At 68.7% G+C, this 43829-nt stretch carries 39 protein-coding genes and 1 pseudogene; 15 read left to right on the top strand and 25 right to left on the bottom strand.

From position 1 onward, the window contains the following. The 3 genes from RTO53_RS03015 to atpC all read right to left on the bottom strand — a co-directional run. Positions 1–1010: ribonucleotide-diphosphate reductase subunit beta (locus tag RTO53_RS03015; RefSeq protein ID WP_312236403.1), on the bottom strand; the 1010-nt coding region annotated here is incomplete at its 3' end. A 131-nt stretch (positions 1011–1141) separates the two neighbouring features. Next, positions 1142–3517 carry a ribonucleoside-diphosphate reductase subunit alpha gene (locus RTO53_RS03010; protein WP_312236402.1) on the bottom strand — a complete coding sequence of 792 codons (2376 nt, stop codon included), beginning with the start codon at positions 3515–3517 and terminating at the stop codon, positions 1142–1144. 323 nt (positions 3518–3840) lie between these two features. After that, positions 3841–4302 carry an ATP synthase F1 subunit epsilon gene (gene atpC / locus RTO53_RS03005; protein WP_312236401.1) on the bottom strand — a complete coding sequence of 154 codons (462 nt, stop codon included), beginning with the start codon at positions 4300–4302 and terminating at the stop codon, positions 3841–3843. Positions 4303–4528: 226 nt separating this feature from the next. Here atpC and RTO53_RS03000 point away from each other — a divergent pair, with 226 nt between their 5' ends. The 8 genes from RTO53_RS03000 to RTO53_RS02965 all read left to right on the top strand — a co-directional run bounded on the left by RTO53_RS03000 (position 4529) and on the right by RTO53_RS02965 (position 14659). Further along, the gene (locus RTO53_RS03000; RefSeq protein ID WP_312236400.1) at positions 4529–5731 is read left to right on the top strand and encodes an MFS transporter; all 1203 of its coding nucleotides are present in this window, start codon (positions 4529–4531) and stop codon (positions 5729–5731) included. Continuing rightward, a complete protein-coding gene (locus RTO53_RS02995) occupies positions 5728–6909 on the top strand; it encodes an isochorismate synthase (protein ID WP_312236399.1) in 1182 nt (393 codons plus the stop codon). Before RTO53_RS03000 ends, RTO53_RS02995 begins: the two co-directional genes overlap by 4 nt. Before the next feature lie 16 nt (positions 6910–6925). Then, the gene (locus RTO53_RS02990) at positions 6926–8578 is read left to right on the top strand and encodes an AMP-binding protein (RefSeq protein ID WP_312236398.1); all 1653 of its coding nucleotides are present in this window, start codon (positions 6926–6928) and stop codon (positions 8576–8578) included. After that, positions 8578–9213: an isochorismatase family protein gene (locus RTO53_RS02985; RefSeq protein ID WP_312236397.1), complete on the top strand. Its 636-nt coding sequence runs from the start codon at positions 8578–8580 to the stop codon at positions 9211–9213. Before RTO53_RS02990 ends, RTO53_RS02985 begins: the two co-directional genes overlap by 1 nt. After that, positions 9210–9476: a phosphopantetheine-binding protein gene (locus RTO53_RS02980; RefSeq protein WP_312236396.1), complete on the top strand. Its 267-nt coding sequence runs from the start codon at positions 9210–9212 to the stop codon at positions 9474–9476. Before RTO53_RS02985 ends, RTO53_RS02980 begins: the two co-directional genes overlap by 4 nt. Continuing rightward, positions 9473–13414: an amino acid adenylation domain-containing protein gene (locus tag RTO53_RS02975; RefSeq protein WP_312236395.1), complete on the top strand. Its 3942-nt coding sequence runs from the start codon at positions 9473–9475 to the stop codon at positions 13412–13414. The genes RTO53_RS02980 and RTO53_RS02975 overlap by 4 nt, the downstream gene beginning before the upstream one ends. Then, entirely contained in the window at positions 13405–14166 is a 762-nt protein-coding gene (locus RTO53_RS02970; RefSeq protein ID WP_312236394.1) for a 2,3-dihydro-2,3-dihydroxybenzoate dehydrogenase, read from the top strand. Before RTO53_RS02975 ends, RTO53_RS02970 begins: the two co-directional genes overlap by 10 nt. Positions 14167–14266: 100 nt before the next feature. Further along, complete coding sequence (locus RTO53_RS02965; protein ID WP_312236393.1) at positions 14267–14659, top strand: DUF2628 domain-containing protein; 393 nt, start codon at positions 14267–14269, stop codon at positions 14657–14659. Between the two features lie 80 nt (positions 14660–14739). Here the strand turns inward: RTO53_RS02965 and RTO53_RS02960 are convergent, their stop codons facing one another. From RTO53_RS02960 to RTO53_RS02880, 17 genes are all read right to left on the bottom strand, one after another. Next, positions 14740–16308 (bottom strand): thioredoxin family protein, encoded by a 1569-nt coding sequence (locus RTO53_RS02960; protein ID WP_312236392.1) that lies wholly within the window; start codon positions 16306–16308, stop codon positions 14740–14742. Positions 16309–16420: 112 nt separating this feature from the next. Continuing rightward, positions 16421–17056, bottom strand: a complete 636-nt coding sequence (locus tag RTO53_RS02955; protein ID WP_312236391.1) for a response regulator — start codon at positions 17054–17056, stop codon at positions 16421–16423. After that, positions 17049–18107 carry an ATP-binding protein gene (locus RTO53_RS02950; protein ID WP_312236390.1) on the bottom strand — a complete coding sequence of 353 codons (1059 nt, stop codon included), beginning with the start codon at positions 18105–18107 and terminating at the stop codon, positions 17049–17051. Before RTO53_RS02950 ends, RTO53_RS02955 begins: the two co-directional genes overlap by 8 nt. 83 nt (positions 18108–18190) lie before the next feature. Continuing rightward, positions 18191–18928, bottom strand: coding sequence for an MgtC/SapB family protein (locus RTO53_RS02945; protein ID WP_312236389.1), 738 nt, complete (start codon positions 18926–18928; stop codon positions 18191–18193). Continuing rightward, complete coding sequence (gene mgtA, locus RTO53_RS02940; RefSeq protein ID WP_312236388.1) at positions 18928–21687, bottom strand: magnesium-translocating P-type ATPase; 2760 nt, start codon at positions 21685–21687, stop codon at positions 18928–18930. The genes RTO53_RS02945 and mgtA overlap by 1 nt, the downstream gene beginning before the upstream one ends. 10 nt (positions 21688–21697) lie before the next feature. Beyond that, complete coding sequence (locus RTO53_RS02935) at positions 21698–21997, bottom strand: hypothetical protein (protein WP_312236387.1); 300 nt, start codon at positions 21995–21997, stop codon at positions 21698–21700. A 296-nt stretch (positions 21998–22293) separates the two neighbouring features. Beyond that, on the bottom strand, positions 22294–22926 hold the full coding sequence (locus RTO53_RS02930) for a DUF2894 domain-containing protein (RefSeq protein WP_312236386.1): 633 nt from the start codon (positions 22924–22926) through the stop codon (positions 22294–22296). Further along, positions 22916–23563 (bottom strand): OmpA family protein, encoded by a 648-nt coding sequence (locus RTO53_RS02925; protein ID WP_312236385.1) that lies wholly within the window; start codon positions 23561–23563, stop codon positions 22916–22918. The genes RTO53_RS02930 and RTO53_RS02925 overlap by 11 nt, the downstream gene beginning before the upstream one ends. Continuing rightward, positions 23560–25962, bottom strand: a complete 2403-nt coding sequence (locus RTO53_RS02920; protein ID WP_312236384.1) for a DUF802 domain-containing protein — start codon at positions 25960–25962, stop codon at positions 23560–23562. The genes RTO53_RS02925 and RTO53_RS02920 overlap by 4 nt, the downstream gene beginning before the upstream one ends. A gap of 10 nt (positions 25963–25972) precedes the next feature. Beyond that, positions 25973–26668 (bottom strand): DUF3348 domain-containing protein, encoded by a 696-nt coding sequence (locus RTO53_RS02915; RefSeq protein WP_312236383.1) that lies wholly within the window; start codon positions 26666–26668, stop codon positions 25973–25975. 83 nt (positions 26669–26751) lie between these two features. Next, positions 26752–27363 carry a DNA-3-methyladenine glycosylase gene (locus tag RTO53_RS02910; protein WP_312236382.1) on the bottom strand — a complete coding sequence of 204 codons (612 nt, stop codon included), beginning with the start codon at positions 27361–27363 and terminating at the stop codon, positions 26752–26754. 178 nt (positions 27364–27541) lie between these two features. Next, the gene (locus tag RTO53_RS02905) at positions 27542–28936 is read right to left on the bottom strand and encodes a hypothetical protein (protein WP_312236381.1); all 1395 of its coding nucleotides are present in this window, start codon (positions 28934–28936) and stop codon (positions 27542–27544) included. Positions 28937–28952: 16 nt separating this feature from the next. Next, positions 28953–30461 (bottom strand): DUF6384 family protein, encoded by a 1509-nt coding sequence (locus RTO53_RS02900; protein WP_312236380.1) that lies wholly within the window; start codon positions 30459–30461, stop codon positions 28953–28955. Position 30462: 1 nt separating this feature from the next. Next, entirely contained in the window at positions 30463–31647 is a 1185-nt protein-coding gene (locus RTO53_RS02895; RefSeq protein ID WP_312236379.1) for a cell surface protein, read from the bottom strand. Between the two features lie 313 nt (positions 31648–31960). Continuing rightward, complete coding sequence (locus RTO53_RS02890) at positions 31961–32482, bottom strand: hypothetical protein (RefSeq protein WP_312236378.1); 522 nt, start codon at positions 32480–32482, stop codon at positions 31961–31963. Between the two features lie 240 nt (positions 32483–32722). After that, positions 32723–33670: a prolyl aminopeptidase gene (gene pip / locus RTO53_RS02885; RefSeq protein ID WP_312236377.1), complete on the bottom strand. Its 948-nt coding sequence runs from the start codon at positions 33668–33670 to the stop codon at positions 32723–32725. A gap of 59 nt (positions 33671–33729) precedes the next feature. Beyond that, entirely contained in the window at positions 33730–34410 is a 681-nt protein-coding gene (locus RTO53_RS02880) for a response regulator transcription factor (RefSeq protein ID WP_312236376.1), read from the bottom strand. A 336-nt stretch (positions 34411–34746) separates the two neighbouring features. Here RTO53_RS02880 and RTO53_RS02875 point away from each other — a divergent pair, with 336 nt between their 5' ends. Genes RTO53_RS02875 through RTO53_RS02860 form a run of 4 tightly spaced genes read left to right on the top strand, consistent with a single transcriptional unit; the run spans position 34747 to position 36801 of the window. Continuing rightward, complete coding sequence (locus RTO53_RS02875) at positions 34747–35445, top strand: hypothetical protein (RefSeq protein WP_312236375.1); 699 nt, start codon at positions 34747–34749, stop codon at positions 35443–35445. A gap of 1 nt (position 35446) precedes the next feature. Then, positions 35447–35992, top strand: a complete 546-nt coding sequence (locus tag RTO53_RS02870; protein ID WP_312236374.1) for a GTPase — start codon at positions 35447–35449, stop codon at positions 35990–35992. Then, complete coding sequence (locus RTO53_RS02865; RefSeq protein ID WP_312236373.1) at positions 35985–36407, top strand: roadblock/LC7 domain-containing protein; 423 nt, start codon at positions 35985–35987, stop codon at positions 36405–36407. The genes RTO53_RS02870 and RTO53_RS02865 overlap by 8 nt, the downstream gene beginning before the upstream one ends. A 31-nt stretch (positions 36408–36438) precedes the next feature. Then, positions 36439–36801 (top strand): hypothetical protein, encoded by a 363-nt coding sequence (locus RTO53_RS02860; RefSeq protein ID WP_312236372.1) that lies wholly within the window; start codon positions 36439–36441, stop codon positions 36799–36801. 141 nt (positions 36802–36942) lie between these two features. Here the strand turns inward: RTO53_RS02860 and RTO53_RS02855 are convergent, their stop codons facing one another. The 5 genes from RTO53_RS02855 to RTO53_RS02835 all read right to left on the bottom strand — a co-directional run bounded on the left by RTO53_RS02855 (position 36943) and on the right by RTO53_RS02835 (position 41224). Continuing rightward, complete coding sequence (locus tag RTO53_RS02855) at positions 36943–38106, bottom strand: M23 family metallopeptidase (protein WP_312236371.1); 1164 nt, start codon at positions 38104–38106, stop codon at positions 36943–36945. Positions 38107–38122: 16 nt separating this feature from the next. Beyond that, positions 38123–38374: a hypothetical protein gene (locus RTO53_RS02850; protein ID WP_312236370.1), complete on the bottom strand. Its 252-nt coding sequence runs from the start codon at positions 38372–38374 to the stop codon at positions 38123–38125. Beyond that, positions 38371–39720, bottom strand: a complete 1350-nt coding sequence (locus RTO53_RS02845; protein WP_312236369.1) for a TFIIB-type zinc ribbon-containing protein — start codon at positions 39718–39720, stop codon at positions 38371–38373. Before RTO53_RS02845 ends, RTO53_RS02850 begins: the two co-directional genes overlap by 4 nt. 21 nt (positions 39721–39741) lie before the next feature. After that, on the bottom strand, positions 39742–40890 hold the full coding sequence (locus tag RTO53_RS02840) for an SPFH domain-containing protein (protein ID WP_312236368.1): 1149 nt from the start codon (positions 40888–40890) through the stop codon (positions 39742–39744). Between the two features lie 100 nt (positions 40891–40990). Further along, a complete protein-coding gene (locus RTO53_RS02835) occupies positions 40991–41224 on the bottom strand; it encodes a hypothetical protein (protein ID WP_312236367.1) in 234 nt (77 codons plus the stop codon). A gap of 183 nt (positions 41225–41407) precedes the next feature. Here RTO53_RS02835 and RTO53_RS02830 point away from each other — a divergent pair, with 183 nt between their 5' ends. From RTO53_RS02830 to RTO53_RS02820, 3 genes and pseudogenes are all read left to right on the top strand, one after another. After that, the gene (locus tag RTO53_RS02830; protein WP_312236366.1) at positions 41408–41959 is read left to right on the top strand and encodes a sugar dehydrogenase complex small subunit; all 552 of its coding nucleotides are present in this window, start codon (positions 41408–41410) and stop codon (positions 41957–41959) included. Between the two features lie 48 nt (positions 41960–42007). Further along, a complete protein-coding gene (locus RTO53_RS02825; RefSeq protein ID WP_312236365.1) occupies positions 42008–43648 on the top strand; it encodes a GMC family oxidoreductase in 1641 nt (546 codons plus the stop codon). Next, a pseudogene (locus RTO53_RS02820) lies at positions 43645–43829 on the top strand (cytochrome c); the annotation flags it as partial. The gene RTO53_RS02825 and the pseudogene RTO53_RS02820, both read left to right, overlap by 4 nt.

The raw sequence follows: 43829 nt of genomic DNA, 5'->3' as shown, positions 1-43829 counted from the left end.
GTCTTCTTGTAACTGGCGTTGCGCATCTCGAAGAAGTCGGTCTTGGTTTCGGTGAAGTTGTCGGCATAGGCCTTGATCCACGGCATCACGTTGACATGGGTGTCGCTGTAGAGCTTCTCGATGCCGAGCATGCCGGCCATCTTGTTGGCGCGGTACTTCACGTAGCGGATCATCTCGTCCACGTCGATACCGTCGATGCCGTCCAGTACCTCACCGGTCCAGCGGGTCTCCAGCGCGATGGCGTGCTCGAAGGCGTCGTGCACGTAGGCGGTGAGCGCGTCGCCCTGCAGCTGCGGGTTCTCGCCGATGATGGCGCGGATGAGCTCGCTGATGAACTTGGTGTGCGCCAGTTCGTCGCGGTTGATGAAGCTGATGATCTTGCCGGTGCCGGTCATGCGGTTCTGCCGCACGAGGTTGTAGAAGAACGCGAAGCCGGAATAGAAGTTGATGCCTTCCAGGATCGAGGACTGGATCAGCGAACGGATCAGCGTTTCGGCGGTCTTCTCGCGCATGAAGTCGTCGTAGGACTGCATGATCGGCTGGTTGCGCGCCTGGATGGTGGGGTGGGTGCGGGCAATCTCGAACACCCGGTTCTGGTCGGCCAGCCCGGCAATGGAGGCCAGCACGTAGCTGTAGCTCTCGTTGTGGATCACCTCCTGCTGGCCGATGATCGCGGCATTGGCGTGCGCGGCGGGGTCGGTGATGTATTCGGCGACGTTGTAGATGAAGCGGGTCTGTGGCGAATCCAGCGTGGCCAGCAGGCCGATGATGGAATCGTACGCGTTCTTCTCGCGCGCGTTGAGCTCGCCGTACCCACGCGCGTCGCCTTTCATGTCGACTTCGTCGGGGATCCAGAAGTTGGTCGAGAGCTCTTTGTAGGCCCGGTAGAAGGACGGGTAGGGGATGTCGTTCCAGTTGAGGATGCCGCTGGTCCGCCCGTTGATGATGCCAGTGGAGCGGTTGGGGTGGCGCGGTTCGAGGATCTTGATGCGTTCGAGGGGGATGGCCATGGAAGAGTGTCCGGGAGCAGAGCCCCCTGCGTCAGGGGGCGGCCGCGAAGCGGCGGGGATCTGGAGGGGGGGGGGCGGGGGCCATGGTTTGCCAAGCGGCCCATGGGAGCATCAGCGCGAAGGCGATGCGCCTACCCGCACCACTCGCACTCGGTGATGTCGATATCGTTGGAGCGCACGTAGTAGGTGGTTTTCAGGCCTTCGCGCCAGGCGCTCATGTGCAGGGCGAGCAGGGTGCTGGCGCGGATGGTGCTGGGAACGTAGAGGTTGAAGCTGATCGACTGGTCCACGTGGCGCTGGCGGCGCGCGTTCTGGCGGATGCTGGCGAACTGGTCCAGGCGGTAGGCGCCCTTTTCGTAGTACGGGTAGGTCTCCAGCGACAATCCCGGTGCCGCCACCGGGCGGCGGAAGTCCTTCTTCTCCTCATAGTAGAACGCGCCGTACACCGGGTCGATCGAGGCACTGGACCCGGCGATCTGCGCGGTGCTCATGTTCGGCGCCACCGCCAGCAGCCAGCCGTTGCGCAGGCCGTGCACGCTGACCTGCGCGGCCAGTTCCTGCCAGGCCGGGCTGTCATAGCCGCGGGCGCGGAAGTATTCGCCGGTCTGCCAGTCGCTGCCGAGGAAGGTGCTGTAGCGGCCCTTCTCTTCGGCCAGGCGCATGCTGGCCTGGATGGCCAGGTAGTTGATGCGCTCGTAGAGACTGTCGGCGTAGTCCTCGGCCTGGGCGTCATTCCAGTCGATCTGCTTGAGTGCGAGCAGATGGTGCCAGCCGAAGGTGCCCAGCCCGATCGCGCGGTACTTGCGGTTGGTGATGGTGGCCTGCGGCACGGGCAACTGGTTGAGGTCGATGACGTTGTCGAGCATGCGCACCTGGATCGGCACCAGTCGCTCGAGCACGTCACTGGACAGCAGGTCCGGCGCGGCGGTGACCGCGCGGCCGAGGTTGATCGAGGACAGGTTGCACACCACGAAATCGCCCGCCTGGCGGGTGGTGACGATCTGGTCGCCACTGATCATCTCCTGCATCAGCCGGGTAGGGCTCATGTTCTGCAGGATCTCGGTGCACAGGTTGCTGGAATACACCTTGCCGGCGTGCTTGTTGGGGTTCATCCGGTTCACTTCGTCCCGGTAGAACATGAAAGGGTTGCCGGTCTCCAGCTGGCTGACCATGATCCGCTTGAACAGGTCGATGGCCTTGATCGTGCGACGGCTGATGCGTTCGTCGGCGACGACCTCGGCATAACGTTCGCGGAAACTGCCCTGGCCGCGCTGCTCATCGTGGAAGTCCTGCAGGTACCAGCCCTTGATCCGCTTCACTTCGTACGGATCGAACAGATACCAGTCGCCGCGCCGTTCCACCGCCTCCATGAACAGGTCCGGCAGGCATACCGAGGTGAACACGTCGTGCGCGCGCAGGCGTTGGTCGCCGTTGTTCAGGCGCAGGTCGAGGAAGGCCTCGATGTCGCGATGCCACACATCCAGGTACACCGCGATGGCGCCCTTGCGCTGGCCGAGCTGGTCGACGCTGACCGCGGTGTTGTTGAGCTGCTTGATCCACGGCACCACGCCGCCGGAGGAGTTGGCCACGCCGCGGATCGCCGCGCCTGCCGAGCGCACATAGCCCAGGTACGCCCCCACGCCGCCGCCATGCTTGGACACGCGGGCCACGTCGGTGTTGGAGTCGTAGATGCCCTGCAGGCTGTCGTCGACGGTGTCGATGAAGCACGACGACAACTGTCCGCCGACCTTGCCGGCGTTGGCCAGGGTTGGCGTGGCCACGGTCATGTACAGGTGCGACAGCGCCCAGTAGGCTTCGCGCACCAGGCGCATGCGCCGTGCGCGGGTACGGTCGCCACTGAGATGCTCGTTCTGCATCAGGTACAGCGCGATGGTCAGCCAGCGCTCCTGCGGCAGTTCGTAGACCGCGCGCGAGTGGTCGGTCGCCAGGTAGCGCGTGGCCAGCAGGTACAGCCCGTTGTAGGCGAACAGCAGGTCGCGGTCGGGCTCGATCATGCGCCCGGCCTCTTCCAGTTCTTCCTTGGAATAGGCCTTGAGGATGTCGATGGAGTACACGTTGCGGTCGGCCAGGCTTTCCTGCAGGCCCACGTAGGAACCGTACTTGAGGCTCGCATCGTAGAAGCGGTTCTTGCTGGCGCGCTTGTACAACCGGCGCAGGTACAGCCGCGCGGCGAAGTGCTCCCAGTCCGGCGCGACCAGGTCGATGCGTGACTCGGCTTCGCGGATCAGCAGGTCGACCAGGTCATCGGCGTTGAGCTGCTCGCGCCGGTGCACCAGCGCGAGCACGGCGCGCTGGTAGTCGGCCAGGTCCAGGTGCGGGAACTCGGCATGCACGGCCTGGATGGAGCGCAGCAGGCGTGGCGGGTCGAACGGCATGCGCCGGTTGCCGCCTTCCTTGGTGATCCACAGGCCATCGCCGCCGACCGTGGCGGTGGGATCGAAGGAAGCGGAGGAGGGTGCGGAGAGGGGGGTGTCGTCGGTGATCATCGTCAATCCATGCGGTGCGCAGTTGTCGCGTCGCGATGCAGGCATCGCGGCGGCCGGGCGGGCGTCATGGAGGCAGGGGGATCATCCCCGGAAGTGTCCGGGCAAAGCACTCGCAACCAGGCGCCGTTCGGGTGGTCACGCCCTGCGACCGGCGGGGTCTGCGGGGGCGCGACGCGGAACCGGGCCTGGCGGTAGCGGGGAGCCGATGAACACAACATAGTGTGGGTCTGCCTCATCGTCAACATCATATGTTGGGTTGATGAGGTGCCGGAACGTGACCAAACGCCGCAGCCGTGCGGTCGCTCCCGCCGGTGGCGAAGGGGCTATTTCCAGGGCAGCGAGCGCAGGTGCTGCACGCGCTGCCACGCCAGCTCGGCATGCACCTTGGCGTTGTCCGGGTTGGTCAGTTCGGCGGCCATCGGTGAGACGGCGGCCTCGCGTGCGGCGCGGGCGCGTGCGTCGTCCAGGTTTTCGCTGCGCAGGCCCAGGTCGGCCAGCACGATGACCTTGCCCGGCTGTACCTCGACATGCCCGCCGGACACGTAGACGTGCAGCGGCGGTTCGGCGGCCAGCGGAAATACCGAGACCATGCCTTCGCGCAGCGTGGCCAGCAGCGGCGCGTGCTGCGCCAACACGCCAAAACGACCCTCGCTGCCGGGCAGGCTGATCTCGCGCACGTCGCCGCTCCAGATTTCACCGGTCAAGCTGAGGATCTGCACCGACAGCCCCTGCGCGACGTCGGCCACGATGCCGGGCAGGGAGGTGATGGGGGGAAATGACGCCATTGCACAGTGCCAAGGTGGGGTGGACCCAGCTTAGTCGGGCCGATGTGTGTGCGGGTTGATCGACGTCAACGTGCTGAACGTCGCACCACCGCCTGCAGGAAACTGCGAATGCGACCTGTTATCATTTGAATGGATAGCCACGGCGACCTTGATCGCCCAAGCCGATCAATCCGACGCGCCGCGCTGCTGCGCCGCGCGCCCTCCCTCTGATTGGCGGTGGTGGTTCATGCGTGAACGTTCGGTAGTACCCGGTTTACCGGCCCTGGTGTTCGCCGCCCTGACCGGCACGATGGCGATGATGGCGTTCGTGGCGGTGGTGGGGCCGGTGGTGCGGCTGCTCGGCCTGGCCGAATGGCATGCAGGCCTGTCGGTGACTGCCGCCGGCGTGCTGTGGATGCTGTCTGCACGCCGTTGGGGCACGTTGAGCGACCGGATCGGGCGCAAGCGCGTGCTGCTGATCGCACTGGCCGCCTACGTGGTCATCTATGTGGTGATGGCGGTGTTCGTCGATGCCGCGCTGGCCAGGCCGCCAGCGCTGTGGCTGTCGGTGGCGGTGCTGGTGGGAACGCGGGCGCTGGTGGGCTTGTTCTACGCTGCGGTACCGCCGACCGCGGCGGCGATGGTGGCCGACGGCGCCGCGCCCGGGCAACGCGCGGCGGCGATGGCCAAGCTGGGCAGCGCCAATGCGCTGGGCATGGTGATCGGGCCGGCCGCTGCGGGATGGATCGCCTTCCACCAGCTGTCGCTGACCTTGTACGTGGCCGCACTGCTGCCACTGCTGTCACTGGCGGTGATCGCGTGGCGGTTGCCGGCCGATGCGCCGGTGGCTGCGGCGATGCCGGCCGGTCCGCGCCAGCGTCTGGGCTGGACCGATTCACGCCTGCGCCTGCCGATGCTGGCGGTATTCGCGGCAATGGTCTCGGTGACCATCGCGCAGGTCACGGTGGGGTTCTTCGCCATCGACCGGCTGCAGCTGTCGCCGGCCGACGGCGCGCAGGCGGCCGGGCTTGCGCTCACTGCGGTGGGCGTCGGCCTTATCCTCGCGCAGATCCTGGTGATGAAGCTGGGCGGGGTGCCGCCGCGTCGCTGGATCGCCATCGGTGCATTGATCTCGGCGCTTGGCTTTGCGTCGGTCGCGCTGGTGGATGCGCGTTGGGAGCTGCTGCTTGCCTACGCCGTGGCCGCGTTCGGCATGGGTTTCGTATTTCCTTCGTTCCAGGCACTCGCCGCCGATTCGGTGCAGGCGCACGAGCAGGGCGCAGCGGCGGGCACGGTGGCATCGGTGCAGGGACTGGGCATGGTGATCGGGCCGATGCTGGGCACGCTGCTGTATCAATGGCGACCGAGTGCGCCGTATGTGCTGGTGGGCGTGCTGTTGCTGGTGCTGTCCATCGCGGCCATGCGGCATCGCGCGGCGGTGACGGCATGAACGACAGCCTGCAGCCGCGCTCGCTGCGCGAGGAAGACGGTGGCAACGCGGACGAGGCGGTCGCCACGGCGCAGTTCCTGCTGCGCGCGCCGCTGCGTTCGCTGGATGCGCGCGGCTGCCGTGCACCTCTGCCCAGGGGTGGCACCGCCAGCCTCGCCGCGCGGGTTGCCGCGTTCTTTGCCGCGCCGCGTGCCGGCCTGCCGTTGCTGGTGGGCGCGCTGCCGTTCGATCCGCAGGCCGACGATGCCCTGCACCAGCCGGAATGGCTGGCGCCTGCGGCGGCAGCACTGCCGGCACCGCCGGTACCGCGCTTCAGCGGCACTGTCAGCGCCGAGCCGAGCGCGCAGCACTATGCCGATGCGGTCGGCCGCGCCCTGACCGGCCTGCAGCAGCCGGCGCCGGACCTGCACAAGGTGGTGCTGGCGCGCAGCCTTCATCTGCACAGTGAGCAGCCCATCGCACCGCGCGAGCTTGCCGCGCGCCTGGGCCATGATCCGAGCGTGGCCACGTATCTGGTGCCGCTGCCGGTGGAGGCGCAGGCACCGCCGGCCTGGCTGGTCGGTGCCACGCCGGAGCTGCTGGTGTCGCGACGTGGCACGCGCGTGCTGTCGCATCCGCTGGCCGGATCGGCGCGGCGCTGTGCCGATCCCGCCGAAGATGCGCGCACCGCGCAGGCCCTGCTAGGCTCGGCGAAAGACCACGACGAACATCGCCACGTGGTCGAGGCCATCGTCGCCGCGTTGGCGCCGTGGTGCAGCGATGTCCAGGCCGATGCGCGACCTTCGCTGCACGCCACGGCGACCATGTGGCACCTGGGCACGCGCATCGAAGCGACGCTGATCGATGCCACCACGCCGGTGTCCGCATTGGTGGCCGCCCTGCATCCCACCCCGGCGGTGTGCGGCACGCCGCGTCAGCTGGCGCTGGATACGATCCGCGCGTTGGAGCCGGTGCCCCGTGGCTTCTATGCCGGTGCGGTGGGCTGGACCGATGCCGACGGCGACGGCGACTGGTACGTGGCGATCCGCTGCGCGCGGGTGCAGGGCCGGCAGGCGCGGGTCTACGCCGGGGCCGGCATCGTCGCCGATTCGGAGCCCGCGCTGGAAGTGGCCGAAACCGCCGCAAAATTCGGCGCGCTGTTGAACGCCCTCGGCGTCGACCACGTGCCTTCTGCATGAGTCAATGGAGTTGCTGATGAACGACACGGCCGAATCCGCCCTGATCCCGCTGCGCCAGACCTGGCCGCCGGCGCTGGTGGCCCGCTACCGCGCCGCGGGTTACTGGCGTGGCGAAACCTTCCCCGGTTTCCTGCGCGATCGCGCCGAACGCTACGCCGACGACATCGCGGTGGTGGCGGGCGAGGTCCGCCTGAGCTATGCCCGGGTGTGGCAGGAAGCCGGCCGGATCGGCGCGGGCCTGCTCGCTGTCGGACTGCTGCCGGGCGACCGCGTGGTGGTGCAGCTGGGGAATGTTCCCGAATTCGTGACGGTCGTCTGCGGGCTCATGCGTGCCGGATTGATCCCGGTGTATGCGCTGCCCGCGCACCGCCTCACCGAGGTGACCCACGTCGTGCGCACGGCGCAGGCGCGGGGTTACGTTGCGGCGTCCAGCCATAACGGCTTCGATTACCGCACCCTGGCGCGTGACCTGCAGGCGGCGGTGCCGTCGGTGCAGCATGTGCTGATCGTCGGCGACCCCGCCGAGTTCACCGCTGTTGCGACGCTTGAAGGGGATGTCGCGCAGCTGCCGGCCGATCCGGACCCGCAGTCGGTGGCGTTCCTGCAGCTGTCCGGCGGCAGTACCGGGCTGTCCAAGCTGATCCCGCGCACGCACGACGACTACATCTATTCGTTCCGTGCCAGCAACGCGCTCTGCGGTATCGACCGCGACAGCGTGTACCTGGTCGCACTGCCGGCGGCGCACAACTTCCCGATGAGCTCGCCCGGCTTCTTCGGTGCGCTGTACGCCGGTGCGCGGGTCGTGCTGAGTCCCGGACCCGGCCCGGACGCCACCTTCCCGTTGATCGCGCGCGAGGGCGTCACCTGTGTCGGCCTGGTACCGCCGTTGGCGTTGCTGTGGGCACAGGCTGCAACCACCACGACACATGACCTGTCCAGCCTGAAGGTGATGCAGGTGGGCGGTGCCAAGCTGGTGCCGGAAGCGGCCAGGCGGGTGATCGATTCACTGGGCTGCCAGTTGCAGCAGGTGTTCGGCATGGCCGAGGGGCTGGTGAACTACACGCGGCTGCACGACCCGCTCGATGTGGTGGTGGGCACGCAGGGCCGCCCGATCTCGCCCGACGACGACGTGCTGGTGGTGGATGACAACGGCCATCCGGGCGCCGAGGGCGCCGTTGGCCATCTGCTCACGCGTGGCCCGTACACGATCCGCGCCTACCACAACGATCCGGCCGCCAACGCGCGCGCGTTCACCGAGGACGGCTATTACCGCACCGGCGACATGGTGCAGCAGCTGGCCGGTGGCTACCTGGTGGTGCAGGGCAGGGCCGGGGATCACATCAACCGCGCCGGCGAGAAGATTTCGGCCGAAGAGATCGAAGACCACCTGCTGGCGCACGCCGATGTGTTCGATGCGGCCGTGGTGTCCATGCCCGATCCGTACTTGGGCGAGCGCAGCTGCGCGTTCGTGATCGCACGGAATACGCCGCCAACGGCAGCCGGCCTCAAGGCCTGGGTGCGCGGACGTGGCCTGGCCGCGTTCAAGGTGCCCGACCAGGTGGTGTTCGTCGATGCATTCGGCACTACGGCGGTGGGCAAGATCAGCCGCCGCGAGCTGCGCGCGCAGCTGCGCGAACGTTACATCCAACAGACAGGAGGACCGCGCTGATGGCGCTGCCGAAGATTGCCGAGTATTCCCTGCCGCTGGCCAGCGAGCTGCCGGCCCCGCGCGGCGCCTGGCAGCCGCGAAGCGAGCGCCTGGCCCTGCTGGTGCACGACATGCAGGCGTACTTCCTGGCCGCGTTCGCCGCCGATGCGGCACCGCTGGCGCCGGCCGTGGCCAATATTGCCCGCCTGCTGCAGCGTTGCCGCGCACGCGGCATTCCGGTGTTCTACACCGCCCAGCGCGGTGACCAGGATCGCCGCGACCGCGGCCTGCAGGCCGACCTGTGGGGGCCGGGCATGCGCGCCACGCCGGAACACGAAACGATTCTCGCCGCGCTGGCCCCGGCGGCGGGTGACCACGTACTGGTCAAGCACCGCTACAGCGCGTTCCAGCGCAGCAACCTGGAAACGCTGATGCGCGCGCGCGGCCGCGACCAGTTGCTGGTCACCGGCGTGTACGCGCATATCGGCTGCGCGGCGACGGTGAGCGAGGCGTTCCAGCGCGATATCGAGGCCTTCATCGCCGCCGATGCCGTGGCCGATTTCTCCCGCGCCGATCACGATATGGCGATGCAGCTGATCGCGCGGACCTGCGGCGTGCCCCTGACCACCGACCAGCTGCTGGAGACCCTGGCATGAGCCCCGCTACCCGCACCGCCACCCTGGACCTGGAACGCATGCGCACCGACGTGGCCGGCATGCTGGGTGAAGCGCCGGAGACCATCGGCGACGACGACAATCTCATCGACCTGGGACTGGATTCGATGCGGGTGCTGGGCCTGGTGCTGGCCTGGGGCGAGAGCGGGATCCCGCTGGAGTTCAGCCATCTGGCCGAGCACGCCACGCTGGCCGGCTGGTGGGGCGTGGTGCAGCGGCTGCAGGCCAGCGCCGAACGCGCATGAACGCACGCGTCGACCAGGCCGATGAAGCCGCCGCGCGTCACCCGCTGACCGAGGCACAGACCGGGCTGTGGTACGCGCAGCGCCTGGCCGACGCGCCGGCCGCGTTCAATACCGCGCATGCGGTCTGGATTGACGGTGCGCTCGACGTCCGCGGCTTCGTTGCCGCAGCGGACGCTGCCGCGCGTGACGCCGATGCGTTCGCGCTGCGCGTCACGCGGGGCGACGATGGCCAACCGCAGCAGTGGCATGACCCGGACCACGTGCCCACGGTGCGGGTGGTGGACGTGCGCCTGCAGACCGATCCTGCCGCAGCGACCCGCGCCGCGATGGACCAGGACCGGCTGCAGCCGGTGGACCCTGCGCGGGACCGGCTGGCGCATCACTGCCTGTTCGTCCTCGGCAACGAGCGCTACGTCTGGTACCTGCGCGTCCACCACCTGGCCACCGACGGCTACGGGATGGCACTGTTCAGCGAGCGGGTATGCGCCCTCTACGCCGGCAACGGCGGCGCGCATCCCGGACTGGCTGCGTTCGCCCCGGTGATCGCCGAGGACGCCGCCTACGCGGGCAGTGCGCGGCGGCGTACCGATGCCGCGTACTGGCGGCAGTACATGACGGGCGCGCCGGCGGCGGAAGGCCTTGCCGGCGCGTCCGCTTCCGCCGCGGCTGATGCGCGGCGCCTGGTCCACCACGTGCCGGACGCGTTGCGCGCCCGCGTGCAGGCCGCCGCGCGGCAGATCGGGCAACCGTGGCCGGACCTTCTGAGCGCGCTGACGGCTGCGTACTGCCAGCGTTTCAGCGCGCTGGACGAGGTGGTGCTGGGCGTGCCGTTCATGGGCCGGCTGGGCAGTGTGTCGGCGCGCGTGCCGGGCATGGTGATGAACGTGCTGCCGCTGCGCGTGAGCGCGTCGGATGACAGCGTGGCAGGTTTCGTCCGCACGATCGCGCGTGGCCTGCTGCGCGGCCGCCGCCACGGCCGCTATCGTGGCGAACAGCTGCGCCGGGACCTGGGCCTGGTCGGTGGCCAACGCCGCCTGCATGGCCCGATGGTCAACGTGCAGCCGTTCTATCGGCCACTGACGCTGGCCGGTGTGCAGGCCCGGCTGGAGGTGCTCGGTACCGGCCCGGTGGAGGACATCACGTTCGGATTCCGCGGCGATGGCAGCACGCTGCTGGACCTGGAAATCGAAGCCAACCCGACCCTTTACGACCCCGCGCAGGTGAGCGCGCATGCCGATCGTCTGCTGCACTTCATCGGCGCGACGCTGGAGGTGCATGATCGCGAGGGGCGGATGGACGATATCGCCCTGGCGACGCCGGCCGAGGCGCAGCGCTACCTGTACGAGGTCAACGCAACCGCGCGGCCCGTGCCGGACGTATCGCTGGGCGCCTTGCTGACGGCCGCGATGCAGACCCACCCGACCGCCATCGCGCTGGCGTTCGCGGGCCAGACGCTGAGCTACGCCGCGTTGGAGCGCCGCAGCCGCGCACTGGCACTGCAGTTGCAGGCGCTGGGGGCAGGGCGCGAGTCGCGGGTGGTGATCGCATTGCCGCGTTCGCTTGAGCTGGTGGTCGCACTGGTGGCGGTGCTGCGGGCGGGCGCGGCCTACCTGCCGATCGACCTGGCCCATCCCGATGCACGACTGGCGCGCATACTCGCGTCCGCGCAGCCGGTCTGCGTACTGGCGCAGGACCACGATGCAGCCCGTTTCCCCGGCCTGCCGGTGGTGTCACCCCAGGCATGGAACGACACGGACGACGCCACGCTGGCCGACACGGTGCAGCCGCAGGACGCGGCCTACGTGATCTACACCTCCGGCTCGACCGGAGACCCCAAGGGCGTGCTGATCGAACACCGCGCAATCGTCAACCGGCTGGAATGGATGCGCTGCCATTACGGCTTCGGCAGCGACGAGCGCATCCTGCAGAAGACCCCGGCGACCTTCGATGTGTCGGTCTGGGAGTTCTTCCTGCCGTTGCTGTGCGGCGCCACGCTGGTGATCGCCGCGCCGGACGCACACCGTGATCCGACCGTGCTGGCGACGCTGATCCGCGAACAGGCCATCACCACGGTACATTTCGTGCCCTCGATGCTGGATGCATTCCTGGCGGTTCCTGCCGCACAAGGCCTGACACTGCGCCGGGTATTCACCAGCGGCGAAGCGCTGGAGCCATCGCTGCGCGATCGCTTCCACGCCACCGTCGATGCGCAACTGCACAACCTTTACGGGCCGACCGAAGCCGCCGTGGACGTGAGCGCATGGCCCGCGACCCGCGAAGACCGCTCCCACCCGGTGCCGATCGGTCACCCGGTCTGGAACACGCGGCTCTACGTGCTCGACGCGCAGCTGCGTGCGCTGCCGCCCGGCGTGCCGGGCGACCTGTACCTGGGCGGGGTGCAACTGGCACGCGGCTACCTCGGCCGCGACGATCTTACTGCCGAGCGCTTCCTGGACGATCCGCACATGGCCGGCGGCCGGCTGTACCGCAGCGGCGATGTCGCCCGCTGGCGCACCGATGGTGCGGTGGAGTACCTGGGCCGCAGTGACCACCAGGTGAAGCTGCGCGGCCTGCGCATCGAACTGGGTGAAATCGACACCGCGCTGCGTTCCCAGCACGGCGTGACCCGCGCGGAGGTGCTGCTGCGCGAGGACCGGGCGGGTGAGCGTCGCCTGGTCGGCTACGTGTCTGGCGAGGCGCTCTGCGTCGACCGGATTCGCACCGGGATCGCCGCACGCCTGCCGGACTATATGCTGCCCAGCGCCCTGGTCGTGGTCGAGCAATGGCCGGTGACCGCCAACGGCAAGCTCGATCGCAATGCGCTGCCCGCGCCTTCGCTGCAGGCGCAGGACGGCCGCGCGCCGCATACGGAAACCGAGACGCTGCTCGCCGCGCTGTTCGTGCAGGTATTGGGGCGGGACGCGCCGGTCAGCGCCGACGCCGACTTCTTCACTCTCGGCGGCGATTCGCTGTCGGCAGTGCACCTGCTGCTGGCCATCCAGCACCGTTGGCAGCGCGATCCGGGCCTAGGCGCGGTGTTCGCCCACCCGACCGTAGCGGGCCTGGCCGCGCTGCTGGACGCGCCTGCCGGCGACACCGACGACGGCCTGGCGCCCTTGATCAGCCTGGCGCGGGGCGAGCCGGGCAGGGCACCGCTGTTCGTGGTGCACCCTGCAGGGGGTATCGCCTGGAATTACCGTGACCTGGCCCGCGCCCTGCACCCGGCCCGCGACGTGCACGGGCTGCAGTCGCCCGCACTGGACACGGCTCAACCGCTGCCGGACAGCATCGACGCGCTCGCGGCCCGCTATGTGGACCGCGTGCAATCGGTCCAGCCCGACGGTGTCGTCCACCTGCTGGGCTGGTCGGTCGGCGGGATCATCGCCCAGGCCATGGCGGTGCGCCTGCAGGCGCTGGGGCGCCAGGTGGGCGAGCTGGTGCTGCTGGATGCCTACCCCAGCGAATGCTGGCGCGCCGAACCCGCGCCCGATCCCGTGGCTGCGCTGCGCGCCTTGCTGGCCATTGCCGGGCACGACCCCGACGCGCATCCCGAGCTGGACAGCCGCGCGCGCATCCTGGCGTTCCTGCGCCGTGGCGACAGCGCGCTGGGCAACCTGCCCGATGCCGTACTGGACGGCGTGGTGCGCGCCGTCACCGGCACCAACACGCTCATCCGCGCGCACCATCACCGCCACTACGGCGGCCGCCTGCGGCACGTGCGCGCTGGCCGCGACCACGCCGCCCGCCCGCATCTTCAATCCGCACTGTGGAACGCGCATGCAGGGCAGGTGGACGCTCATGAACTGCCGTTCCTGCATGCAGAGCTGACCGGCCGCGATGCCGTGGCCCGGATTGCGCCGTGGCTGTCCGCCCATCTGCAGTGCTGGGATACGTCCCCCGCGCTTGCCTCAGCAAAGGAAACACCCGCATGCAACTGACCGGATTCGACGGCACCCTCGCACTGGTCACCGGCGCTGCAGGTGGCATCGGCGCGGCACTGGTACAGCTGCTGCTGGATAGCGGCAGCGTGGTGATCGCCACCGATCTTGCGGCACCGGTGCTGCCTGAGCACGCCAACCTGCATGCGCGGTCACTGGATGTCAGCGACGCCGAAGCGGTGAACGCCGTGGTCGCCTGGGCCGAGACCACGCTCGGTCCGATCGGTTTTGGCATCAACGTTGCCGGCGTGCTGCAGGTGGGTACGGTGGACCAGATCGATGACGCGCAATGGCGGCGCGTGTTCGCGGTCAACACCGACGGGGTGTTCCATGTCTGCCGTGCGCTGGCGCGGGCGATGAGCCCGCGTGGCCAGGGCGGCATCGTGACCGTGAGCTCCAACGCTGCCGGTGTTCCGCGCCACGGCATGGCCGCCTATGCCGCGTCCAAGGCCGCGGCCACCATGTTCACCCGTTGCCTCGGGCTGGAGCTGGCGCCGCTTGGCATCCGCTGCAACATCGTCGCACCCGGGTCCACCCTGACGCCCATGCAGACCGGCATGTGGGAGGACGCAGACGGTGCCCGGCGCGTGATAGAAGGCAATCCCGAAACCTACAAGGCGGGCATTCCGCTACGCAAACTGGCCACCCCGGCCGACATTGCCCAGGCAGTCATGTTCCTGCTGTCCGAGCAGGCCGGCCACGTCGCCATGAGCGATCTGTATGTCGACGGCGGCGCCACCCTGCGCGGCTGAGCGGCGTGGCGCGTGTTTCGTACTAGTTGCATGTATTTCGGCCCGCCAGCCGTGCATCCTGCGCTGCTTTACAGGCAGGAGAAGCAGCAGGATGTCGTCAATGGTCAAGCCCCGCGGGGAAAAGTGGGAGCAGCGTTTCGCGTTCTTCAAGGAACACGGCGCCCCAAATGCGCCGGGGTTCAAGCAGGCATTGAAGGCGCTGCCGCGCTGGAGTGACAAGCTGCGCGTCAATTTCAACGTCTGGGCATTCTTCTTCGGGGCGATCGCGCTGTTCGCCTTCGGCCTGTGGAAGAAGGCGATCGTGTGGTTGCTGATCGCCATCGCCCTGCAGGTGCTGTGCGCCCTCGCACCGGACTGGCTGGCGCCGCGCCTGCAGTTCGGGGCGTCGATCGGCTGCAGCATGATGGCGGGGCTGGTCTGCAACTACGCGTACTACCAGAAGGAGCGCCTGCAACGGCAGAGTTGGAATCTGTTTGAAGGCATGCGTTTCTGAGTTGAACCGGCGAGGGCTGCGGTCCACGCAGCCCTCGTTGTCCGGGGGAGCCGGCCAACGGCCGGCACGAACTCGTGCCGTCAGCTTTTCAGCCAACGCCCGCATGCCGCACCGGCATCTGCGCCGGGCGCGGCCTTCGCGCACGTTTCACCCATGCGCGCCTGCAGGCGTCCCAGCGTGTCCTGGCCATGATGGGCCCGGCTCCAGGTCTGCAGCGTGCCCGCCAACCGCTCGAACCGCTGCCGCGTGCGCTGGTGGTAGCCGGCCGGCTGCGCATCCAGTTCGGCGATCACCTGCGCAGTCGCCTGTTCGATCGCCGCGTTGTCCTCGGGACGCAGCCGCACCAGCCCCTCCACGTACAGCACGCCCCACTGCACCCGCGTGGCTTGCCCCTGCGCGCCTGCGTAGGCCTTGCGCAACCATTCCAGCGCCGCGTCCCTGTCGCCGCGTGCCTCGGCCAGTTCGGCCAGCTCGGGCATGTAGTAGTACGGGGTCTGGCTGCGATCCAGCTCGGCCAGCAGCAGCTTTTCCGCCGCCGCGTCGTCGCCGACCTCGCGCAGCACGTACACCGCCGTGCTGATCGTCGCCTGCCGCTCGTGCGGGGTCTTGGCCGCCGCATCGGCTTCGGCGACCCGCGCATGCGCCTTCTCCGCCAACGCCGCCGGTACCGGCGCCTCGGCATGCTGTTGCTTGAACAGCGTCAGCGCGGTGACCACGCTGGACAGGCGTGCATCGGCGGCATTGTCCTGGGCCGCATCGGCGCGCTCCAACGCAGCCAGCAGTTGCGCACTCAACTGCTCACCCTGTTCGGGCGACGCCGCGGCACGTGCCACCAGGGCCGGGCCCTGGTAGCCAAGGAGATCGCGATTGGCGCGCACCTCGGCTGGCGTCGCCAGCACCGTGGTCAGCAGGGCGCGCGCCTGTTCGCGGGCCTCGCTGCCGGGCGCCGCGTTGTCCTTGCCGGTGGCCTCCGCACCCAGGGCGAGCAGGGCGAAGCGCCGCTGCAGGGCCGGCGCCGGGGCGGCGGCGGCCAACTGCCGCAACAGCACCGCCGGGTCGCGCTGTCCGGACAAGCGGTTGGCATCCACTTCCCAGCCGTAATCGCCCAGCACACGCCAGTCGTCTTCGGACACCCGCTGCGGCGACACCACGGCCACCCGCAGCACATCGGCCACGGCGGTGCGTCGTTTGGCCGCCAGGGTAAGTGCGCGGGTCAGTTCGGCACTGTCGTTGCCACCGGCCAGGCGGGTGATTTCGTGGCGCTGCGGATCGAGCACGATCAGGGTGGGATACCCGCGCACGCCGAACTGCTCGCCCAGCGCCTGCGCCCCTTCCTGGTCGCCGTCCAGGTACACCGGCACGTACTGGCGGGTGAGCGCGATGAAGGCCGGATCACGGAACAGGGTCGCCTTGAGTTTGTTGCACGGCGGGCACCACACCGCACCCCAGTACAGCAGCACCGGCTTGCCGGACTGCTGCGCATCGGCGAACGCATCCTCCACATCGCCCTGTCGCCAGGCGATTTCCTCGGCGACGGGTGCCGCTTCCGCAGTGGCCACCGGACTGGCCGACGGGGTCTGCCGGCACGCGGCAAGCGCGGTGCACAGGGCAAGCAGGGCGAGGGGCAGGGCAGAGCGCATCGGCAACATCCAGCTAGGAAGAGGTGCCGCGGGCGCGGCCAGCCTGCATTCTAGGAAGCTGCCGCCCCGTGCAGCGGTGCCGGTTCATGCCGATTGCTTATCTGCCCAGTCGCTGCGGTGATCAGCCCGGCCCCAACCGGTCGTACATCCGCACCAGATCGACGAGGGTGCGGGCCTGCATCTTGCGCATCACGTTGGCGCGGCGCACCTTCACCGTGATCTCGCTGACCCCCAATTCGGCGGCGATCTGCTTGTTGAGCCGGCCACGCACCACTCCGTCCACCACGTCGCGTTCGCCAGCGGTGAGTGCCACCCAGCGCTGGCGCAGGATGTCCAGCGCATCGTCTTCGCGGCGGCGCAGCCGGTCGCGCTCGATGCCGAGGTGGATCGCATCCAGCAGTTCCTGGTCACGGAACGGCTTGGTCAGGAATTCGATGGCGCCTTCCTTCATCGCCGCCACGCCCATGGCGATGTCGCCGTGCCCGGTGATGAACACCACCGGCAGGGTCAAACCGTGGCTGGCCATCTGCCGATGGAACTCCAGCCCGCTCTGGCCGGGCATGCGTACGTCCAGCACCAGGCAGGCCGGCGCGTCCTCGCGGGGATGCTGCAGGAAGGCGGCGATCGACTCGAAGGCGCGCACCTGCAGCCCCATCGAGGCCAGCAGGTCTTCCAGCGCGGCACGCACCGAATGGTCGTCGTCGACCACGTAGACGATCGGTGCCGGCTCGCTGGCCGGTGCGGCAGGCTTAGCCATGATCGGCCCCGGCAACGACCGGCAACTCGAACACGAAACGTGCGCCACCGCCCTCGGCAGGCTCGGCGCGGATCCGGCCCCCGTTGGCCTCGAGGATGCTGCGGCTCAGGCTCAAACCCAGCCCAAGGCCGCCGGATTTGGTGGTCCAGAATGCATCGAACACGCGCTCTGGTGCTTCCAGCGGCAGCCCGCTGCCGTGGTCGCGCACGCTCAGTGCAACCCGGGCATCATCCACGCGGATGCTGCGCAGGGTCAGGCGACGCCCCCCGACGGGAATCTCGGCCATCGCATCCACCGCATTGAGGATGAGGTTGCCGATCACCTGCTGCACCTGTACGCGATCGCCGAACACCAGCGGCAGTTCGTCATCGAACTGTGTGGTCACCGCCACCGCGTGCTGCTCCAGCTCGCTGCGCGACAGCGCCAGCATCTCCAGCACTGCCTGGTTGAGATCGAAACCGCGCCGTTCCGGGCTGGCGCCCTGGGTCAACCCACGGATGCGCGCGATCACATCGCTGGCGCGGTGCGCGTCGGCGAGGATGCGGGCCAGGGTCTGGCGCGCCTTCTCCACGTTCGGCGGCTGCTGCGCCAGCCAGCGCTGGCTGGCCTCGGCACTGCTGGCGATGGCGGCCAGCGGCTGGTTCACTTCATGCGCGATGGAGGTGGTCAACTCGCCCACCGTGGAGGCGCGCGCAACGCGCAGCAGCCGCGCCTGCGCTTCCTGCACGGCGGCCTTGGCCGCCTCCATTTTCAGCGACAGGTAGGTGGTGATGACGATCACCAGCATGCCGATGGCCGAGTTGACCAGGCCGATGCGGTAGGTGCCGAAGCGGGTCAGGAAGAAGCTCAGCCCGGTCAGCGCGATGCAGATCGCCGCCAGCAGGACCAATCCGCGGGCGCTCATGACCCGTGACGCGGCCAGGATCACCGCCGCATAGAAGCACGCGGCGGCCACGGCGTAATCGGTCAGCGTATCGGCGGCGAAGATCGCGGCCATGACCACGCCCAGGCCGAGCAGGGCCAGGGTATGCCGCGAAGGCGAAGAGGGCATCGGAACGACTCCCGTTGGTACAGGGTGGAGCGCCGCGGGAAGCGGCGCGCGGAGCATAGCATCGGCACCGTGGTGGCCAGGTGTCAGTCTTCCAGGGCGGCATTCCAGAACGCCTGCAGCACGCCGGGCATGCCCGACAGCGCGGCCAGCACGGCGTCCAGCTCATCGGCATCCACCGCCGTCGCATACAGCACGGCTTCGATTTCCACGTCGCGGTCGCCGAACGGGCGCGGCTCCACCGCGCGTACCGGGTAGTGCGCCTGCTCCAGCAGCACCAGCAGCTGGTCCAGTACGTCGGCCTGCCGGTCACGCTGGCAGATCACGGTCACCGCATAGGTCGCCTCGCCGGAGGCCTCCTGCAGCGGTTGCCGCTGGATGCGGTTGACCACCGGCCGCAGCAGCGTGTTGGCGGCCAGCACGAACAGCGCGGCCAGTACCGCCTCGGGCAACAGCTTGATCCCGGCGCAGGCGCCCACCGCTGCCGAGCCCCACAGCGTGGCAGCGGTGTTCAGTCCAGACACCTGTGCACCGTCCTTCATGATCGCCCCGGCGCCGAGGAAGCCGACGCCGGAGATCACATAGGCCACCACATGCAGCGGCGAGGGTGGCCCGCCGTACATGTCGTGGAAACGCACGGCCAGGTCGACGAACACCGCCGCGCCCACCGCCACCAGCGTGTTGGTGCGCAGCCCGGCAGTGCGCTGGCGCAGCTGCCGCTCCAGCCCGATCGCCGAACCCAGCACGAAGGCCGTGCCCAGGCTGATCAGGGTGCTGAGCGTGGCCCCCGCGTTGAACGGCGGCAGATGCGGATTGAGATCCATCACTGCCACCCGTAACGACGGATGTAGACCTTCTTCAACAACGTGGTCAGCACCGCATAGCCGAACAGGATCGCGACCAGGAACGGCCAGTAGCCCGGCGGCAGGGCCTGCAGCTTGAAGTAGCCGGCCAGCGGGCTCATCGGCAGCAGCACACCGATGGCCATGATCAGCCCGGTCATCACCAGCAGCGGCGGTGCGGCGATGCTCTGCACGAACGGCACCTTGGGCGTGCGGATCATGTGCACGATCAGGGTCTGGGTGAGCAGGCCCACCACGAACCAGCCGGACTGGAACAGGCTCTGGTCGGCCACGGTGCGCGCGTCGAACACGTACCACATCAGCGCAAAGCAGCTCAGGTCGAAGATCGAGCTGATCGGGCCGAAGAACACCATGAAGCGGCCGATGTCCGCCGGATTCCACTTCAGCGGCCGGCGCACCAGCTCCTCGTCCACGTTGTCGAAGGGAATGGCGATCTGCGAGATGTCGTACAGCAGGTTCTGCACCAGCAGTTGCAGCGGCAGCATCGGCAGGAACGGCAGGAACGCAGAGGCCACCAGCACCGAGAACACATTGCCGAAGTTGGAACTGGCCGTCATGCGGATGTACTTGAGCATGTTGCTGAAGGTGCGCCGGCCCTGGATGACGCCTTCTTCGAGCACCATCAGGCTCTTCTCGAGCAGGATGATGTCAGCCGCTTCCTTGGCGATGTCCACCGCGCTGTCCACGCTGATGCCGATATCGGCCGCGCGTAGTGCCGGCGCATCGTTGATGCCATCGCCGAGGAACCCGACCACCTTGCCCTGCGCGCGCAGCGCACGCACCAGCCGCTCCTTGTGCAGCGGCGTGAGCCGGGCGAACACACGGTGGCGGCTGAGCGCGTCGGCAATGGCGGCGTCGTCCATGCGCTCGATCTGCGGGCCGGTGAGGATCGCATCGGCCCGCAGGCCGACCTGGGCGCACACCCGCGCGGTAACCAGCTCGTTGTCGCCGGTGAACACCTTGACCTCCACGCCCAGCGCCGCCAGCGCCTGCAGGGCCTGCGCGGTGGATTCCTTGGGCGGGTCCAGGAACGCCACGTACCCGAGCAGGGTGAGTCCCTGCTCATCGGCCTGCGAATACACCTGCTGGGTAGCCGGGGTTTCCTTCATGGCCACCGCCACCACGCGCAGGCCCTGTTCGTTGAGTTCTTCGGTGGTCTGCCGCACCCGCGCCAGCCGGGCCGCGTCAAGCGGCAGGTCGCGCCCGTCTTCGCGCACGGTGCTGCACACCGCCAGCATCTCTTCCACCGCGCCCTTGCAGATCAGCTCGTGGTGGTCGTCGCGCTCGGACACCACCACCGACATGCGGCGGCGCTCGAAGTCGAACGGAATCTCATCGACCTTGCGGTAGTCCTGGGCCAGGCGCAGTTCGGTCTGCAGCTCCACGTGCTCCAGCACCGCCCGGTCGAGCAGGTTGCTCAGCCCGGTCTGGAAGTGGCTGTTGAGGTAGGCGAACGCGAGCACGTCCTGCGAGTCGTTGCCGAACACATCGGTATGCCGCTCCAGCGCGATCCGGTCCTGGGTGAGGGTGCCGGTCTTGTCGGTGCACAGTACGTCCATCGCACCGAAGTTCTGGATCGCATCCAGGCGCTTGACGATCACCTTGCGCCGCGACAGCAGCACCGCGCCCTTGGCCAGGGTGGAGGTGACGATCATCGGCAGCATCTCCGGGGTCAGCCCGACCGCCACCGACAGCGCGAACAGGAACGCCTCGGTCCAGTCGCCCTTGGTCACGCCGTTGACCACCAGCACGAACGGCACCATCACCAGCGCGAAGCGGATCAGCAGCCAGCTGACGCTGTTGACGCCAGCCTGGAAGGCGGTGGGCGCGCGCTCGGTGGCGGTGCTGCGCTGGGCGATGGTGCCAAAGCAGGTGCGGTTGCCGGTGGCCAGCACGACGGCCGTGGCCGTGCCGGACACCACGTTGGTGCCCATGAACAACAGGTTGGGCTGCTCCAGCAGGTTGGCCTGGGCCACATCGGGCACCGCGAACTTCTCCACCGGCAGCGACTCGCCGGTCATCGCCGCCTGCGCCACGAACAGGTCCTTGGCCGTGAGCACGCGGCAATCGGCCGGAATCATGTCGCCGGCCGAGAGCACGATGTGGTCGCCGGGCACCAGCTCGCGGATCGGCAGCGAGCGCTGCTGCACGCGCCGCGCACTGTGCAGGTGCGCGCCGAAGTACTGGTCGGCCAGCGCCGCCGCCTCGGTCCCCGCCGAGCGCCGCAGCACCCGCGCGTTGTTGCCGACCAGCGCCTTGAGCCGCTCGGCGGCGCGGTTGGAGCGGCCTTCCTGGATGAAGCGGATCAGGGTGGACAGCAGCACCATGGTGCCGATCACCACGGTGGCCTTGAGGTCGTCGGTGAGCCAGGAGACTACCGCCAACACGGTCAGCAGCAGGTTGAACGGATTGCGGTAGCACTGCCACAGATGGCGCCACCACGGCAGCGGCTTTTCGTGATCGATCTCGTTGGGGCCGACCTTGTCGAGCCGCTCGGCGGCGTCATGCATGCCCAGGCCATCGGGGTGCGAATCCAGCCCGGCCAGTGCACTGGCCAACGGCGCATGTGCCAGCCGCAGCAGGCCCTCGCTGAAGTCCACCGGCACCGCCGAGGCCGCGCCGCGGCCGATGCCCGCTTCGGGCAGCGCCCGGCGACGGAACAGGCCCCCGGCGCGACGGCTGCGCAGGAAGGCATCGAACCATGCGTTGAGCAGGGTCATGGGGAACTCCTCAGACGAGCTGCGCGCGGGCGACGGAAAACGTCACCGGCGGCAGCGAAAAGCGGGGGTTGCCGCGCGAGCACAGCGGCTTCATGGCGGTACGGACGGGCGCGGGCAGGTGGCGCAGCACGCTGATCCGCTCGGCGATCGGCAGCAGGCTCAGGGCATCGGCGATGATCCGCGCCGAGCCCAGTGCCAGTGCGCGGGCGAACAGCGGTGCGCCATGCTGAAGCAGCTGGCTGCGCAGCGCGGCGACGTTGCGCTCACCGATCAGGCGGCGCAGGGTGATGTAGAGGATCTTGTAGTTCATCGGAAAGCCTCCGGGCAGGCAGCGCCCGTCGGCTTCCCGTGGCTCAGTCGAGCCGAAGCCGCCGGCCGGACGCCGGGGTGGAACAGGGCAGGGGGCGGATCAGGGGCGCGTGGCGCCCGGCAGGATCGGGATCCATGGGGAAATCCGGTAGCGGAAGGGCGGATCCGGGACGACGCATTGCGCCGGTCCGGTGCGCGTATTGTCCGCACCGCACGTCCACAGGCCTAGATGCCCGTGGGTTCGCCGCGATATACCTTGGTATAGGGTGCGCCGCCGGCCGTTGGCCGACGCGTGGATCAGGACTTGGCCGGGCGTGCGCGGCGCGGCTTGGGCATGCGACCGACGTCGCGTGGCGGCGTACCGTTGCGTGGCTGCAACGGCTCCAGCCAGGACAGGTTGTCCACGTAGGCCAGGAAATGTGTCAGGTAGCCTGGCGAGGTCTCGCCCATCAGCGTTATCGCACGATGCACCAGCACGGCCGAGTTCAGCGGACCGCCATCGCTGGGTGCGGCGGCCAGCGTTTGCCGCACCTGGCTGCGGCTGCGCACGGTGGCCCACAGTGCACGGAATTCGCCGATCGCAGGCAGGGCAGGCCAGGCGGCCGGTGCCGGTGACGTGTCGGCAGGCGCGTCGGGCGTGGACAACACCCGCGGGCGGGACGCCAGTTCTGCCACCAGATCGGCCAAGGGCGCGGCACGCTGCGGCGCTGCGCTGGCGCCGCGCCGGGAAGCGCGTGGAAGCGCGCTGGCGTAGGCCGCCACGCGTTCGCACAAGCGTTGCTCCAGCAGCGTGCGCACGCTGCCCTGCGCGCGCGCCGCCCGTGCCTGCAATGCATCGAGCACCGCGAACGCGACCGGGTCGTGCCGATCCAGCTGTTGCTGGCGCCACTGTTCCAGCCGCGCGCGTGGATCGACCGGCTTAGCCGCCATCGCTGGCCCTGGTGGGCTTCGGCCGCGGAATCGGCGCCATTTCGACACGCCGGTTGCGTGCACGCCCGTCCTCATCGGCATTGGAGCCGACCGGTTGCTCGGCACCGAACGCGGCGGCGAACACGGCAGAGGCGGGCACCCCTTCGGCGATCAATGCGCGGGTCACGGTAAGCGCGCGCTCGGCCGACAGCGCCCAGTTGTCGGCGAACTGGCGGTTGCCCTCGCGCATCTGGCGGTCGTCGGTGAAGCCGCTGACCATCAGGATCTCCTCGCGCGAGGACAGATACTCGGCCAACGGTGCGGCCAGGCTTTTCAGCAGCTCGCGGCCTTCCGGCTGCAACTGGTCGGAATTGAGCGCGAACAGCACGCTGCCGCGGATGCCGATGCGGCCGTCCACCAGCGTCACCCGGCCGGCAGCGAGCGGCACCGCCAGCGCCTGTTCCAGGGTCTTGCGCCGCGCCGCTTCGGCCTGACGCTGCTTGACCTCATGGTCCAGGCGGGTGGACAACTCCAGCTGCAGCGCCACCACGCCGACCAGGATCAGCACGAACGCGCCCAGCAGCACCGACATCAGGTCGCCGAAGGCGGCCCAGATGGGTGCGCCGGACTCGCCGTCGACCTCGACCTCATCGCTCATGCGCTGGCGGCCTTGGCGGCGCCCCGGCGCGTGCCGAGCTGCTGCAGTTCCTCGATGATCTGCTTCTGCGACAGCACGCTCAGGTCGATCACCTCGCGTGCCTGGCCCACGTAGTACGCCAGCTGCTCGTCGCTGCGTGCCAGGGAGGCGTCCAGCGCGGTGCCGATCTGCTCCAGGCGCTGGCCGAGATCGGCGCTGGCGGTGCCGAACACCTGCATCGCCCCGCCGAATGCATCGGCCAGGCTGGCCACTTCGACCGCGCTGCCGGTGACCTGCGCGGCCACCTCGCCGAGCTTGCCGGTTTCCACGGCCAGGTGCTCGGTGAAGCGGCTGCCGACGCGTTCAAGCAGATCGGCCGAGGTGGTCACCAAGGCATCGACCGCGGTGCGCTGCTCGGTGGAGGCGTGGTTGACCGCATCCAGCAGGGTTTCCAGGGTGGACAGCAGGCGGCTGCGTTCGTCCAGCATCGCGGTATCGCGGACCATGCTGTCGGAGAGTTTCTGGCGCAGTTCGGCCACCACGTCGGCCGCGGCCTTGGGTGCCTCGGAGGCCACCTGCACCAGTCGCGAAATCTCGGCGATGGTGTCGCTGGCATGGGCCTGGGTCTGCGCGCTGATCTGCTGGGCGGTCTGCGCCAGCGCATCGCAGATGGCCTGCTGGCGCTGCGCGACCTGCGCACTGGTCTGCGACCACTGCGCGCCCAGCGTGGCGGTCAGCGTTTCAAACGCGCCGCTCCATTGGGCCAGGCGCTGCGCATCACGCGATTCCAGTGCGTCCTGCAGCGTGTGCTGCGACCGCTGCATCGCCTCCACCAGCGCGGCGGCCTGGCTGTCAAAGCTGCCCGCAACCGCGGACAAGGCGGCCTGGTTGCGTTCGGCCAGCGCGGTGCTGGTGGCCTGCTGCGCATCCAGCGCGGCACGCCAGAGGCCGGCGGCCTGGTCGCTGCTGTGTTCCAGACGGGTGGCGAGGGATTCGACCAGCGCGGTAGCGCGTGCATCCTGCTGGTCGGTCAAGCGCTGCAATGCGGCGTCGAGGGCGGCAACCAGGCCGTCGTTGGCCTGCTGCTGGGCCTGCTGGGTGGTCGCCCAACGTTCGGCGGTGGCGTCCAGGCGCGCCGCCAGCGCATCGGCCAGGCCGCTGGCCTGGCGTGCGTGTTCACCGGTGAACCGGGCCAGGCTGTCGCGCAGATCGGCGGTGAGCGCCTGATGGGTCTGCTGCTGCGCGATCTGTGCCGCACTCCAGTGCTGGACGTTGTCGGCCATGCGCTCGGAGAGTGCGTCGAGCAGGCCCGCTGCGCGCTGGTCGTGCTCGGTGCTGAGCTGCTCCAGCGCAGTGCGCAGCGCCTCGCTCGAGTGCTGGTTGCTCTGCTGCTGCGCGGCCAGCGCCGCGCGCCAGGTCTCGGCGTTGGCTGCATGGCTGGCTGCAAGGCCGGTGCCGAGCCCGCTCAACTGCTGTTCCACCGCAGCGCTCACATGCTGTTGCAGTGCACGGGTATCACCGGCAATCGCGGCCATCGTGTCCTGCATGATCGGTTGCAGTGTTTCACCGACCGCGCGGGCGCTGGCTGCCACGCTGTCCTTGAGTGCCAGCTCGACCGCAGCCGCCAGCCGCGCGTGCTCGGCATCGGCCTTGGCGTGGAAACGCTGCTGGCTGTCGAGCAGCTGCTGGTGGGTCTGGGTACTGCGTTCCTCGATGGCTACGCTCAACGCGTGCAGGCGCTCGACCAGCGCCGGCATGAGCTCGGCTTGCGCCTGCGCCATCCGGAAGGCCTCGGCACGCTGCCACCCCTGCGAGTACGGGTGCAGGCTGGTGGCAATCTGCGCGTCGAGCAGTTGCACGGCCTGCAGGCGCTCGCGCCGGCACAGCGCCGCGAGCAGGCCCAGCATCGCCGAGGTCGCCACGCCGGCGATCGACGTGCCAAACGCTACCGCCAGGCCCTCCACCGGTGCACCGAGCGAGCCCCGGATGGCCTGCAGGTCGGTGGCGCTTTCCAGCGCGAGGCCGGTGCCGCGCAGCGTGGCCATCATGCCCAGCAAGGTGCCGAGCATGCCCAGCAGCACCAGCAGGCCGACTAGGTAGGGCGTCAGTACCGGCGCGGGCAGGGCGATGCGTTCGCCATCCACGCGCAGCCGCACCGCGTTGCGCAGTCCGGCGGGCACGCGCGCCAGCCAGGCGGTCAGGTCGCCCTGCGCCGCCCCGACGTCCGCCACCGCCTGGCCCAGGCCGAGCGTGGCCTGGCGATAACGCCACAGTTCCAGCGCACCGGCGCAGTAACAGGCCACGATGACCGCCGCGACCGCAGCACCGACCGGGTTGGTGCCGAGGTAACCCGCACCAATCCAGCACGCCGCCAGCAGGCCGGCAAGGAAGACAACGAAGTAAACAAGCGTTCTGAACATGACGTCCCAGTTATCGGGGGCGAAGCGCTGCAAGCAGGCCTTCGATCGGTTGAAAACGAACATCCAGTTCGGCCAGCAGCACGTCCTGCATATCCTGGTGGAAGCGCGCCAGCCAGCCATCGCTGGGTCCGGACGGCGCCGCTTCTTCGGTGTCACCTGCGGTCGGCGCGGGCAGCGCCGCCTCGCGCAGGCGTTCAAAATGCTGTCCCATCAGCGCCGGCACCGCAGCCAGCAGGCTCTGCTCGCGCGGGCTCAGGGTCTGTTCCATCACCGCATCCACTTCGGCCAACCGCGCCAGTTCCGGTGACAGGTGCGCGAGCATGTCGCGCAGCCGGCCGCGCAGGCGTCCGGTGGCGGCCTGCATGGCGCGCTGCAGGGTCACGCAGTGCTGCCGATGCGCGGCAGGGTCATCGGCCAGGGTGCGCTTGCCCTCGGCCGGGGCCGTGATCGCGGCGACCAGCACCGCGCGCACCCGTTCGCATTCGGCCTGCTCGGCACTGTCGAATACCGGTGCATCCGGTGCCACCGGCGGCAGCCGTCCATCCAGCGCCCGCGACAGCGCCACCGCCCGGTTCCAGTCCACCCATTGGCTGAGGCGGTCGGAGATATCCGGGCTGGTGGTGGGCAACGGTCCGTCGGCAAACCCCGCCAGCAGGCGGATGAAGGCCGGTCCGGGCACGGGCGGTCGGTAGGGGGCTTTCGCCATGGTTCCGGCTAAAACCACGAATTTTACACCGGAATGACGATGCGCCTGTCTGAACGGCCCGGCGGACAACCGGCCACGGACTGTCAGCCCGTGCTTTTGCTGGCGCCGCGCCGTCCCGAGACGTGCGCATGCCCCGGCACATGCCAGCGCCAGGGCAACGCCACCGCCTTGCTGATCCCGATCCGGGGCCCCACCACCGGCGCGTCCGGCGGGGCCATGCCATCGCTGACGATGCGCACGCCCCGGTCATTGCGCACCAGATCGGCACCGTCCAGCGCCTTGGTGATGCCCATCGCCTGCGACAGCCGGCCCGGGCCACTGGCCAGATCCGGATCGCGACGGATGGCCGGCCGCGCGGCGCGGATCAGCTCAAGACCGTCCACCGGCTCCAATGCACGCAGCAGCACTCCCCAGCCTTGCCCGACCTCGCCGCACACCGCATTGCTGCCCCAGTGCATGCCGTAGCTGAAATACACGTAGAGGTGCCCGGCCTCGCCGAACATCGTGGCCGTGCGCGCGGTCATGCCGCGGTAGGAATGCGCTGCCGGGTCTTCGCTGCCCGCGTAGGCTTCCACTTCGACGATGCGACCGGCGCGGCCGTCATCGCGTACCAGCAGCTTGTTCAACAGGTCCGGGGCGACCTGGGTCGGGTGTCGCTGATAGAACGTGCGGGGCAGGGTGGTCCAGGAGTGCATGCCGTTTCCTTCGAGGCGATTGCAGCGGCGCAGTACAGGCGCGCCACTACGGTCGCTGCGATCATGCGACATCGCCCGTGCGCGGCGGATCAAACCTGCCGACCGCGCGGCTGGCGGGGAGCTGCCGTGGCATGCGGCCTGCGCCGCTGGTCCGCGCGGGCTGCGCAACGCCGCCGGCCTAGAAACCGCCGCCGGTCCTGAAGCCGCCACTGCCAGCAGTGCTTCCGCTGCCGACGCTGCCCGCGTTGGAACGCGCTGGCGCCGACGCCGGGGCCGGCGTGCGTGGCGTGCTCGTCCATGCACTGCTGGCGGCGGCCGCGCCGACGCCGAGCAGGCCCGACATCACCGGGCGCGACGCAGTGGCGCGCGGTGGCGTGCGACTGGCCAGGGCGCGGTACTCGCGCGCCGCCGCCAGGGCCAGCGCATCGGCTGCGGCCTGGTGCTCGCGCCGCACCACCTTGAGGTGGCCCAGCCGTTCACGGGCTTCGCGCATGCGCTGCTGGCGATCGCCAATCTGCGCGGCAACGGCGTCCATGCGCAGGCGCAGCTGCCGCACCTCTTCCAGGCAGCGGTCGTCTTCGTCGGACACCGTGCCGGCCACGCGCTGATCCAGCCGATCGGACGGCTCGTTGGACAACGCCACGGCCAGGGCCTGGATGATCGCCACGCCCTCTGGATCGATCCACGCCGTGAACGCATCCAGTTCGGCCTGCGCCGCGTCAACCGCCGTGCGCTGGAGCTGGGCGTCCAGCAGTGCGGCGGCCAGGCTGGCCTGCAGCGCCTGCAACCCGTTCTCCACGGGCTCCACGCCGGCCTCCACGAGGGCGGGGCGCCGCAGCGTCTGGAGGCGCTCGTCGGCCTCCTCGGCGCTTGCCCGGGTAACGCGCACATGCTTGTCCAGGTAACCGGGGAGTTCGGTCAGCACGGCATATTCACGCGAGGCCTTTTCGAATCCGCACAGCTGCGCCAGCCAGCCATCGATGGTCCGGGTCAGCGGCCACGCACGGTACGTTTCACCACCAAAGCCGCGCGACAGCAGGTACATGAGGATCACATCGGCCTCGTACGCGGCAGCCTTGGCGGCGCGCTCGGCATGCGCCGAGGCCGCCATGCGCTCGGCGGTGGCGGCCTTGTCCTCGGCGGCGTCCAGCTCGGCCAGCAGGTGCTGGTAGGCAGGCTGTGCCTGCAACCCGGCATCGACCGCATCGCACAGCGCCTGCAGGCGTTGCCCGTCGACGGCCCGCTGTTGCTGGAGTGCGCCTGCTGCTGCCATGGCCGCGCCCAGCTCGCGTTGCAGGCCGGCGAGGTGCTCGCGCAGGGGAGCGATCCGGGCCTGCCGCCGCGCCAGCGATGCCGACACGTCCGCCATGCCGTCCTGCGGGTGGGCGTCGGGATCCTCCAGCGCCATTGCCTGCACGTGCGCCATGCGCGCGAACGCCTCGCGGATGCGGCCACCCAGTTCGGCCTGCTCACGGATCAGCGCGCTGCAGTGCTCGCCGGTGCGGTCGATGTCGGCTTCCAGCCGATCGATCTGCTCGTCCAGGGCGTCGATGTCGTTGAATGCGGCGCTCATTGCATGTCCTTGGTGTTCACCATCGGGTGATGTATCCGCCGGCAAGGGGAACGGTGAAGTCCGGTGTCAGACGGCCGCGCGGCTTCCTGCCGACCAGGTCGTCCTCGATGATGCCGTTGTCCATCTTGTCGGCGGCCACGCGTTCGTACACCGCCTGCGGCACGCGCACCCCGAATTCGACGGCGTTCTCGGTGGTGCCGGTTTCCTCGTTGCGGAGCAGCAGGCCGGTCGCGATTCCCTTGTCGTCCAGCGCCTCCACGACGAGGTAGTAGTTGCGGCCGCCGGCAGCGGCTTCGTTGTAGCGCCACACGCCGGACTGCTGGCCCTCGCGGTTGACGATGCGGTAGTCGAGCCGGTCTTCGAGAAGCGCGACCATGTCGGCGAGGGCTTCGCGCGCCTGTTCCGCCTCGGCCAGCGTGTCGGTGCGCAGCAGGGCTTCGGCGCGGGCCGTGGCGGCATCGAACTGGCGCCTGTCCGCACCGGATACGCCGGTGGCCAGGCCCTGCGCGCGCAGCTGCGTCAGCGCATCGCTCAACGCGGCCAGCTTGCCCGCCGCCAGCGCGACCTGTCGCAGATTCGCACTGGCCGCGGTCGCAGCCTCAAGGTCGCCGACCCGCAGGGCGGCATCGCCGGCGGCGTACTCGCGCTGCCGCACGCGCTCCCCCTCCGGGCGCAGCGCAACCGCCAGCGCCGCCGCATTGGCAGCGTCGAGCTGCTCGCTGGCATCCACGCCCGTGGAAAGCGTCGCTACGGCGGCCTTCATCGCGGCCAGCGCGGCGTCGGTGGCGCGCAGCTGCCGCCTGTAGTCGGCAATGCCCCGCGTTACCGCGTCGATGGCCTGCTGGTCGCGCAGCTGCCCGCCTCCATCGGTGCGGGTCACCCCGTTTGTGCGGACCAGCGCGGGCGGGGGCGCCTGCTCGATGGACGCGAGGACCGCAGCGATATCGCGACTGGATGCCTGCTGCACCGCCCGCGCGCTTGCGATCATCGTAGCGAGTCGATCGGGGTGGGCGGCTACGGCGCGCGCCGCAAGCGCGTCCAGGTTCGCCGCAAGCGTGCGCAGCTGCGCCTTCGGCAGGCCCCGGCGGCTGCGTTCCTCGGCGACCTGCTGGTTGACGGCTGCGACGAAGCGTTGGGCGGCCGATTCGCGGGAACGCTGGACCAGCGAGGCCCCCCCCCCGACCACGCCGGCCAGCACCACGACGACCAGTACCAGCGCGAGCAGCGCGGCGGCCAGTCGCCCGCGCGCTACCCAGCAGCGGGCAAGCCAGGCCTTCCAGCCACGCGGCGCAGCATGCAGGTAACGACGCTCGCGCTGGGCGGCCAGGCCTGCATCGAGCAGCTCCGCCGAGACCTCGATCCCCTGCGAGCGGTACAGCTCGGCCAGTCGGCTGCGCAATGCCGCCGGGTCGTGTCCGGCGTCGGCCAGCCTCTGCAGCTCCGCATCGCGATAACGCAGATGATCGACCGCCTGCATGCTCAGCAACGCAGCCTCGAGCTGCTCCGGAAGCGTTGTAGCGCTCACCTCAATGCGATTCCTGCACCAGCGCAGCGAAACGCTGCTTGCCCTGCTCGACGTAAGCCGAAATCTCCGCCGAATCGCGCGTGGCCTGCGCGCGCAGCGTCTCGATTTCCTGCAGCGAGGTTTCCTGGAAACGCACGACCGCATCGACCAGCTTGCGCACTGAATCCACGCCGAGGGTGGGGCCGTAGCCGGCCTTGAGGCCGTCATGCAGGATCTCATCACCGATCGAGGCGACCGCTTCCAGGCCCTTGGACGTGCCTTCGGTCATTGCATTGAGCGTCTGGGTGGATTCATGCAGGCCCAGCTGCGTGGTAAAGGCCAGATTGAGCGCGGTGAAGCTGGTCTCGTTGGTGGAGAAGAACACCACCGAGCGCTGGTTGACCCGGCGCTTGACCTCGTGCGATTGGTGCACGCGCAGCATGATCGCCTCGGAGGTGGCGTAGTTGACCTGGAGGTTCTCGGCCAGGTCCTTGGCCAGCTGGTAGCGTGCCTCCTCGCGCTGCACCGTGCGCAGCGCCTCGTCGCGCGCGATGGCTAGGCGGCCACTCGCGGCGGCGTCGCCGCCGGCCAGGTCGGCCTGGATCGCGTCCTGCGCCTGCTGCAGCGCGCCCTTGGCCGCGGCCAGTACCTGCGTCTGCAGTGCCAGCAGTTCGTGCGCCTGGATCTCGGCATCCTTGATCGACAGCCGGAAGTCGGCATACATCTCCAGGACACGGGCCTCGCGTTCCAGCTGCGCGGTGGCATCGCGGCTGACCTCCAGGAACACCCGGCGGATCTTGTCGAACCGACTGGGAATATCGCCGCGGGTCACCTTCATCCACAGGTTCTGCAGGCGTTCGCCCAGATCGACCTTGCCGTCGCGAACCTGCTCGACCATGGCGGTGGCATCGTCGCGGATGCTGTCGAAGGCGCGGACGATCTCCGTGTAGCGGTCCGAGACCCTGGCCGAGCTGATCTCATCGCGCATGATCGCGTTGAAGTGGCCCGACTGCTGCAGCACGCGGGCGATCGCGACCACGCGACCTTCGTCCAGCGTCGCCAGCTGGCTGACCAGGGCAACGGCGGGCGCGTTGCTTTCCTGCGGTGCGCCCAGGCCAAGCTCGCGCAGGGCCGCCATGGCCCGCTCCAGATAGTTGATCGGGGCGGTGGCCAGTACCGGCGGCGCGACAACGGGGGTCTGGGACATCAGCATTACTCCAAACGGGGGATGCGGGGACGCCCCGGCACGCGGGCGCCGGGGACGGATTCAGGGCGAAACGCAGCGCTGCGCGGCGGCCGCGCAGGTCAGGGCAGGTCGATTCAACGGAGCACGCAAACCGGGCCGGGCCGCGGCAGGCGCCACAGCGGCACTACGCGGCGGTACCGCGATGGCGTGATCGATGGCAGGCAACACGGACGCTTTCCTTGCATGTCGCCCCCCTGAGGCGATTCCTGTGCGCATTGTAGCCGCAGGATCGCCCGGGTGAAGCGCCCGTCGACGCAGGCATCAACGCGCGGAACTAGCGTGTCCAGTGCACCGCGGCGAGCGCATCGGCCAACCGCTGCTGCGCCGCGTCGCCGCTGAACGGCGGCGTCCGCGGCGGATCGTAGACCTCCGGCCGGGTGCCGGCGATGATCAGGTCGATCGCATAACACGCGCCGTCGTGGACGGTGCGGTAACTCTCCACGGACTGGTAGTGGCTCATCGCTGCATCGCTGGCGCTGAAACGGGTGAAGCGCACGCCGCCAACCTCGGCGGTGGCCGCCGGCCCGGTGGCTTCGGCCGGCAGGGCCGCGCAGGCAGCGATATCGGCCGTGGCAGTGCTGCGCCCGATCCGCATCTCGGCCGACGTTACTTCGTTGGACCCCTCAACGACCAACGCGACCAACGGCGTGCCGGTGCTGCCCGCCGCCGCATACAGTGCCCACCCATCCTGGCTGAGGTAGCTGCGCTTGAAATCGTGCGCCACCTGCGTGCCCGGTACCGCACGCACCGCGATGCCCGGCGCCGGCTCGGCGAAGACATCCGGTGCCGATGCCACGTTGCCTGCCGCCGGGTTTGCCGGGCGACCGGCACGGGCAGGCGCGGCGTCAGCGGGAGGACTGGCAGCAGCGGTGGATGGCGCAGCCACCACCGTCGTGGAAGGCTGGCTGCACGCGCTTGCCGCTGCCACCAGGGCCGCGCCAAGCAGGGAACAACGGGGTGCATGCTTCATGGGGCGCCTCGGCGTTGCAGTGGTCCAGCGCCAGAGCCTGCACCTGCCAACGTTAATGCAGCGCCATCAAAGGCGGTCGGCGAATGCGTCGGTCGCGCGCACCAGCGCATCGACGGTAGCCGTTTCGGTGGCGCTGTGGCCGGACAGCACCATCTCCAGCCTCGCTTCGGGCCACGCACAGGAAAGGTCCCACGCGCTGCGTGCGGGGCAGATGATGTCGTAGCGACCCTGCACGATCACCCCGGGCAGGTGGCGGATGCGGTCGATGTCGTGCAGCAGCTGGCCGTGTGCCAGAAAGGCATGGTGGCGGAAGTAGTGCGCTTCGATGCGCGCCTTGGCCAGGGTGTGCAGCGGATCGGCATGCGAGATGGCGTCCACGTCATGCACCAGCGTGGCCGCATTGTCTTCCCAGCCCAGCCACGCCTGCGCGGCGGCAATGCGGGTGGCGGTGTCGTCGCTGTCCAGTCGCCGCCAGTAGGCGGCAATCATGTCGCCGCGCTCCGCCTCCGGAATGTGCGCCGCATAGCGCGCCCAGCGCTCGGGAAACACCCAGCGGGCACCACCATCAGCCTCGTTGAACCAGCGGTTCTCCTCGGCGCGGCCCAGGTAGACCCCGCGCACGATCACCCCGGTCGCACGCTCCGGATTCGCCTGGGCATAGGCCAGCGCCAGCGTGGAGCCCCACGAGCCACCGAACACAAGCCAGCGCTCGATTCCCAGGTGCCGGCGCACCGCCTCGATATCGGCCACCAGGTGCTGGGTGGTGTTGTCGCGCAGTTCGCCAAATGGCGTGGAGCGGCCGCTGCCGCGCTGGTCGATCAGCACGATGCGATAGCGCGCCGGATCGAAAAAACGTCGATGGGTCGGCGATGCGCCCGCGCCCGGGCCGCCGTGCAGGAACACCACCGGAATACCCGCCGGCGCACCGCATTCCTCGACGAACAGCGTATGCAGGCCATCCACGGGCAAGGCGTGGGTGCGGAACGGGGTGATGTCGGGATACAACGTGCGCATGACCATACCTGCAGATGGCGGGGCTTCAAGGATACCCCGTCATCCGCCGACGTTCGTGCTCACGCCGTCGAGCGCAGCGCTGACGATCGTGCCGGGCACGGCGCCAGCGAGAGCCCGTGCTCGTTGGCGAAGGCGTACAGTTCCGCTTCTGCGCGGATGCCCAGTTTGTTCATCGCCGAAATCCGCTGCCGGCTGATCGTGCTGACACTGCGGTCCAGGCGGGTGGCGATCCGGGTGATGCTCAATCCCGATGCATACAGCCGCAACACCTCCAGCTCCTTCGGCGACAGGCAGGCGCAGGGCGACTGCGTCTCCTCATGGTCGATGCACAGCTCCGCGCTCAGCGGGCTGCTGACATACGCCGCACCGCCCAATACTTCCTCGATGGCGCGCGGAATGTCCTGCAGCGAGGACGCCTTGTCGATCACCCCACGTACGCCATTCTTCAGCGCGGCCCGCAACGTCGGTACGTTGGTGAACATGGTCATCAGCACCACCGGCAGGTGTGGATGCCGGCGCTGGATCATGGCCAGCATGGCCTGGCCATCGGGCACCGCGCCGCCGGGCATGGAAAAATCCGTCATCAGCACGTCGCATGGCACATGCTCGAGCAGCTGCAGCAGTGCATCCGGCGAGGCCGCCTCTGCGGCCACGCTATGGCGACCGTCGGCTTCCAGCAGGGCGCGAACGCCCAGCCGTACCACGGGGTGATCGTCGGCGATGATGACACGGATGGGCACGGTGGAACTCCTGACAGAGACGCATGGGAAACGACGACGGTGATTCCGAGCGACGAGTCTGCGCACCGCGATCGTAGTTGTATATACAAATAGTGATAAATGAAGGCCCGGGCTTGAGCGACACCCGCTTTGCCGCGCCGGGGTGCGAATAGTTGCAAAACACGCTTGTTTTTGTCGCTTTCATATTTTTCGCATAGCCGACGCGGTGCCCCGGGTGGTCTCCTACGCCCCGTCGTCCGATGACCTGCTGCTGCATCGGCCACGCATCCGCTCACACACGAAGACCCTCATGATGTCGTCCGTTCCATCGTCCGCCGCCGCGGCAAGGCGCGCGGCATGACCCGCTTTCGCCGCGTCCCGTTCGATGCCCAGCCGGAGACCATCGTTGCTGCGGCGCCGTCGCTGCTGTTCGTGCAGGAACTGCGTCGGCGCCTTGCGCTGGAACGCAAGGCGCAGGCACCGACCCACTGCGTGGCGATCCTGTCCAAGGGCAGGCTGCTGTGCTGGCTGGATACCGAGCAGAACCAGGGCATCTTCGCCGAGCCGTCGGCGCTTTCGATGGCCGTGTTCCAGGCGGCGCTGATCGACCCCGCCAAGTCGTTGGAGCTGCTCCCGATCGCACGCTCGCTGTTCGATGCCCAGGCCGGGCGATCGCGGCCCGTCGCGCTGCGTCCCATGCTCTGGCAGGTCGGTTTGAACGCCTGCGCCGACAGCGCGCCGCTGCCGCCGCTGGAGCGCGACAGTCGCCTGCGCCTGCGTCGCTGGCCGGACTTCCGGGTGCTGGCACACCGCCACGACGATTTCCGGATCTGTGCGTTGCTGATCAAGCATGCGCTGGATGTGGACACCTGCTGCTCGCTGCTGGGCGTTGCCCGCGACGAGGTCCAGGCCTTCTTCAATGCCGCTTACCTCAGTGGCTATGCGCATCCGAGTGCGGCGCCGATGCCGGCGCTTGCCGCCATGCCGGCCAAGCCGGCCGGCGGCGGCGCGTTGGCCCGGATGTGGCGAGATGTGCGTAACCGCTGGAGTCGATGAAATGCGTGAATACAAGATCGTAGTGCTGGGCGAGATGGGAGCCGGCAAGTCGACACTGGTCCAGGCGTTGGCACAGGGCAGGGCGGTATCGACGGAGGTGCGCAACACCGATCCGGCGGCCGACAAGGCATTCACCACCGTGGCACTGGATTACGGGGATATCGACCTGCCCGGCGGCGACCGGCTGCGCCTGTATGGCACGCCGGGACAGGCGCGCTTCGACTTCCTGTGGCCGATCCTGCTGGATGGGGCAAGCGGGGCGATCGTGCTGATCAATGCCGACGCAGGACCGCCAGCGCAGCAGGCGCTGCCCTATCTGGCGGCCATCGAAGGACTGCCCACGGCGCTGCCAGTGGTGATGGGGGTGACGCGGATGGATGCAGCCCGGTCGGCGCAGCGCGCTGCCTGCGAGCAGTGGCTGGCCTGTGACGACGGGATGCTGCCGATCGTCATCGTGGATCCGCGCGATCCGATGCAGGTTCTAACCGTAATGGATGTACTGATGAGTCAGATTGAATGCCAGACACTGGTGGCCTGCGATGAGTGATGCGTCACGCATGCCGGCAAGCGCGCCGGTGCGACAGCGGGTGGATGCCCACCTGAACACCCTTGTCCACGACGTGGATGGCCTGATGGGCGTGGTGGTGGCCAGCCTGGATGGCTTCGCCCTGGCCCAGATCGGTCGCGAAGAAGACACCGTCAGCCGCCTGGCCGCGATGAGCAGTTCGATGCTTGCCCTGGCCGAGGCGCTGGGCCGTGAGCTGGCCATCGGCCCGCTCGGCGCCCTGATCCTGGAAGCGGCGCACGGCAAGGTGCTGATGCTCACCGTGCCCGTGCAACCGCCGCAACTGCTGATGGTCGCCTGCGACCAGACCAGCGCGATGGGCCAGGTGCTGTGGCACGCCAAGCAGTGCGCGCGCCGCCTTGCCGCGACGCTGCCGCCAGACGCGACGACACCTTGAATATCCACCTCAACCTGAAAAGGAACATGCAATGAGCAAAAGCATCACCGACTGCCTCGACGCACTGATGCAGATCAACGGCGCACAGGCCGTGGCCCTGGTCGACTACGAGAGCGGCATGCTGCTCGGCGAAGCCGGCGCGGGCGTGGACATGGAGCTGGCGGCGGCCGGCAACACCGAAGTGCTGCGCGCGAAGATGAAGACCGCCGAGTCGCTCAAGCTCAACGATGCGATCGAAGACATGTTGATCACCCTGGGCCGTGCTTACCACGTGCTGCGTCCGGTGGCGTCCAACAAGGGCCTGTTCTTCTATGTCGTGCTGGACCGCCAGAAAGCGAACCTCGCGCTGGCCCGCCGCACCGTGCTGGACGTCGAGGGGTCGCTGAAGCTGTAACAACGGCAGGCGCACCCGCGCCGCCAGATGTGGGGATGGGGACGCCGTGTCCGCCCGGGGAAGGGGCGGGCACGGCATTTTTGTGCGCCCATGATCCGGCGTGGCGCGTCCACGCGCCCACCGCCCAGGACGTGGTCGCCCTCAGCGGGGGAAATCGATCACCACGTCATTCAACGGCAGCGCCAACGCACGGCGCGCTGCCGGTGCGGGCTTCCAGGGCGCCCCTTGGCCAAACAACTGCGCCTCCGATTCCGCGCCGAGGGTGTCGAACTGCTCGAATACGTAAGGGATGCCTTCGGCGCCTTCGAACGTGGCCTTGTCCGCCAGCTGGAAATGCAGATGCGGCGCGGCGGAATTGCCCGATTGGCCCAACCGTGCGAGCAACTGGCCGCGACGAACGTGATCGCCGGCCCGCACCATGACACTGCCTTGCTGCAGATGCGCATAGCTGGCGAATGTGCCCGGCGCAACCTCCACCACCACGTAATTGCCGAACAGCCCGTCGGCGGTCAATGCGTCCGGTTCGGGCTGTGCGCGCAACGGCGTATGCTCCGGCTCGCCATCGCGGGCGCCGCGCACGATGCCATCGGCAACGGCGAGCACGTCCCAGCCATAACCCACCCAGTCGGCATGGCGCGTCTTCTGCAGATCCGTCCGCCCCGCCCGCATCGCATGCCCGCTCTTGTCCACGCCCACCAGGTCCAGGGCGAACCGCTGCGGAATCGTCAGTGCGCCATTTACCGCCACCAGGCTTCCCCAGTGGTGGGACTGCGCGTTGCCAGGCCCTTCGTGGGCCAGCCAGCGGCCGCCGCGCAAGGGCGGTCCGAGGGTGATTGGCGCCTGCGCCTGCACCGCCACTGCAGCGCCATCGAGACTGACCACGGTGCGCTGGTCGGTATCGAAATCGATGCGATGGGACAGCGTCCGCGGCAGCGCCGCGTCGGCGGGGAGGGTGAGCCAGACGAAGAAGATCGCGCGCTTGCCCGGCAGGATCGAAACCGGCTGGTTGTCCGCCGCCGCCGGCCGCACCCAGGCAGCCAGCGCCGCCTTGTCGAGCACGAGCAGTGGCGCGCTGTCGCCGTCGGCAACGACCTGCAGGCCACGTGGCACCAGCGTGCCCGTGTCGCCATAGAAGTTGGTGACGTGCAGTTCGTAGGCCAGGTGACGCAGGCCGTCGCTGCCTGCGAATGCAGCCGGCGCGAACGGCACCCTGGCTTCCACCGGTGCCGGCGGCCCGGCGGCGCGCAGGCCCGACGGCACCCCGCAGAGCGCCAACAGGCCGGCAACCAGCACATGACGCATCATCGGGACGCCTCCGTGGTCAGCTGCTGTCCCGCATCACCCGGTTGCGGTAGGCACGCACGTTGTCGCCTCGGATGCGCGTCTCCTGGGTGCCGATGATCGTATCGATCTGGCGGTCCGAGCCGGTCACCGGCTTGGCCTCCACCAGGGTCTCGCGCTCGAAGGCATGGGATTTGTCGGTATTGCGGTAGTACCGGTACAACGCCCAGTACAAGGCGGTCGCGCTGGCCGGGCCGGCGGCCAGAAGCCAGAGTCCACTGTCATCACTCATGAGGAGGCCACCAGGAAGAAGAGAACAAGGGCTTCGACGATCGTGCCGGTGGCAAGCGCGGCCAGCAGCAGCTTCCACTGCTGCACCGGCACGCTGCCCATGGTTTCGCCGGTGCGGCCATTGACCGCGATGTAGTGCAGCATGCCGCCGTTGCGGCCGGGCTGGTGGTAGGAATACAGCCATACCGGCAGGTACATCGATACCCAGCGCGTCCCGTGCACATCGAGCCGTTCCTGCTCCCAGCGCACGCCCCGGTCGTAGCGGCGTACCGAACCCTCCACCTGGGCGCGGGCGATCGACAGCAGCTGGTCTTCCAGCCGCGGGCGCAGCTTCTCCACGTCCAGGTTGCGCTTCTCGGTGGTGAACCCCATCAGGTAGGACGCGTTCCACTTCAATGCGTTCTTGGTATCGAACGGCAGGATCGCGTTGATGATGTTGTTGGTGTTGGTGCGCGTGTCCAGGTTGCCGCGTTCGGCCGACGATTCCAGCGTCAGGTCGTCCACGGTGAAATCCACCTGCCGCTCGATCTGGTACACGTCGGCGTCGTAGTAGGTCTTCTTCTTGTCGCCGTCGCCGCGGGTGTATTGGCGGGTGAGGATCTCGCCCTTGCCGGCGACCGCGGCGCTGACGTTGCTGTCGACGATCATGTAGGGCAGGTACACGCCAATCACGTTTTCCGGCGTGAACTCGTTCTTGAAGGCCTTCAAGGCAAACAGGCGGCGCTTGTCCACGAACTGGCGGATGCGCGCCACCGCATCGGTCTTGCTCACCTTGAACGGCAGAACCGCATCGGGCACCGCGCCGTTGGCGACCTGTTCGTTGACCCCGAACACATGACGGCACCAGTGACAGCGTGCGGTCATCGTGCTCTCGGTATTGATGGTGACTTCGGCACCGCAGCCGGTGCACTTGAAGCTCATCAGGCTGGCGGTATCGGCCTCGATGTCGCGTGCACCCGAAGCAATGACCGTGCCGCGCAGCTGGTCGATGCCATCGCCCAGGCCGAACGCCTGCTCGACCAGCGTGCCGTGCCACTCGTTGCGGCAGAACTGGCAGACCAGCACGTCCGTGCCCAGCTTGAGCCGGACGTCGGTCGAGCCGCATTTCGGACAGCGGTTGAGGCCGTCCTTGAGCTCTTCGGCGGAGGTATCCAGGGCAACCGGATCGGGCGCCAGCAGCTCGTCACGGATCGGCGGGGGCAGGCTGGATGGGTCGACCGGGAAGCTGCCCGGCAACGGCGGCACGTCCCGCGGCGAGCCCGGGCCGCTCACGGATGTGGGCGGTGCGGGCGGCAACGGGGGCGGGGCCGACGACGGCAGCGGCGGCGGAATGCGGGAATCGGACATGGTCTACGCGCTTCCTGCGTCTTACAGGCCCAATGCCTTGGCCTTGAGCTTGTCGTAGTCGTCCTGGGTGATCAGGCCCAGATCAAGCATTTCCTTGGCCTTCTTCAGCTTGGCCACCGGGTCGTCGGACGCCGGGGCCGCGGGGGTCGCCGGCTGCTGCAGGTTGCCGGCGCCGAACATGCCCGAGGCCATGCCCACACCCACTAGGCCGGCCGCACCGCCGTTCTCGCCGGCCGACTGGATGCCCTGGGCCACGCTGGCCTGCAGGTTCGAGTTGCCGCGCGAGCCGGCCAGCGCATCGGCGCGCTGTACGGTCTTGAGCAGTTCGCGGGTGTTGGCGTCGTACTCGATCGATACGATGGCGGTCTTGACGATGGCCAGGCCGCGATCGGATTTCCACTGGTAGCCCTGTTCGACGGCCGCGGACAGGCTCTGCGCGAAGCCGAGCGAATCCTGCTGCAGCTTGGTGATACGGTTGCCCTTGCCCGGATCGTTGGTGTACAGGCTGAAGGCCGGCGCGAGCGAGCCCACCACTTCATTGAACAGCTGGCTGGCGGCCGCGTTGTCCAGATCGGTGAAGTCGAACACCTGGCCTGGCTGCAGGTAGCTGGCCGGCACGAAATTCTTCACGAACAGGATCGGATCGACGATCTTCAGCGTGTACGAGCCGCGCGTCAGCGCGCCGACCTGCGTGCCCAGGAAGCCGTCGTCCCAGTAGATCTCCGACTGCGTACCGAAGCGGTTGTCCGGCAGCTCCTTGAGCGAGACGAAGAAGGCCGCCTGCTGCGAGCCCGGCTGGCCGCCAAACTTGAAGCGCTCCCAGCTCTGCTTGATCAGCGGCCCGACCAGCCCGTCGCCAGCGAAAATCGACTGCGAGTTGGCATCGTCCGAGCGCCATTCGTAGCCACCCGGCTCGGCCACGAACCCGGTGACCGCGCCGTCCTGGAACAGCAGCAGGCCGTAGCCCTCGGGCACGACGATCTTCGAACCATTGGTGATGATGTTGGACGACGCGCTGGTGTTCGAGCCGCGCCCGGCGTTGGTGCCGCGCGGCACCGCCGCGAACAGCGCCGCCGTCGAGGGCAGGCCGGTCGGCACGGTGAAGAAATCCTTCCACTGGTCGGCCAGAACACCACCGACCGCACCCTTCACCGCCTGTACCAGACCCATGACCAACTCCCTGTATTCCGAGGACGGGCGGGGTGCCCGTCGTACTCCGCCGACTATATCAGCAGCGGGGGAGGGGGCATCGGTCCATGGCGCAGCGGGGCTATGGCTTGGGCGGCGGGGCAGTGTCCGTCCCGGTGCCCGCGCCGCTACCCGAATCCTGCTGCTCGGACGCCGCGGTGCCGCTTCCGCCACCGGGCACATTCCGCTCCGGCGCGCGCGTGGCGGGCGCCGGCTGCTCGATCGCATCGGCGTGCTTGCCCTGGCCGGTCCGCTCAGGTTCGCTGCAGGCGGACAAGGCCAGCGCGGCGATGGCACTCAACAACACGATTCGCATGGCCGGCTTCCAGTAAAAGGAACACGCCGAGTTGTAGCGACGGCGCCGTCGGGAGGCCGTGAACGCTGTCTTGATCACTCCATGACGACAGCCGCATGCGGTACGGTATGCCGCGTCGGCGCTGGTCCGCCCCGTGGGTACGGGCCGGGAGCCGAGCACGTCACGAAGCACGGAGTTCAGATCATGGGTATTGCCGAGGGGTTGGAGGAGCGTCGACAGGGCCATGGCCTGACGCGACGGCGCTTCCTTCTGGCGGTCGGTTCGGCTTCGTTGCTCGCGGCGTGCCAAGGCAAAGTGCCCGTGGCGGCGGTGGATACCGCCCGCGATGCTGCCCCGGCGACCCAGGCCAATGCAGGCTTCCTCCAGTTGTCCCAGGCGCTTACCGACAAGCACGACCTGGACCCGGCCACCGCTGACCGGATCGAGAAGGCGTTTGCGACGTTGCAGCCCGATCTCCACGCCCAGTTCCCTGCGCTGATCGCCCTGGCGGGGCAGGCGAGCGGGGCACACGCACTGCTGGCCGCCGCGGGCGACGCCGCACCGGCGGCGCTGGCCATCATTACCGCCTGGTACACCGGCACCGTGGGCAAAGGGGTACACGCCGTCACCGTGTCATATCGCGACGCGCTGATGCAGCGCCCCGTCGATGACGGCCTGTTCCCGGCGACCTACGCCCAGGGCGGGCCCGCGTGGTGGACCGCCGCGCCGCCCGCACCGATTCGAGCACGCGCCTGATACCTGCGCGGTCATCTTCTTTTCCTGCAATTGATCTGGACACCTCTCATGAAAGCTCCGGTTTTCCGTGATGGCGACGTCGATGCCGACGTCGTGATCGTCGGTTCTGGCGTCGTCGGCGCATTGATCGCCCACCAGCTGGTGCGCGCTGGCAAATCGGTCGTGGTCCTGGAGGCCGGGCCCCGCCTGAACCGCTCCGACGTGGTGGAGAACTGGCGCAACGCCAGCTTCGAGCGTCGCATCGGCAGCGATTTCCAGGGGCCGTACCCGCAGTCGAAATTCGCTACCGCCCCACTGTATTTCCCGGCCAACGACTACGTCGGCCTGACCGGCCCCGATGCCAGCAGCTTCCATCAGGGCTTCATCAAGGCTGTGGGTGGTACGACCTGGCACTGGGCTGCCTCGTGCTGGCGCCACCTGCCGGTGGACTTCAAGATGCAGTCCACCTACGGCGTCGGCCGCGACTGGCCGATCAGCTACGACGACATCGAGCCGTATTACTGCCGCGCCGAGGAGGCGATGGGCGTGTCCGGGCCGAACAACCCGGCGCAGCAGAGCCCGTCCGAACGTTCCAGGCCGTACCTGGCCGATATGATTCCGTGGGGCAACGGCGACAAGGTATTCGCCGAGGTGGTCAACCCGCACGGCTACAACCTGGTGCCGATCCCGCAGGGGCGCATGATCCAGCCGTGGAACGATCGGCCTGCCTGCTGTGGCAACAACAACTGCCAGCCGATCTGCCCGATCGGGGCGATGTACAACGGTGTCCACACGGTCCAGGCCGCCGAGGCCCTTGGCGCCAAGGTGCTGGACGAATCGGTGGCCTACAGGATCGACACCGATGCGCAGAACCGGGTGACGGCCATCCATTGGTATGACAGCGACAAGGTCAGCCACAAGGCCACCGGGCGCAGCTTCGTGATCGCCTGCAACGCGCTGGAAACCCCGCGCCTGCTGCTGCTCGCGGCCAACGAACAGAACCCGAACGGGATCGCAAATTCGTCCGATCAGGTCGGGCGCAACATGCTGGACCACTCCGGCTTCCACTGCTCGTTCATCGCCGATCGGCCGATCTGGCTGGGCCGCGGGCCGGCGCAATCCAGCTGCATGGTCGGGCCGCGCGACGGCGCGTTCCGGTCGCAGTACTCGGCCACCAAGATCATCCTCAACAACATCAGCCGCGTACCGGTCGCCACCGACCAGGCGCTGAAGATGGGGCTGACCGGCGACGCGCTGGACGCGGAAATCCGCCGCCGCGCGATCTACGGCGTGGACCTGTCCATCAGCCTGGAACCCCTGCCGGATCCGACCAACCGCCTGACCCTCTCCACCACCCGCGTGGATGGGCACGGCCTGGCCTGTCCGGACATCCATTACTCGCTGGGCGATTACGCACGCAAGGGCTACGACAAGTCCTGCGAACAGCTGCGGCACATCGGCAAGCTGTTCAACGCAGAAGAATTCGTCATCACCACCTCGCTCAACGCGAACAACCACATCATGGGATCGACCATCATGGGCGCCGATCCGCGCGACTCGGTGGTCGACGGCGATTGCCGTGCACATGACCATCCCAACCTGTGGCTGCCCGGTGGCAGCGCCATGGTCTCGGCCAGCGTGGTCAACAGCACCCTGACCATGGCCGCGCTGGCGCTGCGCGCGGCTGACGCCATCGAGCGTGCCGCATGAAGACGATGCTGCTCATCGCGCTGGCCCTGCTGGCAGGCGTCAGCCAAACCGCACGCGCCGACGAAACGCTGGAACGCGGTCGCTACCTGTCCGTCGCGGCCGACTGCGTGGCCTGCCATACCAGCCCGAAGCAGGGCAAGCCGTACGCTGGTGGCTACGCCATCGCTTCGCCGCTGGGCGA

It is taken from the genome of Stenotrophomonas sp. (assembly GCF_031995405.1).
Classification (GTDB): Bacteria; Pseudomonadota; Gammaproteobacteria; order Xanthomonadales; family Xanthomonadaceae; genus Stenotrophomonas.
Note: the sequence above shows the minus strand (reverse complement) of the source record. Positions and strands in the feature narration are given on the sequence as shown.

What these genes read in the sequence shown, in the direction of transcription:
- RTO53_RS03010 (WP_312236402.1), bottom strand. Translation starts at nt 3,517, where the DNA reads ATGATCACCGACGACACCCCCCTCTCCGCACCCTCCTCCGCTTCCTTC.
- atpC (WP_312236401.1), bottom strand. Translation starts at nt 4,302, where the DNA reads ATGGCGTCATTTCCCCCCATCACCTCCCTGCCCGGCATCGTGGCCGAC.
- RTO53_RS03000 (WP_312236400.1), top strand. Translation starts at nt 4,529, where the DNA reads ATGCGTGAACGTTCGGTAGTACCCGGTTTACCGGCCCTGGTGTTCGCC.
- RTO53_RS02995 (WP_312236399.1), top strand. Translation starts at nt 5,728, where the DNA reads ATGAACGACAGCCTGCAGCCGCGCTCGCTGCGCGAGGAAGACGGTGGC.
- RTO53_RS02990 (WP_312236398.1), top strand. Translation starts at nt 6,926, where the DNA reads ATGAACGACACGGCCGAATCCGCCCTGATCCCGCTGCGCCAGACCTGG.
- RTO53_RS02985 (WP_312236397.1), top strand. Translation starts at nt 8,578, where the DNA reads ATGGCGCTGCCGAAGATTGCCGAGTATTCCCTGCCGCTGGCCAGCGAG.
- RTO53_RS02980 (WP_312236396.1), top strand. Translation starts at nt 9,210, where the DNA reads ATGAGCCCCGCTACCCGCACCGCCACCCTGGACCTGGAACGCATGCGC.
- RTO53_RS02975 (WP_312236395.1), top strand. Translation starts at nt 9,473, where the DNA reads ATGAACGCACGCGTCGACCAGGCCGATGAAGCCGCCGCGCGTCACCCG.
- RTO53_RS02970 (WP_312236394.1), top strand. Translation starts at nt 13,405, where the DNA reads ATGCAACTGACCGGATTCGACGGCACCCTCGCACTGGTCACCGGCGCT.
- RTO53_RS02965 (WP_312236393.1), top strand. Translation starts at nt 14,267, where the DNA reads ATGGTCAAGCCCCGCGGGGAAAAGTGGGAGCAGCGTTTCGCGTTCTTC.
- RTO53_RS02960 (WP_312236392.1), bottom strand. Translation starts at nt 16,308, where the DNA reads ATGTTGCCGATGCGCTCTGCCCTGCCCCTCGCCCTGCTTGCCCTGTGC.
- RTO53_RS02955 (WP_312236391.1), bottom strand. Translation starts at nt 17,056, where the DNA reads ATGGCTAAGCCTGCCGCACCGGCCAGCGAGCCGGCACCGATCGTCTAC.
- RTO53_RS02950 (WP_312236390.1), bottom strand. Translation starts at nt 18,107, where the DNA reads ATGCCCTCTTCGCCTTCGCGGCATACCCTGGCCCTGCTCGGCCTGGGC.
- RTO53_RS02945 (WP_312236389.1), bottom strand. Translation starts at nt 18,928, where the DNA reads ATGGATCTCAATCCGCATCTGCCGCCGTTCAACGCGGGGGCCACGCTC.
- mgtA (WP_312236388.1), bottom strand. Translation starts at nt 21,687, where the DNA reads ATGACCCTGCTCAACGCATGGTTCGATGCCTTCCTGCGCAGCCGTCGC.
- RTO53_RS02935 (WP_312236387.1), bottom strand. Translation starts at nt 21,997, where the DNA reads ATGAACTACAAGATCCTCTACATCACCCTGCGCCGCCTGATCGGTGAG.
- RTO53_RS02930 (WP_312236386.1), bottom strand. Translation starts at nt 22,926, where the DNA reads ATGGCGGCTAAGCCGGTCGATCCACGCGCGCGGCTGGAACAGTGGCGC.
- RTO53_RS02925 (WP_312236385.1), bottom strand. Translation starts at nt 23,563, where the DNA reads ATGAGCGATGAGGTCGAGGTCGACGGCGAGTCCGGCGCACCCATCTGG.
- RTO53_RS02920 (WP_312236384.1), bottom strand. Translation starts at nt 25,962, where the DNA reads ATGTTCAGAACGCTTGTTTACTTCGTTGTCTTCCTTGCCGGCCTGCTG.
- RTO53_RS02915 (WP_312236383.1), bottom strand. Translation starts at nt 26,668, where the DNA reads ATGGCGAAAGCCCCCTACCGACCGCCCGTGCCCGGACCGGCCTTCATC.
- RTO53_RS02910 (WP_312236382.1), bottom strand. Translation starts at nt 27,363, where the DNA reads ATGCACTCCTGGACCACCCTGCCCCGCACGTTCTATCAGCGACACCCG.
- RTO53_RS02905 (WP_312236381.1), bottom strand. Translation starts at nt 28,936, where the DNA reads ATGAGCGCCGCATTCAACGACATCGACGCCCTGGACGAGCAGATCGAT.
- RTO53_RS02895 (WP_312236379.1), bottom strand. Translation starts at nt 31,647, where the DNA reads ATGTCCCAGACCCCCGTTGTCGCGCCGCCGGTACTGGCCACCGCCCCG.
- pip (WP_312236377.1), bottom strand. Translation starts at nt 33,670, where the DNA reads ATGCGCACGTTGTATCCCGACATCACCCCGTTCCGCACCCACGCCTTG.
- RTO53_RS02875 (WP_312236375.1), top strand. Translation starts at nt 34,747, where the DNA reads ATGACCCGCTTTCGCCGCGTCCCGTTCGATGCCCAGCCGGAGACCATC.
- RTO53_RS02870 (WP_312236374.1), top strand. Translation starts at nt 35,447, where the DNA reads ATGCGTGAATACAAGATCGTAGTGCTGGGCGAGATGGGAGCCGGCAAG.
- RTO53_RS02865 (WP_312236373.1), top strand. Translation starts at nt 35,985, where the DNA reads ATGAGTGATGCGTCACGCATGCCGGCAAGCGCGCCGGTGCGACAGCGG.
- RTO53_RS02860 (WP_312236372.1), top strand. Translation starts at nt 36,439, where the DNA reads ATGAGCAAAAGCATCACCGACTGCCTCGACGCACTGATGCAGATCAAC.
- RTO53_RS02855 (WP_312236371.1), bottom strand. Translation starts at nt 38,106, where the DNA reads ATGATGCGTCATGTGCTGGTTGCCGGCCTGTTGGCGCTCTGCGGGGTG.
- RTO53_RS02850 (WP_312236370.1), bottom strand. Translation starts at nt 38,374, where the DNA reads ATGAGTGATGACAGTGGACTCTGGCTTCTGGCCGCCGGCCCGGCCAGC.
- RTO53_RS02845 (WP_312236369.1), bottom strand. Translation starts at nt 39,720, where the DNA reads ATGTCCGATTCCCGCATTCCGCCGCCGCTGCCGTCGTCGGCCCCGCCC.
- RTO53_RS02840 (WP_312236368.1), bottom strand. Translation starts at nt 40,890, where the DNA reads ATGGGTCTGGTACAGGCGGTGAAGGGTGCGGTCGGTGGTGTTCTGGCC.
- RTO53_RS02835 (WP_312236367.1), bottom strand. Translation starts at nt 41,224, where the DNA reads ATGCGAATCGTGTTGTTGAGTGCCATCGCCGCGCTGGCCTTGTCCGCC.
- RTO53_RS02830 (WP_312236366.1), top strand. Translation starts at nt 41,408, where the DNA reads ATGGGTATTGCCGAGGGGTTGGAGGAGCGTCGACAGGGCCATGGCCTG.
- RTO53_RS02825 (WP_312236365.1), top strand. Translation starts at nt 42,008, where the DNA reads ATGAAAGCTCCGGTTTTCCGTGATGGCGACGTCGATGCCGACGTCGTG.